Source organism: Paraburkholderia fungorum, assembly GCF_902833645.1.
Lineage (GTDB): Bacteria > Pseudomonadota > Gammaproteobacteria > Burkholderiales > Burkholderiaceae > Paraburkholderia > Paraburkholderia fungorum.
In genome coordinates this window covers 114,337-170,149 of record NZ_CADFGE010000003.1, presented here as the reverse complement: position 1 = coordinate 170,149, position 55,813 = coordinate 114,337, and the positions used below count along the sequence as shown (strand labels likewise).

General features: G+C 62.0%; 54 protein-coding genes and 1 pseudogene (2 of these 55 running past the window's edge). 29 read left to right on the top strand and 26 right to left on the bottom strand.

The annotated features are described in order from the left end of the window. Positions 1-487 carry the 3' portion of a LysR family transcriptional regulator gene (locus tag HWX91_RS11925; protein ID WP_028193953.1) on the top strand. Its footprint begins 428 nt before the window's first position, so 487 of the gene's 915 nt are visible here — the last part of the coding sequence; its start codon lies off the left edge, out of view; it ends in the stop codon at positions 485-487. Positions 488-571: 84 nt separating this feature from the next. Here HWX91_RS11925 and HWX91_RS11920 read toward each other — a convergent pair whose 3' ends face one another. Then, entirely contained in the window at positions 572-1,417 is an 846-nt protein-coding gene (locus HWX91_RS11920; protein WP_370577252.1) for a helix-turn-helix transcriptional regulator, read from the bottom strand. 111 nt (positions 1,418-1,528) lie between these two features. On the opposite strand from HWX91_RS11920, the gene HWX91_RS11915 reads away from it, so the two are divergent. Further along, positions 1,529-2,428 carry an SDR family oxidoreductase gene (locus HWX91_RS11915; protein ID WP_028193951.1) on the top strand — a complete coding sequence of 300 codons (900 nt, stop codon included), beginning with the start codon at positions 1,529-1,531 and terminating at the stop codon, positions 2,426-2,428. A gap of 46 nt (positions 2,429-2,474) precedes the next feature. On the opposite strand, the gene HWX91_RS11910 is transcribed toward HWX91_RS11915, so the two are convergent. The 3 genes from HWX91_RS11910 to HWX91_RS11900 form a co-directional block, all read right to left on the bottom strand. Beyond that, entirely contained in the window at positions 2,475-2,984 is a 510-nt protein-coding gene (locus HWX91_RS11910; protein ID WP_028193950.1) for a DUF1269 domain-containing protein, read from the bottom strand. A 259-nt stretch (positions 2,985-3,243) separates the two neighbouring features. Next, on the bottom strand, positions 3,244-3,453 hold the full coding sequence (locus tag HWX91_RS11905) for a hypothetical protein (RefSeq protein WP_028193949.1): 210 nt from the start codon (positions 3,451-3,453) through the stop codon (positions 3,244-3,246). A 412-nt stretch (positions 3,454-3,865) separates the two neighbouring features. Next, positions 3,866-4,759 (bottom strand): AraC family transcriptional regulator, encoded by an 894-nt coding sequence (locus HWX91_RS11900; protein WP_028193948.1) that lies wholly within the window; start codon positions 4,757-4,759, stop codon positions 3,866-3,868. A gap of 175 nt (positions 4,760-4,934) precedes the next feature. Between HWX91_RS11900 and HWX91_RS11895 the strand changes: the two genes are divergently transcribed. Further along, positions 4,935-5,714, top strand: coding sequence for an SDR family NAD(P)-dependent oxidoreductase (locus HWX91_RS11895; protein WP_028193947.1), 780 nt, complete (start codon positions 4,935-4,937; stop codon positions 5,712-5,714). A 218-nt stretch (positions 5,715-5,932) separates the two neighbouring features. On the opposite strand, the gene HWX91_RS11890 is transcribed toward HWX91_RS11895, so the two are convergent. Then, the gene (locus tag HWX91_RS11890) at positions 5,933-6,793 is read right to left on the bottom strand and encodes a class I SAM-dependent methyltransferase (protein WP_028193946.1); all 861 of its coding nucleotides are present in this window, start codon (positions 6,791-6,793) and stop codon (positions 5,933-5,935) included. Positions 6,794-7,041: 248 nt separating this feature from the next. Between HWX91_RS11890 and HWX91_RS11885 the strand changes: the two genes are divergently transcribed. From HWX91_RS11885 to HWX91_RS11845, 9 genes are all read left to right on the top strand, one after another. Next, positions 7,042-7,551 (top strand): DUF1993 domain-containing protein, encoded by a 510-nt coding sequence (locus HWX91_RS11885; RefSeq protein ID WP_028193945.1) that lies wholly within the window; start codon positions 7,042-7,044, stop codon positions 7,549-7,551. Positions 7,552-7,752: 201 nt separating this feature from the next. Continuing rightward, on the top strand, positions 7,753-8,922 hold the full coding sequence (ampC, locus tag HWX91_RS11880) for a class C beta-lactamase (protein ID WP_028193944.1): 1,170 nt from the start codon (positions 7,753-7,755) through the stop codon (positions 8,920-8,922). A 159-nt stretch (positions 8,923-9,081) separates the two neighbouring features. Continuing rightward, on the top strand, positions 9,082-9,339 hold the full coding sequence (locus HWX91_RS40655) for a cupin domain-containing protein (RefSeq protein ID WP_244144051.1): 258 nt from the start codon (positions 9,082-9,084) through the stop codon (positions 9,337-9,339). A 129-nt stretch (positions 9,340-9,468) separates the two neighbouring features. Beyond that, positions 9,469-9,951, top strand: a complete 483-nt coding sequence (locus tag HWX91_RS11870) for a cupin domain-containing protein (RefSeq protein WP_028193942.1) — start codon at positions 9,469-9,471, stop codon at positions 9,949-9,951. Between the two features lie 140 nt (positions 9,952-10,091). After that, complete coding sequence (locus HWX91_RS11865; protein ID WP_028193941.1) at positions 10,092-10,733, top strand: DsbA family oxidoreductase; 642 nt, start codon at positions 10,092-10,094, stop codon at positions 10,731-10,733. 320 nt (positions 10,734-11,053) lie between these two features. Further along, a complete protein-coding gene (locus tag HWX91_RS11860) occupies positions 11,054-12,565 on the top strand; it encodes a sugar ABC transporter ATP-binding protein (protein WP_028193940.1) in 1,512 nt (503 codons plus the stop codon). Positions 12,566-12,584: 19 nt separating this feature from the next. Beyond that, entirely contained in the window at positions 12,585-13,610 is a 1,026-nt protein-coding gene (locus HWX91_RS11855) for an ABC transporter permease (protein WP_028193939.1), read from the top strand. 124 nt (positions 13,611-13,734) lie between these two features. Next, positions 13,735-14,676: an ABC transporter substrate-binding protein gene (locus HWX91_RS11850; RefSeq protein ID WP_028193938.1), complete on the top strand. Its 942-nt coding sequence runs from the start codon at positions 13,735-13,737 to the stop codon at positions 14,674-14,676. 164 nt (positions 14,677-14,840) lie between these two features. Continuing rightward, positions 14,841-16,139, top strand: a complete 1,299-nt coding sequence (locus tag HWX91_RS11845; RefSeq protein WP_028193937.1) for an L-fuconate dehydratase — start codon at positions 14,841-14,843, stop codon at positions 16,137-16,139. A 346-nt stretch (positions 16,140-16,485) separates the two neighbouring features. Here HWX91_RS11845 and HWX91_RS11840 read toward each other — a convergent pair whose 3' ends face one another. The 5 genes from HWX91_RS11840 to pdxR form a co-directional block, all read right to left on the bottom strand. Next, positions 16,486-17,088 carry a helix-turn-helix transcriptional regulator gene (locus tag HWX91_RS11840; RefSeq protein ID WP_028193936.1) on the bottom strand — a complete coding sequence of 201 codons (603 nt, stop codon included), beginning with the start codon at positions 17,086-17,088 and terminating at the stop codon, positions 16,486-16,488. Between the two features lie 398 nt (positions 17,089-17,486). Further along, the gene (locus tag HWX91_RS11835; RefSeq protein WP_028193935.1) at positions 17,487-17,933 is read right to left on the bottom strand and encodes an SRPBCC family protein; all 447 of its coding nucleotides are present in this window, start codon (positions 17,931-17,933) and stop codon (positions 17,487-17,489) included. Positions 17,934-18,117: 184 nt separating this feature from the next. Continuing rightward, positions 18,118-19,317, bottom strand: a complete 1,200-nt coding sequence (zigA, locus tag HWX91_RS11830; protein ID WP_028193934.1) for a zinc metallochaperone GTPase ZigA — start codon at positions 19,315-19,317, stop codon at positions 18,118-18,120. A gap of 204 nt (positions 19,318-19,521) precedes the next feature. Further along, entirely contained in the window at positions 19,522-22,278 is a 2,757-nt protein-coding gene (locus HWX91_RS11825) for a UPF0182 family membrane protein (RefSeq protein ID WP_028193933.1), read from the bottom strand. Positions 22,279-22,487: 209 nt separating this feature from the next. Next, positions 22,488-24,026, bottom strand: coding sequence for a MocR-like pyridoxine biosynthesis transcription factor PdxR (gene pdxR, locus HWX91_RS11820; RefSeq protein ID WP_028193932.1), 1,539 nt, complete (start codon positions 24,024-24,026; stop codon positions 22,488-22,490). A gap of 93 nt (positions 24,027-24,119) precedes the next feature. Between pdxR and HWX91_RS11815 the strand changes: the two genes are divergently transcribed. Continuing rightward, a complete protein-coding gene (locus HWX91_RS11815) occupies positions 24,120-24,758 on the top strand; it encodes an FMN-binding negative transcriptional regulator (RefSeq protein WP_028193931.1) in 639 nt (212 codons plus the stop codon). 93 nt (positions 24,759-24,851) lie between these two features. Here the strand turns inward: HWX91_RS11815 and HWX91_RS11810 are convergent, their stop codons facing one another. The 3 genes from HWX91_RS11810 to HWX91_RS11800 form a co-directional block, all read right to left on the bottom strand. After that, positions 24,852-25,181: a hypothetical protein gene (locus HWX91_RS11810; protein WP_028193930.1), complete on the bottom strand. Its 330-nt coding sequence runs from the start codon at positions 25,179-25,181 to the stop codon at positions 24,852-24,854. 66 nt (positions 25,182-25,247) lie between these two features. Further along, positions 25,248-25,700: a MarR family winged helix-turn-helix transcriptional regulator gene (locus HWX91_RS11805; protein ID WP_028193929.1), complete on the bottom strand. Its 453-nt coding sequence runs from the start codon at positions 25,698-25,700 to the stop codon at positions 25,248-25,250. Positions 25,701-25,840: 140 nt separating this feature from the next. Next, positions 25,841-26,416, bottom strand: a complete 576-nt coding sequence (locus tag HWX91_RS11800) for a TetR/AcrR family transcriptional regulator (protein WP_028193928.1) — start codon at positions 26,414-26,416, stop codon at positions 25,841-25,843. Between the two features lie 147 nt (positions 26,417-26,563). On the opposite strand from HWX91_RS11800, the gene HWX91_RS11795 reads away from it, so the two are divergent. Both HWX91_RS11795 and HWX91_RS11790 read left to right on the top strand, forming a co-directional pair. Continuing rightward, a complete protein-coding gene (locus HWX91_RS11795; protein WP_174459528.1) occupies positions 26,564-27,265 on the top strand; it encodes a glutathione S-transferase in 702 nt (233 codons plus the stop codon). Positions 27,266-27,492: 227 nt separating this feature from the next. Then, positions 27,493-27,954: a CHRD domain-containing protein gene (locus HWX91_RS11790; RefSeq protein WP_028193926.1), complete on the top strand. Its 462-nt coding sequence runs from the start codon at positions 27,493-27,495 to the stop codon at positions 27,952-27,954. Between the two features lie 93 nt (positions 27,955-28,047). Here the strand turns inward: HWX91_RS11790 and HWX91_RS11785 are convergent, their stop codons facing one another. Beyond that, positions 28,048-28,740 (bottom strand): cytochrome b/b6 domain-containing protein, encoded by a 693-nt coding sequence (locus tag HWX91_RS11785; RefSeq protein ID WP_028193925.1) that lies wholly within the window; start codon positions 28,738-28,740, stop codon positions 28,048-28,050. Between the two features lie 278 nt (positions 28,741-29,018). Between HWX91_RS11785 and HWX91_RS11780 the strand changes: the two genes are divergently transcribed. Further along, positions 29,019-29,870: an urea carboxylase-associated family protein gene (locus tag HWX91_RS11780; RefSeq protein ID WP_028193924.1), complete on the top strand. Its 852-nt coding sequence runs from the start codon at positions 29,019-29,021 to the stop codon at positions 29,868-29,870. A 21-nt stretch (positions 29,871-29,891) separates the two neighbouring features. Here HWX91_RS11780 and HWX91_RS11775 read toward each other — a convergent pair whose 3' ends face one another. Both HWX91_RS11775 and HWX91_RS11770 read right to left on the bottom strand, forming a co-directional pair. Continuing rightward, on the bottom strand, positions 29,892-30,701 hold the full coding sequence (locus HWX91_RS11775; RefSeq protein ID WP_102857521.1) for a class I SAM-dependent methyltransferase: 810 nt from the start codon (positions 30,699-30,701) through the stop codon (positions 29,892-29,894). A gap of 265 nt (positions 30,702-30,966) precedes the next feature. Beyond that, the gene (locus HWX91_RS11770) at positions 30,967-32,178 is read right to left on the bottom strand and encodes an ROK family transcriptional regulator (RefSeq protein ID WP_042273574.1); all 1,212 of its coding nucleotides are present in this window, start codon (positions 32,176-32,178) and stop codon (positions 30,967-30,969) included. Between the two features lie 193 nt (positions 32,179-32,371). On the opposite strand from HWX91_RS11770, the gene HWX91_RS11765 reads away from it, so the two are divergent. Both HWX91_RS11765 and HWX91_RS11760 read left to right on the top strand, forming a co-directional pair. After that, a complete protein-coding gene (locus HWX91_RS11765; protein WP_081832887.1) occupies positions 32,372-33,844 on the top strand; it encodes an APC family permease in 1,473 nt (490 codons plus the stop codon). After that, the gene (locus HWX91_RS11760) at positions 33,834-34,853 is read left to right on the top strand and encodes an ROK family protein (RefSeq protein WP_052660596.1); all 1,020 of its coding nucleotides are present in this window, start codon (positions 33,834-33,836) and stop codon (positions 34,851-34,853) included. The genes HWX91_RS11765 and HWX91_RS11760 overlap by 11 nt, the downstream gene beginning before the upstream one ends. Here the strand turns inward: HWX91_RS11760 and HWX91_RS11755 are convergent. The 6 genes and pseudogenes from HWX91_RS11755 to HWX91_RS41195 all read right to left on the bottom strand — a co-directional run bounded on the left by HWX91_RS11755 (position 34,842) and on the right by HWX91_RS41195 (position 41,868). Beyond that, positions 34,842-35,816 carry an SGNH/GDSL hydrolase family protein gene (locus tag HWX91_RS11755; RefSeq protein WP_244144050.1) on the bottom strand — a complete coding sequence of 325 codons (975 nt, stop codon included), beginning with the start codon at positions 35,814-35,816 and terminating at the stop codon, positions 34,842-34,844. The two genes, HWX91_RS11760 and HWX91_RS11755, sit on opposite strands and share 12 nt — an antisense overlap. 347 nt (positions 35,817-36,163) lie before the next feature. Then, positions 36,164-37,756: a TolC family protein gene (locus tag HWX91_RS11750; RefSeq protein WP_028193921.1), complete on the bottom strand. Its 1,593-nt coding sequence runs from the start codon at positions 37,754-37,756 to the stop codon at positions 36,164-36,166. Beyond that, positions 37,743-39,811 (bottom strand): annotated as a pseudogene (locus HWX91_RS11745) (FUSC family protein). Before HWX91_RS11745 ends, HWX91_RS11750 begins: the two are co-directional and overlap by 14 nt. After that, positions 39,792-40,841 (bottom strand): multidrug transporter subunit MdtN, encoded by a 1,050-nt coding sequence (gene mdtN / locus HWX91_RS11740; RefSeq protein WP_028193920.1) that lies wholly within the window; start codon positions 40,839-40,841, stop codon positions 39,792-39,794. Before mdtN ends, HWX91_RS11745 begins: the two are co-directional and overlap by 20 nt. Beyond that, positions 40,838-41,167, bottom strand: coding sequence for a hypothetical protein (locus HWX91_RS11735; RefSeq protein WP_081832886.1), 330 nt, complete (start codon positions 41,165-41,167; stop codon positions 40,838-40,840). Before HWX91_RS11735 ends, mdtN begins: the two co-directional genes overlap by 4 nt. Positions 41,168-41,673: 506 nt before the next feature. Further along, entirely contained in the window at positions 41,674-41,868 is a 195-nt protein-coding gene (locus HWX91_RS41195; RefSeq protein WP_311734517.1) for a hypothetical protein, read from the bottom strand. Here HWX91_RS41195 and HWX91_RS11730 point away from each other — a divergent pair. Both HWX91_RS11730 and HWX91_RS11725 read left to right on the top strand, forming a co-directional pair. Beyond that, positions 41,867-42,469 (top strand): hypothetical protein, encoded by a 603-nt coding sequence (locus HWX91_RS11730; protein WP_311734518.1) that lies wholly within the window; start codon positions 41,867-41,869, stop codon positions 42,467-42,469. The genes HWX91_RS41195 and HWX91_RS11730 overlap by 2 nt on opposite strands. 364 nt (positions 42,470-42,833) lie before the next feature. Further along, on the top strand, positions 42,834-43,625 hold the full coding sequence (locus tag HWX91_RS11725) for an MHYT domain-containing protein (protein WP_028193917.1): 792 nt from the start codon (positions 42,834-42,836) through the stop codon (positions 43,623-43,625). 15 nt (positions 43,626-43,640) lie between these two features. On the opposite strand, the gene HWX91_RS11720 is transcribed toward HWX91_RS11725, so the two are convergent. Beyond that, a complete protein-coding gene (locus HWX91_RS11720) occupies positions 43,641-43,832 on the bottom strand; it encodes a hypothetical protein (RefSeq protein ID WP_028193916.1) in 192 nt (63 codons plus the stop codon). 133 nt (positions 43,833-43,965) lie between these two features. Between HWX91_RS11720 and HWX91_RS11715 the strand changes: the two genes are divergently transcribed. Beyond that, the gene (locus HWX91_RS11715) at positions 43,966-45,771 is read left to right on the top strand and encodes an ABC transporter transmembrane domain-containing protein (RefSeq protein ID WP_042273572.1); all 1,806 of its coding nucleotides are present in this window, start codon (positions 43,966-43,968) and stop codon (positions 45,769-45,771) included. Between the two features lie 169 nt (positions 45,772-45,940). Here HWX91_RS11715 and HWX91_RS11710 read toward each other — a convergent pair whose 3' ends face one another. The 3 genes from HWX91_RS11710 to HWX91_RS11700 all read right to left on the bottom strand — a co-directional run bounded on the left by HWX91_RS11710 (position 45,941) and on the right by HWX91_RS11700 (position 47,787). Next, a complete protein-coding gene (locus HWX91_RS11710) occupies positions 45,941-46,960 on the bottom strand; it encodes a MerR family transcriptional regulator (protein WP_028193914.1) in 1,020 nt (339 codons plus the stop codon). Between the two features lie 118 nt (positions 46,961-47,078). Beyond that, on the bottom strand, positions 47,079-47,477 hold the full coding sequence (gene copM, locus HWX91_RS11705; RefSeq protein ID WP_028193913.1) for a CopM family metallochaperone: 399 nt from the start codon (positions 47,475-47,477) through the stop codon (positions 47,079-47,081). Between the two features lie 112 nt (positions 47,478-47,589). After that, positions 47,590-47,787, bottom strand: coding sequence for a heavy-metal-associated domain-containing protein (locus HWX91_RS11700; protein WP_028193912.1), 198 nt, complete (start codon positions 47,785-47,787; stop codon positions 47,590-47,592). 181 nt (positions 47,788-47,968) lie between these two features. On the opposite strand from HWX91_RS11700, the gene HWX91_RS11695 reads away from it, so the two are divergent. The 8 genes from HWX91_RS11695 to kdpB all read left to right on the top strand — a co-directional run. Continuing rightward, on the top strand, positions 47,969-48,394 hold the full coding sequence (locus HWX91_RS11695) for a hypothetical protein (RefSeq protein WP_028193911.1): 426 nt from the start codon (positions 47,969-47,971) through the stop codon (positions 48,392-48,394). Positions 48,395-48,487: 93 nt separating this feature from the next. Next, positions 48,488-48,823, top strand: a complete 336-nt coding sequence (locus HWX91_RS11690; RefSeq protein WP_028193910.1) for a hypothetical protein — start codon at positions 48,488-48,490, stop codon at positions 48,821-48,823. Next, positions 48,820-50,253, top strand: a complete 1,434-nt coding sequence (locus HWX91_RS11685; protein WP_028193909.1) for a TolC family protein — start codon at positions 48,820-48,822, stop codon at positions 50,251-50,253. Before HWX91_RS11690 ends, HWX91_RS11685 begins: the two co-directional genes overlap by 4 nt. 1 nt (position 50,254) lies before the next feature. Next, positions 50,255-51,547, top strand: a complete 1,293-nt coding sequence (locus tag HWX91_RS11680) for a copper oxidase (protein ID WP_028193908.1) — start codon at positions 50,255-50,257, stop codon at positions 51,545-51,547. Positions 51,548-51,728: 181 nt separating this feature from the next. Next, on the top strand, positions 51,729-52,697 hold the full coding sequence (locus HWX91_RS11675) for an O-fucosyltransferase family protein (RefSeq protein ID WP_028193907.1): 969 nt from the start codon (positions 51,729-51,731) through the stop codon (positions 52,695-52,697). Between the two features lie 246 nt (positions 52,698-52,943). Then, entirely contained in the window at positions 52,944-53,039 is a 96-nt protein-coding gene (gene kdpF, locus HWX91_RS11670; RefSeq protein ID WP_028193906.1) for a K(+)-transporting ATPase subunit F, read from the top strand. Then, complete coding sequence (gene kdpA, locus HWX91_RS11665; RefSeq protein WP_028193905.1) at positions 53,036-54,844, top strand: potassium-transporting ATPase subunit KdpA; 1,809 nt, start codon at positions 53,036-53,038, stop codon at positions 54,842-54,844. The genes kdpF and kdpA overlap by 4 nt, the downstream gene beginning before the upstream one ends. A 13-nt stretch (positions 54,845-54,857) precedes the next feature. Next, on the top strand, positions 54,858-55,813 hold the 5' end (the start) of the coding sequence (kdpB, locus tag HWX91_RS11660; protein WP_028193904.1) for a potassium-transporting ATPase subunit KdpB. The gene runs 1,180 nt beyond the window's last position; the window shows 956 of its 2,136 coding nt (coding positions 1-956); the start codon lies at positions 54,858-54,860; the stop codon falls past the right edge of the window.

The following is a 55,813-nucleotide window of genomic DNA, read 5'->3' as shown; positions in this document are numbered from 1 at the left end:
CCTGCTCGTCACGCCGGACCCGCTTTACAAGCCGGGCTTGCGCTTCGAGCCGGTGTTCGATTATGAGCAGGTGCTGGTGGTGAATCGTGAGCATCCGCTGGCGGGCGTGGAGTACGTGAAACCCGAGCAATTGACCCGGGAGGTGCTGGTCACTTATCCGGTCGAGACCGACAGGCTGGATATCTACAATCAGTTTCTGATGCCCGCGGGCGTAACGCCACGGCGTCACAAGGCGATCGAAACCACCGACATCATGTTGCAGATGGTGGCCAGCGGCAGAGGCGTCGCGGCACTGCCGCGCTGGCTGGTGGAAGAGTATGCCGACAAGATGAACCTGGTCCCGGTGCGGCTGGGGCGAAAGGGCATCGCCAAGCAGATTTTCCTGGGCGCCCGCGAAACCGATACGGAAATTGACTACCTCAAGGCCTTCATCGAACTGGCTCGCATGCCGGCGGCGGCCTCGATTGAAACCGGGCAAACACCGTAATCAGAGCGGTTCGCTGCGCGCCTGCCGCATGCCTGCCGCATTCCTGCTGTGTGGCCGTGTCCGAGCAATAAAGAATGCCCGGGCTCACTTATCGGCAATGACCGGCGTTCTCTCGATCAGTGAGCAGATCAATTCCTGATCGACCGGGGTTGCCGGGTTGTAGACCACCATCCGAAGATCCGGCCGTCCGTCGACCGCGAACGACGAGTATTCCAGCGAGATCGGCCCCAGCACGGGGTGGCGCAAACGCTTGATGCCGTCGCCGTGACTCTGCACTTCATTGTCCTGCCACATGGCGGCGAACTCAGGGCTTGCCCGGCACAGTTCGTCGACGAGCGGCGCCACTTCGGCATCGGCGCCCGCGCGCGCGGCATCGACCCGGAAGGCGCCCACCACCATGCGGGCCACGCTTGTCCAATCGAACTGCGCGGCGCGCACGCGAGGGTCGCAGAAGATCATGCGCAAAATGTTGCGCCGTTCAGGGGGCAGGGTGGCGTAGTCGGTGAGCACGGCCGCGGCCGCGCGATTCCATGCAACCACATCCCACGTCGCAGTCCTTAGAATTGCCGGGCTGTAGGGCAGCGCTTCGAGCAGGCGTTGCAGCCGGGGCGTGATCGCGTCGCTGCTGCGATAGCGGACTTCGGGCGGATGGCCGAGGCCGAGCAGGAATACATGCTCGCGCTCGACCTCGGTCAGCATCAGCGCCTTCGCGATGCGGTCCAGCACCTCCGCCGACGGGTTGCCGCCGCGCCCCTGCTCCAGCCACGTGTACCAGGCCGCGCTGATATTGGCGCGTTGCGCCACCTCTTCGCGGCGCAGCCCAGCCGTGCGCCGCCGGCCACCGGAAATACCGAAGGAGGCGGGATCGAGCCTGGTGCGGCGGTTCTTCAGATAGCTGCCGAGGCGGTTGCCGCTTTCGTCGTCGTTCACTTGCGCCATGCTTAGCCTGTTAAGACGTATACCCGGATAATCTCACCGCTTTAACAGGATGATTTTGCCTCGTAGATTGCTCCCAATCAACCTGATTCGGGAGTACTTCAGATGCGAGTCTTTGTTACGGGAGCGACCGGTTTCGTCGGCTCCGCTATTGTTCGCGAGTTGCTCGCGAACGGCCATCAGGTGCTCGGGCTGACTCGCTCGGCAGAGGGCGCGGCGGCGCTCGCCGCAGCCGGCGCCGAGGCGCACCATGGGTCGCTGACCGACCTCGACAGCTTGCGCCGGGGCGCGGCGGCGGCTGATGGAGTCATCCACACTGCGTTCAATCACGATTTCTCCCGCTTTGCGCAGAGTGCGGAGGAAGACCGGCAGGCGATCGAAGTACTAGGCGGCGTGCTCGAAGGCAGCGAGCGTCCGTTGCTCGTCACGTCCGGCACGGCGTCGCTGAGGCATGACGGCAACGCGGCGACCGAGACGGATCGTCCTCCTGTACCGTCCGACAGTTTTCCTCGCGCGTCGGAGGCGGCGGCAGAGGCGCTTGCCATGCGCGGCGTGCGGGCGAGCACGGTGCGGCTGGCGCCGTCCGTTCACGGTGAAGGCGATCATGGGTTTGTCCCGCGGCTGATCAGCATCGCGCGGGAGAAGGGCGTGTCGGCGTACGTGGGCGACGGACTTAACCGCTGGTCCGCCGTGTATCGTCTGGATGCCGCCCGCGTTTTCCGGCTCGCGCTCGAGCGCGGCGCGATCGGCGGTCCCTATCATGCAATCGCTGAAGAGGGCGTGCCGTTCAAGGCGATTGCCGAATTGATCGGCCAGCGGCTCGGGGTACCGGTTGTCACCATGTCAAAGGACGAGGCGCTGGCTCATTTCGGATGGTTCGGTATGTTCGTCGGGATGGATTTGCCGACCTCGAGCGCACGGACCCGCGAGGTGTTGGACTGGACGCCGACCGGTCCGGACCTTCTCACCGATATCGGCCAGGCGGGCTACTTCGCGCATCCCTGATTGTCGGCGCCGAGTGGTTGGCGCGGCGCTGCTTGACCGCGACGGCTCAGGGAAACGCCGGAATAGTCGGATCCGTTCCCTCTATGTCCGCTTCCGGATGATGGCTCTTAACCAGTTCTTCGATTTCGTCGACACGATCCTTGCCGACGTCGACCATCATCAGTAACTCGCCCTTTTCGATCGCGCTTTCAAAGCGCTTCAAGCGGGTGCTTGGGATGCCGATCCCGATCATGGTCGCGGTCCATGCGCCGAACCCCGCGCTCGCCAGCGTCATCAGAACCACGACGCCGCCCGCGATCGTCAGCCCCGCGGGTGGAAAAGCCATCGCGACGAGTCCCGCGAGCATGCCCGTCACGCCACCCGCGGCAGTGCCGCGCGCCAGCGCGGGAAGCAGATCGCTGCGCTGTGTCAGCGTCGCCTCCGGCAACTGCTCCAGATGCACGTCCGGACGCGCGAGCACGTGGATATGGCGCCATTCGACCCGCTTCAGCAACAACTCGTCGATGATCGACTTCCCGCTTTGCACATCGGGCAATAGGAAATAAATGCGCCGCATGTCGGGCCTCCTGTCGGTAATAATCGGCGCTCGATGCGAGGCGACGAGCCAAACCTTGCCGCCTCGATCACGACCGATTCCTACGTTATTTAGCTCAGACATCCAGACGCAGATAAAACTCCCGCGCACGCGCATGGCGTTCATGGTGCGCCGCGGCAGTTTTCGCTGCCGACTCAAGGCCTTCTGTCCGACCTCGTCTGTCCACGTGCCAAAACAAGGCGAGCCTGTAAGGCAGCTATCAGGGTTGCCCGGCGCTTCGCTAACGGTCCGCCGCTAGCCCCTTCAGGTACGCTTCGCCCGCGTCCTGTGCGGCGGCGCGCATCGCGAACCTGTCGTCCGAAACCAGCGAACGTTTGACTTTTTTTGCCCCGAAGTCGACCAGCGTGATGACCCAGACATATTCGCCGGCCTGTTCTGACGTTTGCACGAAGGCGCGTATATCTTCACTGTTGTTTGCGTTTGCGTTCATTGCGATCTCCTGAGTAAGCGTCGCGGAAAGAAAACGGCTCGTGTTCCGCATGACGGCCTGTTTTATGGGAGCTTGCCGATAATCGCGCTGGCTTCGCCCTTGGCGAACGCTCGGAGCGTTTGCGTGCGGACAATGCCGGCAGGCCCCGCGCGCAGCCCCAGATCGCGGAGCTGTGTTCATTCGGTGTTCGACGCGCGTGATCTGAGTGTAGGCAATGCAGGCGCGGGTGGCGCCACAAAAGGTGTTTTCGTGTCCCGCGTCGCTTGCTATTAGAACAGCACCAGGCGGCGCCATAGCGTGTCCGGTTTTTCGGAATCGAGCGTGCAGGCGGGGCCGCAGATTTATGCGCTTTTCTTCCGTTCAGCAAACCGGGCAGCGGCTGGTTTCGAAAAGCCGCCGCTGCATAAAAACGCTAGGCCGTTGCCGTTTTCAATGTCTCTATATCGCGCCGGGGCGGCGCGCCAAACATGCGCGAATATTCGCGGCTAAACTGCGACGCGCTTTCATAGCCCACCTGATAGGCCGCTGTCTCGGCGTTGGCCGTTCCCGCAGCCATCAGGTGGCGCGCTTCGAGCAGGCGGAGCTGCTTCTGGTATTGCAACGGTGTCATTGAGGTCAGCGCCTTGAACTGCCGGTGAAATGCCGACGGGCTCATTTGTGCAATCGCTGCCAGATCGTCGATGCGTAGGGTCTCGGTGAACTGGTCCCTGAGTGCATGGATCGCGGTAACGACTTTCTGCACATGACTGTTCGCCAGCACCACCGTGGCGACCTCGTTGCCGTGAGGCCCCGTCAGCATCCAGTAACAGATTTCCCGCATGATCATCGGCGCGAGAATGGGAATAGCGTCAGGCGTATCGAGCAGCCGCACCATGCGAAGCACGCAGTCGGAGAGCGGGCCGTCAAAGTCGGTGACAAAAACGCCATGCCCGAGATGGTCTGCCGGCGTGGGCGGCGTATCGAGACATGCCATGACCTCGCGCATGATGGCCAGGTTGAATTCAATCACAACAGCGAGGTACGGCTCGGCCGGGCTGGCTTGCACGACCTTGCTGAATGCCGGCATCTCGACGCTTACGACCAAAGCTTGTCCTGCCCGGTAGTCGTAGCGCCTGTCACCGAATAGCGTCCACTTGGCGCCTTGAATGACGACGCAAAGAGCCGGCTTCATGATCAGATGAGCGGGGTGCTTTTCGTGATCGGAGCGGAGCACGAGGAGTCCCTCGATAGCGGTCGCGAACGGGCTCTCCTTTCCGGCCTGCTTGTCGGTATAGCGTTTGACACTTTCGATTAGAGCATTCGACATAAGAACTTCCTTTGCGCCCGCATTGGTTCATTCGCGTTGGTTCATGTTACTGCCTCTCGTTTCATTCGGCGCAACCCTGAGCAGGATCAGGCAAGAAGTAGGGGAGTTAGGGCATTAAACCTCGCTGTCGGCGGGAATAAGCTTGCGTCCACTTACACCTGAAGCGGAGTGCAACATGACAGCAGGAGAATCAGCAGACGCCGTTTCGAAGATCGCAATCGTGACCGGCGGCAGTCGCGGCTTGGGGCGCAATACCGTGCTCCATCTCGCGAAGCGCGGTGTCGATTCCCTATTCACTTATCGCGCCAATCGGGCGGAAGCCGAAAAGCTGGTCGGTCTGGTCGCGGAGGAAGGTCAAAGAGCGATTGCGTTGCCGCTCGATACCGGCAAAGTGACGACGTTCGATTCGTTCGTGGAGCAGGTTCGGGCGTCGCTCGCCCAGCGGGGCGCCGAGCGTTTCGATTATCTCGTCAACAACGCCGGCATTTCGCACCACGCGCCGTTCGACAAGACAACCGAGGAAGAACTGGACGCGCTCTACAACGTCCATTTCAAGGGCGTGTTTTTTCTGACGCAGAAACTCCTGCCCCTTATCAATGACGGCGGCCGCATCGTGAATATCTCCTCGGGCCTGACCCGTATCGCTTTTCCGGGCAGTGCGCCGTATGCGTCCATGAAAGGCGCGGTCGAGGTTCTGACGCGTTATCTGGCGAAGGAACTCGGTCCGCGTCGAATTGCTGTCAATACCGTCGCGCCAGGCGCAATCGCTACGGATTTCAGCGGCGGCATGGTTCGCGACAATCCTGAGATCAACAAGCTCGTGGCGGATGCGACGGCGCTCGGCCGTGCGGGTCTGCCCGACGATATCGGACCGATGATTGCGGCGCTGCTGTCCGAAGATAACCGCTGGGTGAATGCCCAACGTATTGAAGTATCGGGTGGCATGTCTATATAGGCGTGCAGCAGGAGTCGACGAGCTGCTGCCAGACGAGCAGTTTGCCGGACCACGGGGACTTCTGCATCCCAACCGCCAGCATAAGCAGCCAGAACGCGATCCAGAGCCATAGCAGGCGTCGCACGCGGGGTGCGGGTCTGGATTCGCCGACGAGGTAGCTAGTGTTCACCTGACTGGCTCATTCGCATGATCGTGCGGGTCGGAAAGGGTGCGGGCGGCTAGGTATGCGCGATCAGCAGTTCCTCGGCATTGTTCGGCGGGCGCAGGCCATCCGTCCTGCCCTGGAAGTAGCGCTGCGTCAGATCTGCCGCCGAGACGTGCCGGGCTTCTTTAAAGCCTGCTTCGCGGGCCAGCGCCTGAATATCCGGCGGAGTGAAGAAGCTGAGGAACGGCGTGCCACTTGCCCGCGCGCCTTTCTCCGCCATCTCGAGCCCGGGGCGTACTTCGGGATCGGCCAGTTCGAGCGGCAGCAGGAACGTCATGGCGAGTGTCGAGCCTGGGGCGAGGGCGGCGACTTCGCGCAGCGTGGCCGCGTTCGCTTCCTTCGTGAGATACATGCTGACGCCCGTGGAGACCACGATCGCCGGCTTGCTCTCATCGAAGCCGGCGCTTACCAGTTCGTCCCGCCAGGAACCGCCCGCCTCGAAATCGACCGGTACGAAGCGTAGCCAGTCCGGCACGCCGAAGCCGAGTTCGATCAGGCGCTGACGCTTCCATGCCTGCGGGCCGGGTGGGTCGACCTCGAACACCTTGAGGCGGGACGCGAGCTCCGGTCTGCGTTGGGCGAAGGTGTCGAGGCCCGCGCCGAGGATCACATACTGGCTGACTCCGCGAGCCGCCTGCTCCACGACCAGATCCTCGATGAAACGCGCACGGGCCACGATGGACGCGCGAAACGGCCGCGTGAACTGCGGGTCCATGTCTCCGCGGCTGCGCCAGCCCTCGTCAGGGGCCAGCAGCTTAAGGCCGATGGTGTCGTCCAGCACGTGCGGAAGGGAATCAGCCTCGACATGCAGCGCTCGCCACAAGGCGACGCGTGCTGCGGTGCTGTCTGGCGCTGCATCTTGCTTGTCGTTCATGAGTATCGATCCTGTTTGCTGGTTTGTTCTGGCGTGAAGCCGACCTGAAGGTACTGTCGCCGCTTGCCGCTTGCCGCTTGCCGCTTGCCGCCTGAAGCAGAGGTGCCGCGCTCCCGCATGAGTATTCCCGCGAGGACAATGGTAATCTTGCGCCGCTCCAGTCAACAAGTCTAACGACCGGCCAGAGATTCAACCGACCGGCGCGGCATCTTCCGCGCCGGCATCCCACATCGATCGAAAGAGTGACCATGACAAGTTCCATCTACAGCGCATCCGTTCCGGTTTTCAAGCAAATGCTGACGGCATTGTCCGACGTGCTGAAGAAAGCCGAAGCCCACGTCACCGAAAAGAACATCGAGCCGAACGCGCTGCTGCAGGCGCGCCTGTTCCCGGATATGTTCCCCCTCGTGCGCCAGGTGCAGATCGCTGCCGATTTCGCCAAAGGCGTGAGCTCGCGACTGGCCGGCGTCGAAGTGCCGTCGTGGCCCGACACCGAAGTCACGTTTGCCGACCTGCAAGCGCTCATCGCCAAGGCGTTGACCTACATCGGCTCGCTCGATGCCGCGCAATTCGACGGTAGCGAGAACAGGGAAATCGTTTTGCGTCCGGGTACGCCGAAAGAGAAGAAGCTGGTCGGCAGCGCCTATCTGCAAAACTACGGTTTGCCGCAGTTCTTCTTCCACGTGACGACGGCCTACGCGATTCTGCGCCATAACGGTGTCGAAATCGGCAAGCGCGATTATATGGGCGCTTACTGATCGTAGGCGCAGGGGGCGAGAGGGAGAAAGCCGGGTGGCCGCTATGCGGTGGAGGAGGGGTATCGCATGTCATGCGATAGATTTTCTTCCCCTTGGGACAAGATATCGTCGTTAGTCGGCGGCTCGGCGAGCACGCATACTTCTTTCCCGGTGAGTCCGCCCGGACCTCACGCCCCCACGCAAAATCGACATATTAGGGACATGAACCTCAGAGCCATCAGCGTTATCGCAACCGCCCTCTTTACCTGTGCAATCGCAACCGTTAGCCGCGCGGCCGACGATCAGCAAAGCAGAATCAGTCAGACGGTGAGCCGGGCCATACAACCGGTCATGGCGAAGGACAACATCGCCGGCATGGCAGTCGGGATCGTCGACGGTGACAGACACTACGTATTCAACTATGGCCTCGCGTCGACGGAAACGAAGCAACCGGTCACGCGTGACACCTTGTTCGAACTCGGCTCTGTCAGCAAGACCTTGACGGCGACACTGGCGTCATACGCCCAGGTGCGCGGCGATCTGTCTTTGTCGGATCAGTCGGACAAGTATCTGCCGTCTCTGCGCAATAGCCCGTTCGGCAAGGTCAGTCTGCTCAGTCTGGGCACGCACACGCCTGGCGGGCTCCCGTTGCAGGTGCCGGACACGATCCACAACAACGATCAGTTGATGCAGTATTTCCAGCAATGGCAGCCCACCTATGCACCTGGAACCTATCGGACGTATGCCAACCCCGGTATCGGCGCGCTCGGTCTGATAACCGCGAAGAGCATGGGTCAGGATTTCAGCCGGTTGATGGAGAATCAGCTGTTTCCCGCACTCGATATGAAGCGCAGCTACATCAAGGTTCCCGCCAGTGCCTTGAACGACTACGCTCAGGGCTACACGAAACAGGGCGCGCCGATCAGAATGGCACCCGGCGTGTTGTCCGAGGAGGCCTACGGTGTGAGGACCACGGCGGCCGACATGATTCGCTTCGTGCAAGCCAATATGAATCTGATTCCGTTGGACCCGAAGCTCCAGCGTGCGGTGACGGAGACCCATACCGGATACTTCAAAGCCGGGCCGATGACCCAGGATCTGATATGGGAACAATATCCGTATCCCGTCAAACTGCAGACGTTGCTGGACGGCAATTCACCCGCAATGATCTTCAACGCAACGCCGGTCACGGCAATATCGCCGCCGCAGGCGCCTCGCGAAGACGTCTGGATCAACAAAACCGGCTCGACCAACGGCTTCGGCGCGTACATCGCATTTATTCCGCAGAAGCGGCTGGGGATCGTCATCCTCGCCAACAAGAACTTCCCCATTGAAGAACGGGTGAGCGCTGCATACCGGATTCTCACGTCGCTGGCCAACGGCCAACAATGACCAGGAAGATCTTCGATGAAAAGCGCTCGCTGTCTTCTTCTTCTCCTTCCTTCGCTCATGTGCGTTCAAACGGTCAAAGCTGCGGACAGCGCGCCGGCGGCGAAAGACACGGTCGTTTTGCAACGGGTTCCCGTTCCTGGAACCGATCGCGAAATGGGCATGGGGATTGCTGAATTTCCGCCGAACGCGTCGAAGCCGTGGCATAAGGCGACCGGTCCGGAAGTCGCGTACGTACTCGAGGGGGAGGTGACGGTGCAGGCCGACGGTCAGCCCACTCAGGTCGTTCGTGCGGGCGAGAGCTACCGGATGCGTGCCGGTGTCGTGCATGTCACCACGGCCGGACCGAAAGGCGCGAAGGTCATTGCGACCTGGGCCTGGGTGCCGGGGAAACCGTTCAATATCCGCGTGTCTAAATGACTTCGAAGCGACCTCGAAGTGACCTCGAAGCGACCTCGACGCGACGCGAGTGTTGATTGCGAAACCGAAGACGTATCGTGCTTTGTGCGAGCCGTTGTTATCGACCGTAGTCCTTAAGGAGAGCAAGCGATGAGCCGTCCGGATTTCATCAAACACTGGACTGAACTGGAAGAACCGGATGCGCATTCCTATCGCGGAGATACCGAGAAAATGGCGCTGGACGCACCGCTTTCCGCCGCGCTTGGCATTACGCGTATCGGCATTCATCACGTAAGGCTTTTGCCTGGCCGGCGGACCTCCTATCCGCACGCCGAGAGCACCGAGCAGGAGTTTGTGTACGTGCTCGAAGGCAAGCCCGATGTCTGGATCGACGGTGTGCTTCATGCACTTGCGGAAGGCGATTCCGTCGCGTTTCCGGCAGGCACCGGCATCTGCCACACCTTCATCAACAATACGCAGGACGAAGTCAGGCTGATGGTGATCGGCGAACGTCCGCGTGACGACAACCGCATTCGTTACCCGCTCAACGAAGCCTACGAACGGTCTCGCGCGGATCGCTGGGTGGACTGGCCCGTGAGGCCAATCGGAGAGCATGACGGGATGCCGGACTGAAGCCTGCGCGCGGATGTGCTTCGGCTGAGGGCCGCGGCGCGGTCCTGCAAATATTGGCGATTCAGGCTAGGCTACCCTGTGGGCCGTTTTCGGGTGGTACCGAGGCGGCCGTGTCACAGCTTATTCCCGTCAGGAAAGTCATGAAACAACCGCTAACTATCGATTTTGTCTCCGATATCGCCTGCCCGTGGTGCGCGATCGGCCTCTCGTCGCTCCAGCTTGCGCTGTCGCGTTTAGGCGATACGGTCGACGCCCAGGTCACCGTGCATCCCTTCGAACTGAATCCGGAGATGGGGCCGGACGGCGAGAGCATCGTTAATTATCTCGGCAAAAAGTACGGACGCACGCCGGAGCAGATCGCCGAAACGCAAGCAGCAATCCGCGAGCGTGGCGCAAGTGTCGGGTTTGATTTCGGCGCGCGCACGCATGTCTATAACACCTTCGATGCCCATCGCCTGCTGCATTGGGCCGGCCTCAAAGGCAAACAGTTGCCGCTCAAACTGGCGCTGCTGCGGGCCTATCACTCCGACGGCAAGGATCCGGGCAATCACGAGGTGCTGGCCGAAGCGGCTCGATCCGTCGGGCTCGATGCCGGCGAAGCCGGTGAGGTGCTGCGAAGCGGCGCGTATGCCGACGAGGTTCGTGCGGAAGAACAGGAATACCAGGCGAAGGGTATTCAGTCCGTGCCGGCGATCATCTTTAACGGCCGGTATCTGGTGAGTGGCGGCCAGCCGGTGGAAACCTTCGAGCAGGTCATTCAGCAGGTTCTGGCCGAAAAGTAACAGACAGGCACGCTGGCGCGCCTTTCTCGGTGCGCTGGGCAGTCTCACGCCGGACCTCAAATAGTGGGACTCCGGCGTGCAATGCGTTCGCACCCGATATTAGGGAATGCCTAATTGAGCCACCGCCGTCCAGCGGCGTAGAATCGTCGCACATCGGTTTGAGGGCACCAGGCAATGCGTCTGGCTTCTCGTTGCGATTTCCGCCGTTATTTCAGCTGCGATACCCGGCGACGCCCGGCGCAGCGGCGTGCATGTCGTTTTCAATCCGCTGCTCGCAATGGGGCCGGCGGCGCTGGCGCCATTGTCGTTCCTTGCGCGCCATGACCCCGCTCATTTCCGTCAAGCGGCTCAGCAAGCACTTTCCCGGTGTGCGGGCGCTTCACGAAGTCCAGTTCGAACTCATGGCGGGTGAAGTCCACGCGCTGATGGGTGAGAACGGCGCCGGCAAGTCGACGCTGATGAAAATCCTCGCCGGCGTCTACACCCGCGATGCCGGTGAGATCCTCCGTGACGGCCAGCCTGTCGAATTTTCGAGCCCGCGCGAGGCGCAGGCCATGGGCATCGGCATCATTCATCAAGAGCTTCAGTTGATGAATCACCTGAGCGTCGCCCAGAACATGTTCATCGGCCGGGAGCCGCGCGGCCGTCTCGGCCTGTTCCTCGACGAAGACAAGCTCAACGCGCAGGCGCGCGACATTCTTGCCCGCATGCATGTGAATCTCGACCCGCGCGCGGTGGTCAGCACCCTGACGGTAGCCAGACAGCAGATGGTGGAGATTGCCAAGGCCTTGTCCTTCGATTCGCGCGTGCTGATCATGGACGAGCCGACCTCGGCGCTCAACGAAGCCGAGATCGCCGAGCTGTTCCGTATCATCCGCGAGTTGAAGAGCCGGGGCGTGGGCATCGTCTATATCTCGCACAAGATGGATGAGCTCAAGCAGATTGCCGATCGCGTTACCGTGCTGCGTGACGGCGAATATGTGGCGACCGTCTCCGCGAAAGACACTAGCGTCGAAGCGATCATCGGCATGATGGTCGGGCGAACCTTGACCGACGTGGCGCCTTCTCACGGTACGGCGGATAAAGGCGAGGTCGCGCTCGAAGTCAGGAATCTGAACGCCGGCCCGCTCGTCAGGGACGTCAGTTTCACGCTTCACAAAGGCGAGATATTGGGCTTTGCGGGCTTGATGGGCGCCGGTCGCACCGAGGTCGCGCGGGCAGTGTTCGGCGCCGATCCGAGCGAATCGGGCGAGATTGTCGTGAACGGCGTGAAAGTAACGATCAGGAATCCGAGCGATGCGGTCGCGCGCGGGATCGGCTATCTCTCGGAAGACAGGAAGCGCTTTGGTCTTGCGACCGGCATGAACGTCGAGGCGAACATCGTGATGTCCAGCTTGCGCAAATTCCTGTCGCTCAACTTTTTTCTGCGCCGTGCCGAGATACGCCGGACAGCCGCGCATTTCATCAATCTGCTCGCCATTCGCACGCCGTCCGCGACGCAGGAGGTGCGGCTTCTCTCGGGTGGCAATCAGCAGAAAATTGTCGTGGCGAAATGGCTCGAGCGCGACTGCGACGTGCTCTTCTTCGACGAACCGACGCGCGGTATCGACGTCGGCGCCAAAAGCGAAATCTACAAGCTCCTGCGCTCGCTTGCCGGGCAAGGCAAGGCGATCGTGATGATCTCGTCGGAGTTGCCGGAAATCCTGCGCATGAGCGACCGTATCGTCGTGATGTGCGAGGGCCGCGTTACCGGCGAACTGCTGGCCCGGGAGGCGACCCAGGAGCGCATCATGCAACTGGCGACGCAGCGTGAAACCCTGAAAGCGGCGTGAGCCTCGAGAGGTCTATGACATGACACTGCCATCGGATACGTCGGCGCTGGGTAGCAAGGAGAGAGCCTCGGGCCTGAGAGCCCGCGTCTTCGCGCCGACCGCCGTGCAAAAACTGCTGGCCTTCGGGAGCCTGATTCTCCTGCTGGTCTTTTTCAGTTTTGCGTCGCCCGCGTTCATGCAGATGGACAACATGCTGGGAATTTTGCAGGCGACGGCGGTCAACGGCGTGCTGGCGATCGCCTGCACCTTCGTGATCATCACCGGCGGCATCGATCTGTCCGTCGGTACGCTGATGACGTTCACGGCGGTGATTTGCGGCGTGTTTCTGACCTACTGGCATTTGCCGATGTGGACCGGCGTGCTGGCCGCGATTGGCACGGGGGCGATCTGCGGGACCATTTCTGGCACCCTCACGGCGAAAATGAAAATACCGCCGTTCATTGCGACCCTGGGCATGATGCTGCTGCTCAAGGGCCTTTCGCTCGTCGTTTCGGCGGATAAGCCGATCTATTTCAGCGACACCGAAAACTTCTACCGGATCTCGCAGGATTCGCTGATCGGCTATGTGCTGCCGAACCTGCCTGTGCCGAATGCGGTGCTGATCCTGTTTTTCCTTGCGATCGTGAGTTCGATCACGCTTAACCGCACGGCGCTCGGCCGCTACACCTTTGCGCTCGGCAGCAACGAAGAAGCCGTGCGGCTTTCCGGCGTGAATGTCGATCGGTGGAAGATTGCGATTTATGGTCTGGCCGGCGCCATTTGCGGCGTTGCCGGACTGTTGATCGCCTCGCGCCTGAATTCGGCCCAGCCGGCGCTAGGTCAAGGTTACGAACTCGAAGCGATCGCGGCCGTGGTGATCGGCGGGACCTCGCTGAGCGGCGGCGCGGGCACGATTCTGGGCACGATTATCGGCGCGTTCATCATGAGCGTGCTGACCAACGGTCTGCGCATCATGTCCGTCGCGCAGGAATGGCAGATCGTGGTGACCGGCCTCATCATCATTCTCGCGGTCTACGCCGATATTTTGCGGCGCAAGAAGAGCTGACGAAGGCAAACGCCACACGGCACAAAGTCAAAGATCAAAGATCAAAGATCAAAGATCAAGAAAAGGGAGCGCCAGAGGCTCCCCCAGGCTGGAGGTTGATGGCCCACTTAGGAGGAGAAACCCCATGTTGAAAAGAAGACTAATCGGTGTCGTGGTCGGCGTCGGCGCGCTCGTTGGCGGGGCGAATGCTGCGTATGCGCAGGACACCTACATCCCGCTGATTTCGAAAGGCTTCCAGCATCAGTTCTGGCAGGCCGTCAAAGCCGGCGCGGAGCAGTCGGCCAAGGAGCATAACGTCAGGATCACCTTCGAGGGGCCGGAAACCGAGGCGATGGTCGACAAGCAGATCGACATGCTCTCGGCCGCGCTTGCGAAGAAGCCTCAGGCGCTCGGCATTGCGGCGCTCGATAGCAAGGCGGCCATTCCGCTGCTGAAGCGGGCGCAGGCCGCGAAAATACCGGTTATCGCCTTCGACTCCGGCGTCGACAGCGACATTCCGCTCACCACCTGCGCGACCGACAACATTGCGGCGGCCGCGCTCGCCGCCGACAAGATGGCCGCGGCGATCGGCGATGCGGGCGAGGTGGGGCTGATCGTCCACGACCAGACGAGCCGTACCGGCGTCGATCGCCGCGACGGCTTCCTGAACGAGATGAAAGCAAAGCACCCGAACATCAAGATCGTCTCGGTGCAGTACGGCGGCGGCGACCATCTGAAGTCGGCGGAAATCGCCAAGACGATGATTCAGGCCAACCCCAATCTCAAGGGCATTTTCGGCTCGAATGAAGGCTCGGCGGAGGGCGCCGCGATCGGTGTCAAGGAATCGGGCAAGAAGCTTGTCCTGATTGGCTACGATTCCGGCAAGGAACAGAAGGAAGACATCACGTCCGGCTTGATGTACGGCGCGATCACGCAGAACCCGATCGGCATCGGCAAGTGTGTGGTCGACTCCGCGGTCAAGGCGCTCAAGGGCGAGAAGCTGCCGAAGAAAGTCGACACGGGCTTCTACTGGTACGACAAGAGCAATATCAGCGATCCCAAGATCGCCGCCGTGCTCTACGACTGAGCGTCGTCGCAAGGCGCGAAGACAGAGGAGGGCGCAACGCGTCCTCTGCGTCTTCCGTCCTGCATGGCAGGGCGAGAGGGTGGCCGCAAAGAGACCGGGTGAGCGCACCCGGTCTCTTTGCTCATAGGCTGAAGTCGATCGCTGTCCAACAGGAGGGTGTTCAGATGCCCACGATCACCAGGCTGTCCGTGCGGGACATCCGCTTCCCGACTTCGCGTTCGCTCGACGGCTCCGACGCGATGAACGCCGCGCCGGATTACTCCGCCACCTACGTGATGCTCGAAACCGATTCGCCGAAAGGCTTTACCGGCCACGGCCTCACGTTCACCATCGGCCGTGGCAACGAGATTTGCGTGACGGCGGTGCAGGCGCTGGCTCCGCTGATCGTCGGCAAAACGCTCGAGGATATCGCCGCGAACATGGGCGCTTTCTGGCGCACGCTGACCTCGGATAGCCAACTGCGCTGGATCGGCCCGGACAAGGGCGCGATTCACCTTGCGACGGCGGCTGTCGTGAACGCGGCCTGGGACCTGTGGGCCAAAGCCGAAGGCAAGCCGGTGTGGAAGCTGCTCGTCGACATGAGCCCCGAAGAACTCGTGGCTTGTCTCGACTTCCGCTATGTGACCGATGCGATCACGCCGCAGGAAGCCATCGCCATGCTGCACCGTCATGCGAGAACCCGGGGCGAACGCGAGAAGGAGATGCTGGCGCACGGCTATCCGGCTTACACGACGTCGGCCGGCTGGCTCGGTTACGACGACGCCAAGATTCGCCGGCTCGCGCGGGAAGGCGTCGCGCAGGGCTGGACGCACTTCAAGCAGAAGGTGGGCGGCAATCTCGAGGAGGATATGCGCCGGGCTCGCATCCTGCGCGAGGAGATCGGCGAAAACCTGAAGCTGATGATGGATGCGAACCAGGTATGGGATGTCGACGAAGCGGTCGCGAACATGCGGCAACTGGCGCAATTCGATCCGTGGTGGATCGAGGAACCGACGAGCCCCGACGACATACTCGGCCACGCGGCGATCCGGCAGCGGATTCGGCCGGTCGGCGTCGCGACGGGCGAGCACTGCCATAACCGGGTGATGTTCAAGCAGTTGCTGCAGGCGCAGGCCATCGACTTCTGTCAGGTCGATAGTTGCCGGCTCGGCGGTCTGAACGAGGTGATCGTCGTGCTGCTGATGGCGGCGAAGTTCGGCGTGCCCGTGTGTCCGCATGCGGGCGGCGTCGGTTTGTGCGAGTACGTGCAGCATATTTCGCTGTTCGACTATATCTGCGTGTCGGCGTCGCTGGAAAACCGCGTGCTCGAATACGTGGACCATCTGCATGAGCATTTTGTCGACCCGGTCGTGATTCGAAACGGCCGGTATATGCCGCCGCAACGCGCGGGCTACAGCATTGAAATGCATGCGGCGTCGCTCGATCAATATGACTTTCCCGAGGGGCCGGCCTGGCGGGTATGAAAGCGAGCACGCGGGCCGGCGCGGCCCGCGCCGGGATCTGGATCGGGCACACCCCTCTGATTAGCAGGCTTCGTTGGGCAAGTTCTTTCAGGTAGCATCGATTCCAATATATGGGTTTTCGGTGTCGTCGGCGGTATTAGCGACGCCATCGTTAAGCCAAAAAATTCGAAGCCAGAAACCTGAGAGAGACCAGCAAGAGCCCGGACAATACGTACAAGACCGGCGGGCTCCGCATGGAAAAGTCATTTGGAAGAGCCCGCCCGCTTGATTAGCGGGCGGCTCTTTTGCGAGCGCTCATGCCGCGCGGGAACAACCCGGGCATTCGGGCCGCCGGGAAGCCCAGCGCTTACCTGTCGCCAGACTGGGCGGTGCCGCCGGAGAGATGTTTGAGCCACAGGCTCATCAGACCCGCCCGGCCTCGCACGCCGTATTTGCGGAAGATCCCGGTGATATAGGAATGGGTGGTCGAGGCGGCGAGGCCAAGCCGCTCGGCGATCTGTTTTTCAGTCGCCTCCGTCAGCAGCAGTTCAACCACTTTGCGTTCGTGCGGCGCGAGGACGGACAACAGTGCCGATGGCGCGGCCGCACGGCGACGGAGTTCGGTCACGTCGCGGGCGACACCGACACGCAAACGCTCATGCTCCAGCCAGTGCGCGGACCATGTGACGTAGACGTCGCTGCCATTCTTATGACGATAGCGGTTTTCAAACCCTACCCGTTTGCGGCCGGCCAATACCTCTTTGGCTTCCCGGCGCGTGGCGTCCTGATCGGCGGGAACCACGAAATCAATGATGAACTGGTCGGCGAAATCGCCCGGCGCGTAGCCGAATATATCCTCGCACGCGCGACTGGCATGGCGGATACGGCCCGTCTCGCTGACGAGGAAGATTGCGTCGGGCGAAAACTCCGCCGCCGTGGTGACAAGGTCTTCGATGACTTCACTTTTCATGGCTGTGTACTGACTCCTACGCCTGCGGATCGCGCTTGTGAGATCACCGTTTCGCGTGATGTTCGGGAGATAGAAAGCAGCAGAAAGCAGATCAGGTTGCGCGGACAGCGTAGCGCGATAAAACTATACGGTCAATTTTGCCTGATGAGTGCGCAGATTCGTCCGGATGCTGAAAAAATTTCCAGTTGCCGGACTATTTACCTGCGAACTGTGACGGTTTGATTACGGCGGATCGTGGGCAAGCTGCATGGCAGCGGTCGAGCATGAGCCGTTCTGCAGTGCACAGGTCGATGATGGAGGAATTCTGTTCTGCCGCCGGCCATTACGCGAAATGGCCGGTTTACTGCGCGAATCGATGAGCTGCGCGCCGGTGGCGGCGCGCAGCTATGCCGGCTCCGTCAACCAGGAATCACGGGCTCGACCAGCTTGGCCAACTGCACGAGCGACTCCTGCCAGCCGAGGTAGCACATCTCCAGAGGAATGACCTCGGGCACGCCTTCCTGCACGACGGAGAGTTCTGTTCCGCAGGACACCTGCCGCAATGAAACGGTGACATGCATCTCGCCGGGCAGGTTCGAGTCGTCGAATCGGTCCGTGTAGCGGATCGTTTCGAACGGCACCAGTTCGATGTATTCGCCGCCGAACGAGTGGCTATTGCCGGTGCCGAAGTTGCGGAAGGACATCTTGTGGGTGCCGCCCACGCGGGCATCCATGTGGTGGACCTGGCAGGTGAACCCATAGGGCGGGAGCCACCTGACTATTGCATCGGGTTCGAGGAAGGCCCGATAGATGCGTTCAGGAGGCGCGCGCAAGACGCGTTGGAGGCGGACTGTTCCAGTAGCCATGGTGTGTTTGCCTTTCAGTTGAGGGGTTGAACATACCTCAACGACGGTTCGGCGACGCCGGTATCGACATAGGCCGGGATCGGGAAAAACCCGTAGACGCCAATGCGAGAGCTTTCCTGAGCGACGCCGCCTGGACTTCCGCCGGCGCCTGCCTAACGCCGCCGGCGAGCCCGTCTGTGCCGTGTCATCCGCGAGGCGGTGTCCAGTCTGGAAACGGGTCGGGAAAGTCACGCCACGCGGTTTCCGAACGGGCAAGTTCTTCATCGCTTAACAGGCAGACATCGAACGACGCGCGCAACGACGCCTCGTCCATGCCCGTGCCAATCAGGACCAACTCCTGTTGGCGATCGCCAAAGCGCCCGTCCCACCGGCTGCGAATCATCGCCTGCGCCTCGGGGTCCTGTGGCCACGACTGTTTCGGCACGGCCGCCCACCACGTCCCCGCGCGCCCATGCCGTGAGATCGCGCCGGCCTGCGACCATTCGCCGACAGCGTGATTGCGCGAGGCGAGCCAGAAGTATCCTTTCGAGCGCACTACGCCGGGCCATTCGCATTGAATCCAGTCGAAGAAGCGCTTCGGGTGGAACGGGCGGCGAGCGCGATAGACGAAGCTGGTAATGCCGTACTGCTCGCTTTCGGGAATATGCTCGCCGCGCATTTCCTTCAGCCACCCGGGCGCCTGCGACGCGGCCTCGAAGTCGAATAGCCCCGTATCGAGAATCCGGTCGATCGGAACCTGCCCGAAATGGCTTTGCACAATCGACGCCCGCGAGTTGAGCACGCGCAGCACGCCCTTGAGTTGATCGATCTGATCCGCTGTTACGAGATCGGTTTTGTTCAGCACGATCACGTCACAGAACTCGATCTGCTCGGTCAGCAGATCGACGACCGTTCGCCGGTCTTCTTCGCCCATGGTTTCGCCCCGATCGGCCAGAAAATCGTGCGAGCCGTAATCGCGCACGAAATTGTAGGCGTCGACGACGGTGACCATGGTGTCGAGGCGCGCGACATCGGAAAGACTGTGGCCTGCTTCGTCGCGGAAAGTAAAGGTTTCGGCAACCGGTAAAGGCTCGGAGATACCCGTCGATTCGATCAGCAAGTAGTCGAAGCGCCGTTCCCGCGCGAGACGCTGGATTTCGATCAGCAAATCCTCCCGCAGGGTGCAGCAAATGCAGCCATTGCTCATTTCGACAAGCTTTTCGTCGATATGTGAAAGCTGGCTGCCGCCGTCGCGGATCAACTGGGCGTCGATGTTGACTTCTGACATGTCGTTCACGATCACGGCCACCCGCTTGCCTTCACGGTTATTCAGGACATGGTTCAGAAGCGTGGTTTTGCCTGCGCCGAGAAAACCGGACAGCACGGTGACAGGAAGCTTGTGCATGGGGAGAGGCCTTGAAATGATGAAAGGCAAGGCGCGTATGTCAACGCGACAACGCGACCCGGTTAATCCGACATGTTATAACATAACATTTACGACAGGCTCAACCGGGTTCTCCAAGCTTGACGTGCGAATCCCTCGGCTCGGACGTTGCTTCAGGCTGTCGTGCAGGGGCACGGATACCAGGCGGCGCGACGCCGCGGCAAATCATTGTTGCCCGTCCGCACGGCCGCCTCCCAGCGCCTCGAGCAGGGGCCGCAACGCATCCAGTTCCGCGCCGAAACCGCTCCAGTCACCCGCCTTCAATCGTGCGATGGCGCGGTCATAGTGTGCAAGCGCTTCGCGGGCACGCGCGTCCGCCGTGCCCTGAGGCGGCGATGCAAGCGGGGCGCTTTCTTCGAAGAGCGCCGCCAGCGCTTCACCCAAGGTCTCTTTCATCACCACCCGGTCCCCATACGCGGCGATCACGCGCTTCAACTCGGGTAACTGACCCGACTCCGCGCGCAGATAGAGCGGCGAGACGTAGAGGAGTGAGTTCTCAATCGGCACGACGAGCAGATGGCCGCGAATGACGCGCGAACCCATCTGGTTCCACAGCGATATCTGCTGGGAAATCTCGGTGTTTTGCTGAATGCGCGCCTCGATCTGGAATGGCCCGTAGACGAGCTTGTCCTTCGGAAACGAGTAGACGACGAGCTTGCCGTAGTTGGGCGGATCGCAACGCGCGGCGAGCCATGCGATCATGTTGTCGCGCTGGCTGGGCACCATCGGCAGCATCAGGACGAACTCCTCGCGCGATTCGTGAGGCAAGCGCATGATCATGTAGTAGGGCGTCATCGGTGTGCCGGGACTATTTCCCCCGTCAATGCCGACCAGTTCCCGGGGGAACTGCCAGAGGTCCTCGCGGTTGTAGAAAACCTCCGGCGCATCCATGTGGTAAGCCCGATATAGCTGCGCCTGAACCTGGAACAGATCTTCGGGGTAGCGGATATGTTGCTGCAGGTCTTGCGGCATCGCCGCGAGAGGCTTGAACAGACCCGGGAAGATGCGCTGATAAGTCCGCAGGATCGAATCGGCCGGATCGCTGACATAGAAATCGACCGTGCCGTTGTACGCGTCGATTACCACCTTGACCGCGTTACGGATGGTATTGGCGCCGTTGTCGAAATCCGCCTGAGCGTAGGGGAACCAGTTGCTCGTCGTATAGGCGTCCTGCATCCAGAAGAGACGCCCGTTGCTTGTGACGAGATAGGGATCGTGGTCGAGGCGCAGGAACGGAGCAATCGTACCCACCCGCTCCTGAATGTTACGGTGCAGCAGGATGCGGCTGGCATGCGTGATGTAGCCGGTCAGCAGAATGTTCAGATCTCCGAAGTGCCACGCGAACAGACTGCGGCGCGCGATGCGGCCGATCGCAATCCCATCGCGCCCACTGTACGTGGTGTAGACATTATCTTTGCCCTTCGGGTAGTCGAATTCGGGAACACTGCCTTTCACGATGACATAGCCTTCACCCCCTTCGCCAAAATACAGCCGCGGCTCGCGAATCACCGGTCCGCCGTGAGCGACCGGCGGAATATCCTGCAGATAGAAAGAGGGCAGACCTTCCGGCGATTTTTCGGTGACTGGCGACATCACGACACCGGTGCCGTGAGTGAACAGGAGGTGCAGGTTCACCCACGTCTGGGCATTGGCAGAAAGCATCGACGGCGCCAGTTCGCGGGCCGACAGCATCACCTGCCGGTAGCCGGAGTCGAGCCGGTAGCGGTCGATATCGACGGAGAGGAATTTGTAGTAAGTCCGGATCTCCTGCAATTGCGCGTAGGTATCCATCAGCGGCTGCACATCCCATAGGCGGATGTTGTCGATGGTCGCGCGGTTGGCTTCGAGCGAGGTGAGATTCAGTTCCTGCCCGGCCGGAAATGGCTTTACTTCGATCTGCGAGAGGCCGTAAGCCATTCGCGTTAGCGCGATATTGTGCTTGATGTAGGGCATTTCCAGCTGCAGCTCGCTCGGCTTGACATAGAAGCGCTCGAACAGCGCCGGGTAGACCACGGCGAACACGAACGAGGTGCCGAATACCAGTACTACCGAGGCGGCGGGAATGCGATAGTCCCGCCGGCGCATGTTGACCCACGAAGCGACGGCGGCAACGAGGGCGAAGCCGGTGAGTACCCACAAGACCGGAAGCACGACGTGGACGTCGGTATAGCTTGCACCGACCACGACGCCGTTATCGCCGTACAGCAGCAAGAAACGCTCGAGTGTGCAGGACCACGCTTTCACGACGAAGAACGCGCCGAGCAGCGCTGAAGCATGAATGGTGGCCGGGGCAGAGAGTCCGCGCGGCGGCCGCTCGAACGTGATGTCGCCGCGCAGCCCATAGACCAGGCCCGCAACGATCGCACTCAGGAAGACCAGTTGCAGCAACCAGTTCTTGAGTACCAGATAGGCGGGCAGTGAGAACAGATAGAAGCCGATGTCCCGTCCAAAGACAGGATCGCGCTCGCCATAGGGCACCTGATGCAGGAAGCGCAGCACCAGATCCCAGTTGGAGATGTTGCTGGCCGCGACGATCATCCCCAGGACAATCGCGCTACCGGCAATGCTGGCGCGCCAGCGAATCCGCGGTGCGAGCTGGTCCGCGAGTTCGCTGATGAACTCCGGCGGACCTGACAGACGGGCCGCTTCCACTTGCCAACTGCCTGGGCGTCGCGCGTAACGATGCGCGACGAAGCCCGACGCGGCTATGATGCCGGCCGACGCTGCGAACACCGCGCCAAACAGAAGTAGCTTGGCGGAGAAAACCGTCCAGAAAACGTCGGCATAGCCGATTGAAGCAAACCACAACCAGTCGACTACGACACGGGTGATGCGACCGGCAACGATCAATCCGGCCACGAAGACCGTCAGCGTGATGGCGGCGCGTCTGACGACCACGCGGGAGCGGGGTTGCGAATCCATTGCCCCTCCTTTGTCAGGGCACCACTCGTGGCCGGCGGCGATCAGGTCTGTTTGAATTGCCGATCCGTCGTGAATCCGGCTGACCGCTTTGTCGATGCATTGGCCGACGCTGCCGCGCGCGGTCAATGCATGATGGAGGCCATATAAACAATTGTAGTCCGGTGGGATAGCGTGCGCGGGCGCCACGGGACATCTTGCGGACCGGGTTGCTAGTGAGAACGATCTTGCGTCGCTTTTTTCTTCGGCCGTTTCGCTGCATTGCGCGTGACGCCTGTCGCCGCCGCGTCAACACACCTGGCGAGATGTCGAGCGGCTATTTCAATCTCGCTGTCGGTGAACGCGCCGAGGCCCAGTATCAAACCCGGCCGGGCGTTGCCAGCCGAATACATGGGAGACACTGCCCGTACGGCAACGCCGCTTTGCGCCGCTAACGACGCCACAGCGGTGTCGTCGACGCCCTCGCGCAGCCAGAGCACCATGTGCATGCCTTGATCGCTGGGCTGCAACCAGGCGAGTTCCTTCGGCAGCAGCCGCTCGACGGTCTCGATGATTTGCACGCGGCGCTCGGCATACACACTGCGAATTCGTCGGATATGACGGTCCAGATGGCCTTCCGCAATGAAGGCCGCCAGTACGTGCTGATCGGCGTTCGGCGGATTGCGGTCCATCAGCACGCGCGCGCCGCAGAAGGCATCGACAAGGTAGTCGGGAACCACGGCATAACCCAGACGCAACGATGGAAACAGAATCTTGCTGAAGGTGCCGAGATAGATCACGCGGCTCGGATCGAGTCCCTGCAGCGACGGAAACGGATGGCCGGCATAACGCAGTTCGCTGTCGTAGTCGTCCTCGACGATCCAGGCATTGTGTGTGCGAGCCCATGTCAGTAGCGCGTTGCGTCTTGCCATGCTCATCGGCATGCCTAACGGGTATTGATGCGACGACGTGACGAATGCAGCGCGGGCGGGCGCACCGAGTTCAATGCCGGCGTCGACGTCGAGCCCTTCCGCGTCGACGGGTACCCGGATCATGCGCCCGGGACGGCCGGTGCTTTCGAGGATGGCCGTGATGCCCCGGTACGCCGGGTCTTCCACCCACGCTGAGTCGTCGGCGTCGAGCAGCACCTGGCAGGACAGATAAAGACCTTGCTGCGTACCGCTCGTGATGATGACCTGGCCGGCTTCGCAGCGGACCGAGCGGGACCGTCTGACGTAGTCGGCGATGGCTTCACGCAGCGCGCGTGCGCCCTGCGGATCGCCATAACCCGCGGGTGCGCCGGGACCCCGGGCGCGCACACGGTTGCCGAGCCGCCGCCAGATATCGTCCGGCAGGGCACGGCCAACCGGCACCGACACGGCGAAGGGGGCAGCCGGTACGGCTGAAAATTGACGCGCAACCTGCGCGAGCAGGTGGGCACGTTCCGGAAGCGAAGCGGGCTCGACCGGGGACGGGCGCGCCTGGACGTCGGCAGGCGGCGTCAACGAGTGCGCCACGCTTGTGCCTGCTCTCGGGCTTGCCGTCAGGAAACCTTCCGCGATCAACTGATCGAATGCTTCGATAACGGTGCCGCGTGCGACCTGCAAGGACGCGGCGAGTATGCGCGTGGACGGCAGCATTTCGCCTGCTTGCAGATCGCCGCGACGTATCGCGTCGCGCAGCAGTTGGGCGAGTTGACGCCCTAGCTGGCCGGCCGTTCGATCCAGCGTGCCGATCGACGGAAGTTCGACCGTTCTGGGTTGCCTGGTCATTGCATTCTGGTTCAGTGATATTTGCCGAAACTGGCTCTACGAAACGAACCAGTTTAGCGCGAAAATTTTGTCATGGCCTTTAACGGATCTGACATGTACATACCCGCCCATTTCGACGAACCTCGCACTGAAGTCCTGCATACCCTGATCAAGGAGAATCCTTTTGGCATTCTGTTCACGCATGGCAGGAGCGGAATGGACGCCAATCACATTCCCTTTGAACTGAAAGCCGCAGAGGGCACGTGCGGCGTTCTGCATGCCCATGTCGCCCGTGCCAATCCTGTCTGGCAGGACGTGGCCGATGGCGACGAAGTGCTGGTTGTGTTTCGCGCCGGGGACGCCTATATCTCGCCGTCGTGGTATCCGAGCAAGCACGAGTTTCACAAGCAGGTGCCTACATGGAATTACCGCGTGGTACATGCCTACGGCCGCATTAGCATCCACGACGACGAGCGATACGTTCGTGGGGTGGTCGGCCGGCTGACACGCACTCATGAGGCGTCTCAGCCCAAGCCATGGAAGATGACGGGTAGCCCCGCCGACTACATCGACGCGATGCTGAAGGCGATCGTCGGCGTGGAGATCGAGATCACGCGCCTCGTCGGGAAGATAAAGCTGGGTCAGAACAAGGACGTGCGGGATATCCGGGGAGCCGGTGCGGCACTCAACGAGCAGGGAGAAAACGTGGTGGGTGATGCCATGCTGGCTTACGCGGAGATCAAGGCCCGGTAGCAGTGTTGGTCCTTCCCGATGGAATCATCGGGAAGGAGGAGTAACTCAAGGCGGACGCCGGCTCGCTAAAGAAGTTACCGGTTGCCGAGGCGCTCATGTACGTTCGGGATTATTGCCGCCGTGCAGTTTGCCGAACAGCCGGGCACCGAGCAGCCCCATCGCCAGGATGCCCATGCCGAACGGCAGCGCGTCGCTCGTCACCTTGAGCTCAAAATCGCCCACGCGGCAAACGAGAAGATAGCCGACGACGATATTGAAGAAACCCCATAGCACATTGACCGTCGATGACGACAGTCCTTTTCCCGGTGGTTTCGCGAACGGACTCTGGAAGGGTTCACCCATCACACCACTGACGAAATGTGGCACCGCATTCGACAGAAAGGCACCGCCAAAAAAATAACAGACCACATGCAGCCAATCCATTTCAGATGCTCCTGATGCTGTGTAGATCGATGTGTGGGATGGTTTTCATGAAGTACCCGAGCGGGTTCAGAAGTCGGCCAACCGTTGCAGCAGCCCCACCGCGGCGGCGAGCGTTGCCTGTTCCTGCGCGGACAGTTGCGCCTGGAGCGCGCGGAGCAGCCAATCCTCTTTCGCTGCCCGATTCGCCTGGAGCGCTCGCCTGAACCTGGGGGTCAGGTCGATAAGTGTTTGGCGTCCGTCGGCTGGGTCGGCTTTGCCTTTGATAACGCCCAACGTCTCGAGGCCGGCAACCGTGATCCGCATGGACTGTGGTTTCACGCCCTCCGCCCGCGCCAAAGCGGAAACGGTAGCGGGGCCATCACGATCCAGATGGAAGAGTACCGACGTCTGGGCCGACGTAAAGTCGCCGGTCTGCGAATGCTCTCGCGCGCGGCGCACCAATCTGCTCACGGAAATGCGTAGTTCGCCAGCAAGAGCGGCCAGGTCGATAGATTGGGGCGGCGATGATGGCTTGTTCATGCCGCAACCATAGCAGGTATACAGTTAATCTGTACAGGTTAACTGTATATTTTTCGTTCACGCGAAAAGGCACCGCTCCTGAAGTAAGAATTGACGCGACGCGCTCCTGTCCAGCGAGAGGCGGCCGAAGATTGGACCAGCTATGCCGGCAGGAGTCCCGCCACGCGATAGCTGTCAATTAATGCGTCATAGAGCGAGATATCCGAGCGGCTTCTCGCAATGAGCTGAGCGCCGGCGATGGCGGCGAAGATGGCGCGAGCCCGCCGTTCGCACTCCCTGGAATTGACCACGGCTGCTGCGGACAGCACCTTGCTCAGCCACGCAACATTCACATCGGTGAAAGTCTGCACCTCTTTTTGCACCGCTTCAGGCAGATCGTCATATTCGGCGGCCATGAAGCTGCACAGGCACATGCGGTTGTCGTTCGCGAGCGCCGTGCGAAACGTGTCGGGGTACTGACGCAGACAGCGAAGCGGGTCCGAAGATTGGGCCAATAGTGCATCCAGAGCAGCCGCTGAGTCTTCCCAATAACGTCTCGCTACCGCGGCGCCGAGCTCGGCCTTGCTGGGGAAATGATGGTAGATGCTCGCGGCCCGGATGCCGACCTCTTCCGCGAGATCGCGAAAATTCAAACCGCCGTAACCATGCGCCTGCGCGACCTTTTTGGCGGCCGCCAGGATGTTTTCCCTGGAGTTTGAGCTTGCGTCGTTCCTCACTGCTGCCGCCCTCGTAATTGAAAAAATGACTGTTGACGGGGAGCATTATAGCTTCTAAAGCTAACCTACCAAGTGGCAGGTAGACTCTAACAGCACACGTTCCGACGTCATCTGTTCCTATGAAGGCAAACTGTAAAGAGGCAAGCAATGAGTTTTGATATCGTGAATTTCGACCTGAACAAACCGGCTGCGATGAAGATTTACGACTGGCCCACCGGCCCTTATCCGGCTCGCGTCCGCATCGCTTTGGCCGAGAAGAACCTGCAGTCGCGCGTTCAATTTGTGACGGTCAATCTTTGGAAGGGCGAGCACAAGAAGGCGGAGTTCCTCGCCAGGAATTACTCAGGTACGCTGCCGGTGCTCGAACTCGACGACGGGACCTTGATTGCCGAGTGCACGGCCATTACCGAATACCTTGACGCGCTTGATGGCGCACCCACGCTGACCGGTAGAACACCACGCGAGAAGGGCGTGATTCATATGATGAGCAAGCGCGCTGAACTGGAGTTGCTCGACGCCGTCAGTGTTTATTTCCACCACGCCACGCCGGGGCTTGGACCGGACGTCGAGATTTATCAGAACGCCGAGTGGGGGTTCCGTCAGCGCGACAAAGCCCTGAGGGGTATGCATTACTTCAATGCTGTTCTGGCGAGGCAGCCGTTCGTTGCCGGTGAGGCCTTCTCGATGGCCGACATTACGGTGATAGGTGGTTTGATTTTCGCGGGGCTTGTGAAGCTGGCGGTGCCGGCGGAGTGTGAGGCGCTTCAAGCCTGGTATGTCCGGATGCAGGAGCGTTCCAGCGTAAAGAACTATGTGACGATGTCGGAACCGACGGCGGCGTCCGTTTGAGCTTGCGGCCGTGGCGCGCGCGATTGGTTTGATCCGGCAATCAGGAGGAGGGGCGACCGCGCCTTTCCTGCGGCAAACCGGATATCGGGCTCCACCTGGAGTTACCGGCGGCTTGCGTCTATCCTTGTGTCACAGCTTTGGCTGGCGGCGGCGTCGTCGAGGTCGTCCGCATGCTTCGATAATGGCTGCCGCCCAGCGAGGGCAAACCCCAAAAAGGAGAAAACCAAATGTCACGATCCATCTCGCAGCGCGTTCTCATGGTGTTCGGTGGTCTGGCTCTGGCGGGCACGCTGAGCCTGGCCCAAGCGGCGCCGGTCTCATTCGACGTGCCGTTGACGGGCGCCCAGCAGGTTCCTCCCGTGCAGACGCCTGGCAGCGGTAAGGCGAACCTCACGTACGATCCCGGCACGCGGGTCGTGACCTGGAACGTCAGCTTTAGCGGATTGTCGAGTCAGGCCACCATGGCGCATTTTCATGGACCCGCCCCAGCCGGTAAGAACGCCGACGTGAAGGTCTGGATTTCCCAGAAAGGCACCATGGAGATGACGAGCCCGCTCAGCGGCCAGGCCACGCTGTCCCCCGATGAAGCCAAGATGTTCGAAGCCGGTGATATGTACATCAACGTTCACACCAAGAACCACCCGGGCGGTGAAATCCGTGGCCAGGTCGTGCCGCCGAAGAGCAACTGACGCGACCCACTAACGCCACCGCTAACGCCACCGCTGACGCCACCACCAACGCCACCGCTAACGCGGCACCCTGAGACCGGATTCGCAGCACGCTCAGAGATACGCCGCGAGCAGCATCACCACGGCAGCGGCTACGCCGAGCGGCAGCAGCGCCAGCAGAGCTGGCGTCTGCCGCGGCGCGTCGATCGAGGCGGGCAGGAGCTTGTAGCCGGTTAGCATCGGACGCAGCAGGTTGTGTCCTTTCGCTATCGCATAGAGAGCGATCACGACCATGTGCAGTGCGATCGCGGCGAGCAGCACGTCCCAAACAAGCCCGTGCAGTGTCGAAATAGCATTGGCGAGCCATACGGGCACCCGTTCGCTCAATGGCCCTTCGTCGGCGATGTCGTTGTTGACGTAAAGCCCGCTCAGCGTTTCGATGAGCAGCAGCGCGAGCAGCAGCAGGACCATCCAGCCGCCGGCTGCATTGTGACCCACCTGCACATCCGGCTCGCGGCGAAACAGGCGGCGCAAATGACGAAGTGCAGCCGTGGGCGACGCCAAGAAACTGCGAAAGCGCGCCGTCTCACTGGCAAAGCAGCCCCACAACAGCCGGGCAATGACGAGAGCAAGCAGCGTCTCGCCGACCCGGACGTGCCAGTCGATCCAGTTCAGCTTCAAGGTGACATAAGCCGCCGCGACCAGCACGACCGCCAGCCAGTGAAACAGCCGCACCGGTGCGTCCCAGACCAGCACCGGGCGGCAAACAGGTTGTGCCGGCCGCGTGACAGGCTCGTGAGCATCCATGTGTCGTGCCTCCGTGCGCATCATCTTACCGTCTCTAACCTGTGCTCGTCGGACTCAGGAAGACGCTGCCGGATACGCGTCGTCAACGTCCCCGAATCTGACGTGGGACCTGGCGCGCTCGAGCCGAGGCACAAGCACAGGGAGCAACTAAGGTGTAGTGTCTGAAACACGAGCAGGATGACAGATTCATTCACGATCATTCACGACACGCCCGGATGCCGCCCGCTACCGTGTGCCCGGGCGCGGCTGTTCGCCAGCCTTATGAAGGAGCATTCAGCATGCTGAACTACCCTGCTGCCTATCAATCCACCAAGGGTTCGGCGCTTGACGTCGATAAGTCGTTCTATCAACGCGTCGCCTCGCAGCACGGCACCCGCACGCTGATTGAATCGATCGTCGTGCCGATTCGTTCGGGCCGGGCGTGGACCGTGCAGGCGGGTCAAGTGTTTCGCATCGTGACGATCGAGGGTCCGCAGGTGGCCGATCTGAACATGTGGAACCTGCACAATCCGCGCGAGCGGATGTGGGCCTCGCGTACGCGCCAGTTACAGCAGGCGCACGTCAGCACGTTCGACCGTCTGTGGTCGACGCTGCCGTTCCTGCGTCCGATGGTGACGATTACCGATGACAGTCTGGCCGATTACGGCGTCGACGAGCACGGCGGGCGGGTTCACGATCTGCTTGGCACGCGATGCGATCCCTATGTGAACCGGATGCTGACCGGCGAGGATTTCCATTTTCACTGCCACTCCAACCTCACACGCGCGATCGCTCCATACGGATTGACCGAGTACGACGTGCACGACGTACTGAATGTTTTCCAGTGCACCGGCCTGAATCAGGAAGACAAATATTTCATGAAAGCATGCCCGGCAAAGAAGGGGGATTACCTCGAATTCTTCGCCGAGATCGACTTGCTGTGTGCGCTGTCGACCTGTCCGGGTGGCGATCTCTCGGTGCCGATGTGGGGACCGGACGCGCGCGATCCGCTGGAAGTGTGCCGGCCGCTCGGCATCGAGATTTACCAGCTTGCGCCACCGATGCTCGAAGGATGGGCGCCGCCATCCGTCGCTGCGTACAAGGGGCAACATGGGATGACGCTGCAGCAGCCGGAGTGGAAAAGCGGTTGATGGTGATCGGACCGCCATTTATCACGCGGTAAACTTGCGCGCGACAAAGTGGAACCATGACTCATCCCTCAGATCGTCACCTTCCCGTATGCGCCGTCCCGTCGAGTTTCCGAACACCGCCTCTGTGTGCAGACCCACTTCGGCAAGTTGGCGAAGCTGCGTGTTCATATCGGTGTACATGATGACAATGCCGAATTCGTGCGCGGCACAAACCCGGATTGCGTAGCCGTCGAACTCACGATTGAGAGGCGAATAGCGCAAGTAATTGAGGGTGCCGATTGCCAGCGAATAGGCGATCCTGGCGACATCGATACAGACTGAAACCGGATTGACCGACAGGTTTGGCAAGCGTAGAAGATGCAGCGGATTTTGACGGTAGCTCGGTCCGCGCAGGTTGTGGGCAGAAAAGAGTGCCAGGCCGCCTGGCTTCAGCACGCGGCTGAACTCCCGCAGAACGGCGCGGCGGCCCGGGTAGTCCACCGCATCGATGCCGTTGTAACTGAATACGACCAGTCCAAAGCTCTCGTCCGGAAAGGCCGACATGTCGCGGGCGTCCATCTGTTGCACGCGGATGCCCGGATGGTTGCGGCGGCAGATCGTGACCATTTCGGGCGTGTAGTCGACGGCGGTGTAGTCGTGGCTGATCGCCGTCAGCAAGGCTACGGTTCGGCCCCCGCCGACGCCTACATCGAGAACCGGCTGGTGTCGCGCATACTGCGCCACCCAGGCGAAAGCTGCCGCCTCACCCGGATCGGTCCATCCGCTGGCGACGGCGAACCCATTGCGCCCGCTGCGGCTGCTCCACACCGCCCGGTTGATCCGATCCTGCATGTCGGTGGAAGCCACGTTGTTTCTCGATTCAAATGTCTCCCCGCCAAACTACACCTCGCTGGGGTCCGCTTGTGTGCGGTAGCTCACCGTGCCGCTTTTTACCCGACGTTTTCTGTTTACCGATTATTGACGTGCTGAACGCCGGGTTGCGGATTCGCGTCGACCCGCACTGTTGCTGTCACATGATTGTCACTGCGTAGGAATCCTGCCATTTCATCAGATGCAAGACGCGTCGCTCGAACGCGCGAAGAAACTATTCAGTTCCTTACGAAGTCGCGTACCCCAGCCGCTCAAAAGCTTTGAGCCGTCCGCGCTCGACGCCTAACACAATCGCTCCCAGCAACACCGCATCGGTCGCGGTTGCGGACACCGCGAATTCAGGCACGGGAATCGGCAGCCAGTCGGCGAGATGAGCGCGGATTGTCGGTAGCAGGAGGGCGCCGCTTCGCCCGATCCCACCGCCGAGCACTACCAGCTTCGGATCGAGAATCGGAATAATCGACGCGAGTCCCCACGAAAGTTGCCGTGCTTCTTCCGCCACGCAGTCGAGTGCGCGCGGATCGCCGGCGTGGGCCGCCACGAATACGCCTTCCGCGTTGGCCACCTCGAGGCCGAGCCGCTGCGCATGCGCGACGATTCCCTTCGCCGCGGCGGACACCTCGAACATCGGACGATAGATTCCGTCGGACTTCGAGCCCACTACCGGAGCCGCGGGCAGCACGGCGATCTCGCCGGCAAAACCGTGGGCGCCGCGATGCAGCCTGCCATCGGCGATGATCCCCAGCCCGACGCCCGTGCCGACCCACATAAAAACGAAGTTGTCGACGCCGCGCCCCAAGCCGTGCTGCTGTTCGCCCAGTGTCGCCAGGTTGATGTCGTTCTCAACCAGCAGGTCGGCGCCGAACGCTTCCCGCAGCGATGGAATCAACCCCACGCGCTCCAGATCCGGCAGGTTCGGCGCGAGACGCAGCCGGTCGCTTTCCGCATCCAGCACGCCTGGCGAGCCGAGTATGGTCGCGAGAACCTCGCTCTTCGCAATGTGCTGTTCTTCAAGCATCGCGCCGACCAGTTCGACGATTCGGGCGACCAGCCGTTCCACGCGGGCAGGGGTGCGTTTGTCGAGCCTGGCCACCACCGTCCCGGTCAGATCGGCGAGCGCGCCTCGGATCCATTTGGCGCCGACGTCGATCGCGACCACGAAACCCGCTCGCGCACGCGGCGCGTAAAGCCGCGGCGAGCGTCCCGCGCTGCCGCCGCGCACACCCGTCTGCTCGACGAGCCCCAGCCGCTCGAGATTGCCGAGCGCGGCCGTGACCGTCACCTTGGACAGCCCGGTGCTCTCCGCCAATTGCGGACTGGAGGCGGGCGCCAGCGACAACAGATGCTGATAGATGGCCCATTCGTTGCCCTGGCGGACGAACGCGGGACCTCGCGTGACGGTGACTGTCGGCCGGCTGTTCTTTCGATGCGCGTGCATGGGGCGTCTGGTTTCGGGATGGCCGATCCTATCAACGACTGTCCGGCTGGGCAAGCCGCGCGCCGTCGATACAGTTGAAAACATTTTTGATGCGATTGCATTAGTAAAGAAAGTTTCCTATCATTCGCAAAAAAACGGATGGACCCCCGGAGCATCTGACTATCAACGCGGCGCACGCCGTAAGGAGACATACATGAGCGATTCTGCCTGGCAGGAGCCGTCCTCAACCGCGCTGGCTGGGGCGGCGGAGCGGCCGGCGGCCGATGCGCCGCATTTCCACCGTTCCGTCGGCCTGTTTTCGGCGACCGCGGTGAACATGATTCAGATCTGCGGCGTCGGCCCATTCCTGACCATCCCGGCGATCGTGGCCGTGATGAATGGGCCGCTTGCCGTCATCGGCTGGATTTTGGGCGCGGTGCTGGCCATGGCGGACGGTCTCGTCTGGGCGGAACTTGGCGCGGCGATGCCTGGCGCGGGCGGCACCTATCTGTACGTACGCGAAGCGTTCCAATACCGCACTGGCAAGCTGATGCCCTTTCTGTTCGTCTGGACCGCGATGCTGTCCATTCCGCTCATCATGAGCACGGGCATCATCGGCTTTGTTCAGTACCTGGGGTTCTTCCTGCCGAATCTTTCGGCGTGGCAGACGCACGCGATCGGCGTCGTGGCGACCGCGCTGGTGGTCCTCGCGCTGTATCGGCGGATCGAATCGATTCGCGCGTTGAGCACGGTGCTGTGGATCATCATGATGCTGGCGGTCGGGCTGACCATTGCCGCTGCGTACTCGAACTTCCATCTGAGCCTTGCAACGACGTTGCCGGCCGATGCGGGCGATCCCGGCAAGTTCTTCATGGGCCTCGGTGCGGGCCTGATCATCGCCATCTACGACTACGCCGGCTATAACACGACGGCGTACATGGGCGATGAACTGAAAAATCCCGGCCGCGTCATGCCGCGCTCGATCATCATTTCGATCATCGCCATGATGGTCCTTTACCTCGCCATGAATATCGGCGTGATCGGCACGGTGCCATGGCAGGAAGTGGCCAAGTCGACCTCGGTCGCGTCGCTCGTCGTGTCGCGCAACTGGGGGCATGCCGCAGCGGCGATTGTCACCGTTCTGATCCTGGTGGCGGCGCTTGCTTCAGTTTTTGCAGGGCTGCTCGGCGGCTCACGCGTGCCGTTCTATGCGGCTCGCGACGGAGTGTTTCTGGCCGCATTCGGCAAGCTGCATCCCAGGCACAACTTCCCGCACATTGCTTTGCTGGTGATGGGTGTGGTCACCGCGGCCGGAACGTTTTTCGATCTGACCGCCGTGATCAACATGCTGGTCGCCGTCGCGGTGCTACTGCAGTCGGTGGCGCAGATCGCGGCGTTGACCGTGCTGCGCCGCCGTCAGCCGAACCTGCATCGCCCGTATCGGCAGTGGCTCTATCCGGTGCCGAGCCTCGTTGCGCTGCTGGGTTGGCTCTATGTTTTCTATGCAACCGACCGTCAATCCCAGTTGATGTCGACCGGCTGGCTCGTCCTTGGGTTGATCGCGTTCCTGATCTGGGCGCGTGTCGCGCGGCAATGGCCGTTTGGTCCGAAGCTTATCCGTGAGGTGTATCTCGAACGCCAGGCGGACAACATTGCAACCGTGAATAGCGAAGCGCATGCACGTTAAAGACCTGACTGAAATCCAGCGCACCGGCGCTAATGTTGATGTTGATGTTGATCCAAACGGATTCCTGCTGGCCATCGATTTCGGTGGCACCAAGATTGCCATGGCGACCACCACGCCAGCAGGGCAGCGTCTTCATGAAACGGAAATTCCGACTCTGGCGGAGCAGGGCGCGGAGGCCGTCATGCGGCGCATGTTCGAAGCAGCGAGGGCGCTGATTGCGAAGACGCTTGCCGGCGTGGAGCGGCGGTTTCTGGCAGTGGCCGCGGTCACCCCCGGCATCATCGAACCCGACGGCATCCGGCTCGCGCCGAACAATCCCGGTTGGGACCAGCTTGCGCTCCACGATGTGCTGCGCGCAGGCTTCGGCGCCCAGTGCGTCACCGTCGAAACCGACGTCAAAGCCGCTGCACTGGCGGAGGCGCGCTGTGGTGCGCTGGTCGGCGTCGATTGCGGCCTGTATCTGAACCTGGGGACGGGATTGGCAGCGGCTGCGGTGATCGATGGAAAAGTGCTGCGTGGCGCGAATGGCGCGTCGGGCGAGATCGGCTACCAGTTGCGTGGCGTCGCGGACGAAGTGCTGTTCGCCGATGGCGGCGCGTCGCTAGAAGACTTCGTGTCCGGCCGTGCGATTGCTGATCGCGTGAGCGTTCTGCTAGGACGAAACGTCAGTACGCACGAGGCGTTCGCGTTGCAGGACTCGTTGCCTCACGTGGCGGCGCTGATCGAGGACGCATTCGCGTGCCTCGCGAGGCACGTCATCAATCTGACGCTGATGCTGGACCCGTCGCGGATCGTGATCGGTGGCGGAATGGCGCGTATCCCAGGGATTCCTGACGGTATGCGTTCGATGCTGGCGCGAGCCGTGCCTTATCCGCCAGAAGTGGCGATTGCCGCTTTCGGTCACGGTGCCGCCTTGCAGGGTGCGATTGTGGCCGCGAGCGATGCGTGGGCGTTGCGCCGCTCGCCTCCCGGTCGCTCGCCGTTGCGCGAAGTCGCGTCAGTGACCTAACCCGCTTTTGGCGATCTGCTGCTCTACGTATTGGGCGAACAGCGCATGCAGATGGGTAGTCGGATGAAGGTCGTCCGCGAACATATAGGTCTGGTCGGCATTGGCTGTCACGTAGGTCGCCGGTGAACACAGTAACGCCGTATCGTCCGGCGTTTTCTTGGGGTCGCAGGCCTGGGCGGTGTTGGTCACGGTGAAGCCGTTGGCCTGATAGTTCGCGATGATCTGGCCGACCCATGTATAAGCGTCGATCTGGATGACCTTGCCTTGCAGGTCGTTGGCCTGCAAGGCCGTGTTCAGGTCCGCGTTGAAAAGTTGCGATAACTGGGTCAGATTGGCTCCGCCGTCGGAGGAAGCGATGCCTTTAGGCGACAGGCCGATGTTGGGCACATTGACCACCACCACATGCGTGGCGCCGTTCTGAACGATCTGCCCAACCAGTTGCGCAAGCGTGGATGCCGCGGTCTGCACGGTCGGCGCCGCGGCCGGCAGCGAGCCGGCGCGAAGCACGTCGTTTGCGCCGGCCCAGACCAGCACCAACTGATTGGAATTGAAGCTTCCGTGCGCGTTCAGATAGCTCGAAACCTGCTGATTGACCGGCATTTCGACATTGCCGATCACGTCGGAAAGAAAATCGTACGTGTTCGCCGGCGTGGCCACCGTCGAGCCACCCTCTGCGTAGCCGAAACCGCTTTGCGCGCTCAACTGGTGGCCGACGTCGATCGTAAACGCTGCGCTTAGCGAACCGCCGTAATATTGCGCGACGTCCTGATCCCACACTTGCCCCGGATTGGTCGTGAAACGTCCGCCGCCGACCGCACTGGCAATCGGCGCATAAGTGCCGACGTCCGACAGGCTGTCGCCGAACGAGACGACTTGCAGATTGACGCCGCCCGGTGGCGTGGCCGCGCTGCCGCCGCTACTCGAACTGTTTCCACCGCCGCATGCGGCAAGCAGTGAAATCATTCCAGCAAGAATTGCAATACGTACGGTACGTACCGTACGTATCGTACGTGCCTCGTCGCAAACTGCTCGCATAGCGCCTCCGCTGCGGGTCGGCCGGGCAGGTGCCCGCCCCCCTGTCCGTGGCCTTGCGACAGGTATCTCCATGTAGCAAAAAGCGTGCGCCGTCGTTGACGGATTGTCGATGCTGCCGCGTGCCTGGAATGTCGGCCCGATGTAAGGTCAATCGCGTTTGCTACGTTGGCCGGAGCGGCGAACCCTGTCTCTTGTCGAATTCGAGGTACACCGGCTGGTCAAAACGTCCTCGCACACGGGCCGGTTACAAGATCTGTTTTGCCGTGGCTCGCGACTCACCAGTTGTCGCGCATCGGAATCGACTCGATCGACCCGGTCGCCAGCGCGAGCGCCGCTGCCGCCGCCAATGCACTGCTGTAACTATCCGCGTCCGCGTTTTTCGCTGCGAGTAATTGATTCTGTGCGAGCAGCGCGTCAGTGATCGAACCGACTCCTTGCCGATAAGCGTCGAACGCGGCGTTGTAAGTCGTTTGCGCCGCGGCGAGCAGTTCTTTTGCAGCGGCCTGCGCGGCAAGGCTCGTCTGCAGCGTATTCTGCGCGGCGACGATTTGCCGAACCGCTTCTTCACGGCTTCGAATCAGACGGGTCGACGCGCTGTCGGCGTCGTTGCGTGCCTGCGCGAGCACCGCCGATCGTAAGCCGCCGTCGTACAGCGGAATCGCCACACCGACGATCACGCTGCCGCCGTAGCGGCCGCCGCTCAGGTTCACCGTCGGCAATTGCTGGCCGATGGCGGGAACCGCTGAAATCGACGAACTGCCGGTGTTGTACGCGCCGTTCGCGGAGAGGAATACCTTCGGCATGAAGTCCGATTCGGCGGCTTTCACCTTCGCGAGATTGACCCGTTCGGCTGCGTACGCGCTCAACACGTCCGGGCGTCTCGCGATGGCGTTCGACACGATCTGGTCGATCGAATCGCTCGTCACGGCTGGAAGCGCATGCGCCGGCATCTCCGCGATTTTCGGCTTGGAGAGCGGGGAAATCCCCATCGCGCCAATCAGCGCGAGATAGCTGTTGCTTTCGGCGCCCTGGGCCTGGACGAGCGCGAGCCGGGCCTGTGCGCGATTCTGGCTGGCCTGCGCCACCTCGATGACCGTGCCGATGCCATGCCTGTAGCGCGACTGTGCTGCGGCCAGGATCGCTTCGGCATTGGCGAGGCCCTGCTGCGTGGTGGCGATGCGGGCGCGTGCGGCCTGGTACGTGTAGAACGCGACGCTGACGTCGAAAATGATCTGCTGATGAACCGCGGTGAAGGCGATGTTCGCCATCACCGATGCCTGCGAAGCGGCTTCGACGCGGGCGGCGCGGCCGCCGAAATCGAACAGCAGCCATTGCAGCGCGACCACTGAAGTCATGCCGTGCCCGGTCGCGCTTGACGACGATTCACCGAGTACGGAGGTGGTCGAATTATGGAGCCCGGCGTATTGGCCCATCGCCGCGAGAAAGAGTTGCGGAAGGTACGCGCTCTTCGCGATGCCGGCCGCGAGCGCGACATTGCGCGCGTCGTTCCACGCAATGCGGGTCAGCGGATTTGCCGATTCCGCGAGATCGATCAGTTCGGGTAGATCGTAAGCATGTGCCTGCTCCAGCGCCGGTGGTGGCGGTACGGCGGCGAGCGCGGGATTCGCCGGGAGTTCGTAGCCGCGAGGGGAGCTGGCCGATGCCGCAGCGGACGCAACGGGGCTAGCTGAAGCAACCGACCCGGCAGGCGCCTTTGGCCTAGGCACGATGGCGCCGGCCGCATCCGTCTGCGGTTGCCACGGGCGGTCGGGGCTATCAGGCGCCATGTCCAGCGACGACGTGGCGCATCCGGTCAAACCCGCAGCGGCCAGGATCGCCAGTGCGAATGAAGGGTTAAGCCGGCGCATGAGTGGCGAGTCCCTTCGCTGCGTCGTTCGACGCAGCGTGTTCGAGTTGAGTGAGGCGTGCATCGCCGAGACGATGCAAAGCGATACGTGTGTCGTCATTGGCTGTTGTTTCGGGCAAGGCCGCACTGGAGGCGATGGGCAACGCCGGGTCGCGTTCCGGCTCATCCACGACCTGCGCGAGCCAGCGCTCCACTACGGCATCGCCCCGGCGACGCTCGGCGAGCAGGAACATCGGCCCTTCCAGTGCATCGAGCCTGGCCAGTGCGGCGCGGCGTTCAGCGATCCACTGCGCGTCGGGGCGGACCCACGACGGCTCGTAATGCATCAGCGCGAGGTCCTGCTCAAGCGCGCCGCACTGAGCCATGGCGCTTGCGGCCTGGGCCCGGCGCGTGACGGCATCGGGCAGTGCGGCGAGCCGTGCCCACTGCTGGCGCAGCGTGGCGAGCCCGGAGTCGATACGCGCGGCCACGGTGACCGGCCACACGCGCGCGTGAAAACCAGATAGACGACCACATTGCCGATCAGGATTCCGATCGTGCGATCTCGCGCAAGCGTCAGATCGTAGCCCGGTGCCGCGCCCTGCAACACGCACATGAAGAACACCAGGGCGATCTGGAAACCGGCATACGCAATCCGCGGCGAACCGAAAGCGATCCACGCCGACAGCCATGCGCCGATCAGCACGAGCGTCATCAGGCCGGCGACGGACGTCAGCACCGGTGTCACGAGTACGATGGCCGCGATACCGAGCACCGCGCCCACGAGGCAACCGGCAATCCGCAGCGTCATCTTCTCGACGGTCTCGGCGGTGGTGCCGAGCGACACCATGTAGACCGTGATGAAGCAGGTATGGATGCCGGGCCAGTTGATCTGTGAATAAAGCAAATAGCAGAACATGGCCGCTACGGTAGTTTTCAGCGCATAGCGGACGTGATCGGGATTGCTGAATGCATCCGGCAGGAAGAACCCGCCGCGCTTGCCAGCGGGAGGTGGCGTGGCGCCGGCTTCGCGTTGACTTTGGGGTTGTGCTTCAGTTACGACTGCGGTTTTGGCTTTGCTTTCACTTGCGGCATCGGCGCGTGCTTCGACCACCGCGAAGCGGGCGATCGCAGCCTGCAGATCTTCGACGACGATCCTCGCAAGCGGCGTCAGGTCGGCCCTGCCAGGCAGGCTGAGTTCAATGTCGACCGGATAGCCGCCCGCCTCGAGCATGCGGGCCATGTCTTCCAGCGTTGCGGCGATCGGCGTGACGAACGATGCCGGCAGCCGCGCCGACGGTTCGCGCGCCGCGAGATCCGCTGCGACGAGGATCGCTAGCGTCGACGACACGGCTTGCCGCAGCGGCGCGACATCGGTGCGTACCGATGAACCGTCGACGACCGAAAGTTTGAGCCACGTGCCGATCTCCGCATCGCCTTCGCGCAGGCATGCGCCGAGCGCATGAGCCGTCGCCTCGGGTTCGGCGAGGCTCTGCGCCGCGAGTCGCAGACGCTCCGCCAGCGCGCGGCCGGCGAGCTTGCGCGGCGACGGCGACATTACCAGGTTGACGCCGATCGATACGCCGATCGGAATCGCCACCATCAACCATGTGTAGAGCAGGGCGCGCGTCGCCACTTCGCCGAACGGAACGCTGCCGAGTTCGTCCAGTGCAAAGCCGACGATCATCGCGATGATCGCGCCCACCGGCCGCAGCTTGCTTGCCGAGGTGACGAACAGGAGACCGAACGAGAGTGCCGCGATGCATGCGACCCGCCACATGGGATCGTCGAGCACAAACATGGCCACTACCGTGACGACCGCGATGATCAGCGTGACCAGCACAAGCAGGGCCGAGCCCAACACCACGCTCAAGACCCGGTCGGGGCGGTTCAGAAAGAACACGACGTAGGCGGAGATCGCGGCTTCCGGCGTGCCGTATGCGCTCGTCACAAACGCCGTCAACGCGCAAATCAGCGCGATGCGGGTTGCCATTGCCGCGCGACCGGGATAGGGCGCGAGCAGCTTCAGGATATCGGCGAGGCCCGGTCGGGCGATGTCACCGGCAGGCGGCGCCATGCCGGACCTCGACTATCGCACTCGCACCGATCCGCACCAGCCGGGCGGCCGGTTCATCGAGCCGCACCCGCACGGGAAAGCGCTGGGCGACCCGCACCCAGTTCACCGATTGCTGGACGATCGGCAAGGTGCGCGGCAGATTGATCCGGTCCGAATCGGCCACGCCCGCGCTGATCCCGACCACTTCGCCGCGAATCGCCTGGCTGCGGTCGATCATGGAGTACACGGTCGCGCAATCGCCCGGCTGGATGCGCGCGAGCGCGCCTTCGCGGAAGTTGGCGACAGCGAACCATTCGTCCGCGTGGACCAGCGTGAAGATCGCTTGATGCGGTGCGACGGTCTCGCCCGCCAGCACCGATAGCCCCGTGACGAAGCCATTCTGCGGCGCACGCACGACGGTGTCTTCGAGGCCGCGTTGCGCGAGTGCGAGCGCGGCTTCGCGCGCATGCACGGTGGCGACGGCGCCGGCCTCGTCGCCGATCGTCTGCGCGGTGGCCTGCTTCTGCTCCTGCGCCTGTTTGAGCGACAGCGCCGCATCGTGTTGCGCGACCTGAGCCTGATCCAGTTGCTGGACCGGCACGTAGCCATTCGCCACCAGCGGCGTGAGCCGCTGCACGGTGCGCGAGGCGAGTTCGTAGTTGTGTGCCGCTTTGCCTGTCTGGTCGCCGGCGATGGCCGCATTGGCGCGCTCGCCGACCAGCGACCTGCGCCGCGTATCGAGCGCCGCGCGAGCCACTTCGAGATCGGCCTGGGCTTGCGCGACCGCCAGCCGGTAAGGCACGGGATCGAGTTCGAAGAGCACGTCGCCCTTGGCGACCCGCTGGTTCTCCTGCACCGGCAGCCGGATGATCCTGCCGCCGACGGGCGAGGCGACGTGGACGACGTCGGCGTCGATCGTGGCGTCGTCGGTGGAGGGGAAGCGGGTGGTCCGGTCATAGCCGTACCAGGCCGCCGCGATGCCGAGCACGACAATCACGCCCGCGATCACGCGGCCTTTGACGGAAGCTTTGCGCAAGCCGGCGATTTTCATAAGAGCTGTCCTGTTCCCGAAAGCCAGAAGAGCACGGCGACCGTCAGTCCGATTGCCAGGCACACCGAGAGCTGATACGGGACGATCTGCGCCCACCCCGTGGAGACGAAGATCCGATGGGCGATCACCGCGCCGACGAATCCGGCTACGGCGCTCATTAGCCAGAGCGGGAAATAGGCGCCGAAGATTTCATACGACGGCGCGCCACGCAGCGTGCATCCCTGCAAGCACAAGCTTAGGGTAAGGACGCCCGCGAGGGCTGGCAGAGCCGGCGCGCGGTGCGCGAGCGAGGCGCGGACGCCTCGATGTTTTGGCTTGAACGGCATTGCGGCGTCGCGAGGTGTGAATGGGTTAGCGGAACAACGGGATGACGGCACTTTACCAGCGCACCCGTTTCGTTTCGACTCTTTCGCATGTGCTGGTTTGGTGCACCCGCTATCGCCAGTCATTAACCGGTTCCATGTCATGGATATTCATGCACATATTCGTATTTGAAGCGAGCACGTTCTATGCATTGCGAATAATAAGCATCGTAGCAATGGCGGCGTTAATCGCAAAAAATGCTTTCCGTCAAGTCTGTGTTATCGAAAGGCAGTTCTTCAATAATCGTTAAAGACTTTTCTTTTACTGCCGTATACAGGTTTGCGCGATTTTGCGCAGGGTAAATCGAGATCTAACCGATCATTTTGCGGGATTGAGAATCCGCACTCTGAACTAATAAAATGAAAATGAAATCAACATCAAAATCACTTCTACTCGTTTCAATGCTGGGGTCATTGATGCTTGCCGCGTGCGGCGGCGGAGGCGGCGGCGATAGCGGTACGCCGAGCGCTCAATCGGCCAGCACGCCAGCTGCCGCTCCGGCGTCGACGTCGGCCGCCACGCCCGCCTCGGCACCGGCGCCGGCATCGGCGCCGGCCTTGACCGGTGAGGCACTGCCGAGCCTGAGCGCGCCGCAGGCCGGTTCGACGGCCGCTACCGGCAACGGTTCCGAAGGCATCTGGACACAATCGGGCGCGTCCAACATGACGGCTTTCCTGGACCCGGCCGGCAATCTTTCCTATATCAACGGCCTGTTCTCTTTTGTGACGGGGACCTTCTTCGGCACGATCTCCACGACGGCGTCGAGCTGGTCGTTGCTCAACGGCTTCGAGACGTTCAGCAGCCTCAGCTACACGGCTAGCCTCGGAAGCGGCACATTCGCCGCGAACCGGACCTTCACGGGCAGCTATACGGCCAATAGCCAGGTCGTGAATCTCGCGTTGAACTACGACCCGGCGAATGCGCTCGCGGTCACCCAGTCGAGCGTCGCGGGCACGTGGGCACAAGGTCAGACGACGATCACGGTCGACAATGCCGGCGGCTTCACCGGCACGCTCCAAGGCTGCGGTGTCACCGGCACGCTGACGCTGACCACGCCGGGTTCCAGCAAGAACCTGTACACGGTGAGCCTGACGGGCACGACGGCCGGCTGCTCGTTGCGCCCGGGCACGACCTACACCGGCAGTTCGGCGATCACGTTCCTGCCCGTTTCCGGCAGCACGACGTTGTACAAACGGAGCATCGTCTATCTGTTCAAGGCGGCTGACAACTCGCTGGTCGGCTACGGTCAACTGACGAAGCAATAAGGCGGTTTGGGGCCACGGTGCGCGTTGGCATGCCGTGGCTCATGAAGATCCGTGCGTACCGCACCGCGACGGATCGGGAAAGAGAGGAAGCCGCAGCAGCGCGAAAAGAGGGCGCTGGCGCCGCTCAACGAATATTGGCGTGAGAAATAGAAATGCATCTCGCGCGATTGTGCTCACGTGAGCGTACGAGGCGCGTTTAGAATACGCGAACTGCCGGGATCACCCGGTGGCGCAAAGAGATTCAGAATAAATTCATATCGCATAGGCCAGTGCGATTCATAGAGAGCAGTTATTCGTCGGCGGGCAAGCCGCGCGAGGCTGTTGATAACCGGTAATCGAGCTTTCATCAAGGAGCCGCCGACCCATGCAAAGTCACTACAATCTGGGGTTAGTCGTCGTTTCGCTGATCGTCGCGACGCTAGCTTCGTTCACCGCCATTGATCTTGCCGATCGGCTTTCCCTGCTGACTTACGCTCGCGCCCGCCGCATATGGCTGGCGGCCGGCGCGTTGGTGATGGGCATCGGCATCTGGTCGATGCACTTCATCGGGATGCTGTCGTTTTCTCTAAGCATTCCGATCGGCTACGACTTCGCTATTACCTGTTATTCGCTCGTTATCGCCGTACTCATCTCCGGTTTTGCGTTGCATGTCGTTACGCAGGAACGTCTGAAGCTGTCCCATCTGCTCGTAGGCGGGGTCTTGATGGGCTTTGGAATCGCCGGCATGCATTACATGGGCATGGCCGCGATGCTGATGAACCCCGCGATCAGTTACGAGCCGACTATTTTCATTGCGTCGATTGTCATTGCAATCGCAGCTTCCACCGCGGCGCTGTGGGTCGCACACACGCTGCGCCACGGCGACCAGCACCATGTGATGCGCAAGCGCGTTGCGGCGGCCTGTGTCATGGGCGCGGCGATCGCCGGTATGCATTACACCGGGATGGCCGCGGCGAATTTCCCGGTCGGATCGGTTTGTAGTGCGGCGAATGGCGTCAAGCCTGAATGGCTCGCGGCGGCCGTCATTCCGTTTACGTTCGCGATTCTGCTTGTGACGTTGCTGCTTTCCCGTCTCGATGCCCGAGCCGAGTTTCTCGCCAAATCGGTTGCCCGGCTCAATGAGCAGATCGATCGCTTGCGGGGTCCGATACCTTGAGCGGGCTGCCGTGCTCTAGCGGCGCCCGCTGCGGCCCCACACGTAGCGCACCCAACGTTGCCACCGGCTGCGCTGCGGCGCGCTAGCGTGGTGCGAGGCCTGCTCTTCGCGGTCCCGTTCAACGCTTTTCTGCACCTGCTGGTGAATCTGGCGCAGCGTCATACCTCCGGGGCCCTTCAGTTTGTCGGGATCGGTGTCGTCTGTCATGACCATGGCCTCGTGCGGATGAGTCGACTCGATCTTGATACAGATGGATAGTCGCGGCAAGCAGGTTAGAGCCGCCTTCAAACCCGCGGGACTGGCACAATCTGGGTGACCTCCGATTCGCCTGGGAATCTTCATGCCAGATGCTGTGCCGTCTTCACCGCCTTCGCCAGCCTCGCGGCGTATCGGCCCTTTGTTCGCGTTGTTTCCCTTCCTGCGGCCCTATGCCGGCCGCTGGGCGCTCGCGTTTCTTGCGCTGGTGACCTCGGCGGGCGCCACGCTGGTGTTGCCGGTAGCTTTCAAATACCTGATCGATCGCGGTTTCGCGAGCGGCGAGCGGGCGCACATCGATCGCTATTTCTTCGCGCTCTTCGTCGTTTCGCTGGTACTTGCCGGCGCCACCGCGGCACGTTTTTATCTCGTGTCGTGGTTGGGCGAGCGGGTTACGGCGGACTTGCGGCGTGCAGTCTATAACCACGTGCTGGGGATGAGTCCGCAGTTCTTCGAGACCACGCAGACCGGCGAGGTGCTGTCACGACTCACCGCGGACACCACCTTGATCCAGACGGTGGTGGGCACCAGCCTGTCGATGGGGCTGCGCAACTTCTTTCTGCTGACCGGCGGCCTGACGATGCTGGCGGTGACGAGCCCGGTGCTGTCCGGTTACATCATCGCGACGCTGATCGTGGTGGTCGCGCCCATCGTGATCTTCGGCCGGCGCGTGCGGCGGCTTTCGCGCGCGAGCCAGGACAAGATCGCGAACACGAGCGCGCTGGCGGGCGAGGTGCTCAATGCGATGCCGACCGTGCAGTCCTATACGCAGGAGCCCTTCGAGACACGGCGTTTTGCCGGCGCGGTGGAGGCAGCCTTTGAGACCGCGCTCACGCGCATTCGCGCACGCGCGTGGCTGACCGCCGTGGTGATCGTGCTGGTGTTCACCGCCATCGTGTTCGTGCTGTGGCTCGGGGCGCAGGCCGTGCTGGCCGGGCGCATGACGGCGGGCCAGTTGTCCCAGTTCATTCTCTACGCGGTGTTCACGGCCGGCGCCGTGGGAGCGGTCGCCGAGGTATGGGGCGATCTGCAGCGCGCCGCCGGCGCCACCGAGCGTCTGCTGCAACTGCTGGCGGCGCGCTCGCCGGTGCAGGAGGCCGGGACCACGGTTGCACTGCCGGCGCGCGGCGAGGGCATCCGCTTCGACAACGTCAGTTTCTCGTACCCGTCGCGTCCTGGCATTGCCGCGCTTTCCGCACTGTCTCTCGATGTTCGTCCGGGTGAGCACGTCGCGCTGGTCGGGCCGTCCGGGGCCGGCAAGACGACGTTGTTTCAACTGCTGTTGCGCTTTTACGATCCGCAGTCCGGCAGCATTCTGATCAACGGCGTCGCGACGCGTGACGTGCCGCTCGTCGAATTGCGCAAAGAAATCGGCGTGGTGTTGCAGGAATCGGTGATCTTTTCGGGGAGCGTGCTCGACAACATCCGTTACGGCGCGCCGGATGCCACCCTGGCGCAAGTGCAGCGGGCTGCCGATATGGCCGCCGCGGCCGGTTTCATCGAAGAATTGCCGCAAGGCTACGATACTTTTCTCGGCGAGCGTGGCGTGCGACTGTCGGGTGGACAGCGCCAACGCATTGCGATCGCACGCGCGATCCTGAAGAATCCGCCCATCCTGCTGCTCGACGAAGCAACCAGCGCGCTCGATGCCGCCAGCGAGCGGCTGGTCCAGAAGGCTCTCGACAATGCCGCGCAGAACCGCACCACGCTGGTCATCGCGCACCGTCTCGCGACCGTGCAGCAGGCTGACCGCATTGTCGTGCTGGAACAAAGCCGCATCGTCGCGCAGGGGCGGCACGCCGAGCTTCTGCTGAGCTCGCCGCTTTATGCCCAGCTTGCGGCCCTGCAGTTCGGCGAGCCGGCGGGGCTGGCCGCGCAGGGGGCGCTCTGAGCGACCCGGTTGGCTCGGTGCGAACGGTGTGTCTGCTACCAAGGGAATGGATCGTCCCAGCGACAGGCACCCCGTGCTTAACTACCTCACACCGAATGGGAAAACCGAACCAATCACGCGCCCTACGTTGCAGGCCATCCCACAACCGGTGGCGCTACACCACACCACCTCAATGCGGCTGCGCGATCTCCAGCGCATCGCGAAGATAGGCGAGCATGGCCTGATCGATTCCCGTGCCCGACAGGATCGCGGGTTCGTTCTCGTAGGCAGCGTGCAGTTTCCGGTGAGTTTCCGGGTCCGGGCCGACATAATCGTTAAGCAGGTCCATCCAGCGCAGCGCTAGCTTTTGAACCGATGGCTCGTGAGCGGTTTTGCCGCTTTCCATGGCGCGCCGGATTTCCGCGACGAGACCCGGCCATTCGGAGACGTAACGCTCGTCTCTGTTACGCATGCGTTGCAGTTCCTGCGGTGACAGGTATTTTGCATATAGCGCGAACTTCGAGTGCCTGATAGCGCGCGTCATATACGCCATCAGCTCAGTCGTAATACCGCTTTTCACCTGCAGCGACGGTTCATTGCGATGCATGGTGTCGAGCTTCGACAGCAGACCCGGGTCGCCGCCGGTGTAATCGGCCACCAGCGAGGTCCAGCGCTGCGCCAACGCCTGGGCCTCGTTGCTTTCGACAGGCGCGTTGCGATCCATCAGCGCGTGCACCGCCTGAATCAATGCCGGCCAGTCGGCCGCCCCGGCGCTCTTGTTCGAACGAAGCTGGTTCTGCTCTTCCTGCGTAAGATATTTATCTTGCATGGTCATCAACTCCAACGTGGTTAGCCAGTCGGCAAGATCGGGTTCTTCTCCCGTCATCAACTGCCCGCGCAAACGATGAAGCCTGTCGCGCAGGTCGGTTGCCCGATCGATCTGTCGAGTCAGCGCTGCGATCTGCTGCTCGACAATCGAAGCGAGGGAGGAGTCCGGTCTGGCCAGCAAGGCTCCGATGTCGGCCAGCGACAGGCCCAGCCGCCGCATCGCCTGAATCTGGTGCAGCCTGGCGATGTCGTCGCGGTTGTAGAGCCGGTAGCCCGAATCGGAGCGGGCAGAAGGCGTGAGCAAGCCGATTGCGTCGTAGTGATGAAGCGTGCGTACCGTAATGCCGGATCGCCTGGCTAGTTCACCTACTTTCAGCAGCATCGAAATTGCTCCTTTCTTCATGCCTGCATGGAGACTAAAACCTGACGTTGCGTGAGGGTCAAGCAGGGCATTGAAACTTCAAAACGTCAAAGTGTTGAGGCGGCAATCGTGCCCGTTGTCACTTGTCGCCGTGCTTCGCCTGCCAGCGCTGCATAAACGCGATCTCCTCGTGTTGCGCCTTGATGATGTTGTGGGCGAGGCGTTTCAGCTCGGGATCCTTGCCGTATTTCAACTCTACCTGGGCCATTTCGACCGCGCCCTGATGGTGCGGAATCATATGCGCGACGAAGTCCTTGTCGGCGTTGCCCGTGTAGGTCGGGGCATCCATGGCCTGCATCATTTTCTCGTCGGCGTCCTTGAAAGCATGGGTCGACGCACTCGACCCGGTGTCCGCCGGGTGGGACATGTCCATGCCCGGCATCGACGCCGCCTGTTGTGCGTGGACGGGTGTTGCCGCGACGGCGAACGCCATGCCGCTCACGACGCAAAGGGCACGGAATGCGCGAAGATTTTTCATGTTTTTCATATTGGGTGTTCCGTTTGGGACAAGGAGATATCAGACGGCCATGAATGATGCTGCGAACAGCGGGGCACGCGCAACGCGAAAGACATGGTCCGATGCGCTTTGTTCAGGTTCTGAGCGAAGCATGAAAGCCCGCCGCCTCGATTGCCTCGATGACGCATTGCGGCGGCAGGCTCGACGCGACCTTCACGATTTTAACGGCGACATCGACGTCGAGCTTCGCCGCGGGGTCGAGGCCAGTCACTGCACGGGCAATCGCATTGGCGCAGCCGCCGCACGTCATATCCGGGATTGCGAATTCCATTTCCCACCTCCAGTGTGAAGTCAGAACCTGAGCTTGGACCTTCCCACCGCGGGAAGGTCAAGCGTATTTATCCTTGTTCATGTTGTCAGTGACCGTGAGCCCTCGGGGTAAAAAAAATGGCACTGGCCGACGCGCTTCCTGCCTTACAGTCTTCTTAATCAGCGTGCTAGACTCCGTACCCATGTCTTACTGGCGCAAACTTTTCCTCGTCGTGCTGCTCGCGCTGAGCCTTCCGGTTCAGTCGTTCGCGGTCGTCTCCATGAAATGCGAGGCCTCGCAGATCGGTGGGGAAGGTGGGGCCATGCGTTATCAGAATGCCAGTGAGATGATCCATCAGCATGGCGGAGCCGAAATGATGACGGCCGCTGGCGGCCATGATGACGCTAGCGTGCAGGCCCAGAACCACAGTCATCAGGGCGATGCGCATCATGCTCACACCTGCGCGGCTTGCGCGTCCTGCTGTTTCGGCGGTGGTTTGCCGGCTGATCCGCAAGCGGCGATATCCGCCGCCGTTATTCCTTTCGCCGTACCTCTTCCTCCTGCAGCCCGCGTCGCGTCGTTTCTGACCGACGGCATCGAGCGACCTCCCCGAATCTCTGTCGTCTAGTTCTTTCGCAGCGTGAAGCTGCGATGTTCAATTTCGCCTTGATGGCCGCACGTTGCACGTCGGCCGTCCGGGTGGCATACGACGAGAAAACCAATGCGAACGTTTATTGCGGCGGTGCTCGGCGCGACGGCAGTATTGCCGGCGCTCGTGCACGCCATGCCCACACGTCCCGATCCGGCGGATCCCGCGGCGTCGGTTCCTGCTGTGAATGTACCGTCAGTCTTCGCGGACTATCGACCTTATCGGGAGCAGAAAACACCCGGCTGGCAATTGCTCAATCGCGCGGTGGCGAGTCCATCCGGCGGGGCCGGAATGAACCACGGTCAAATGCATTCGGATAATGACGCTGATGATGATGCCAACGATGGCAACAACGATGGCGACAACGATGACCAGCACGGCGCCCATCACGAGGAGCCGGCGAAATGAAGCGCACTCCGTTTCCAGACAGCCGCGTCATCGCCGCCGTCACCGTGCTGGTGGTTCTCACCGGCTGCACGACGTTTTCGAAGGACGGCGGCTTCGACACTGTTTCCAACACGGCATCGCAGCGGCTTGGAAAAGACGCCGTGCTGGTGAGAACGGACGAAAACCGCAGCGCTGTAGCCCGGCGCACGCAAGAACTGTTGTCCAGGCCACTCAGCATGGACGACGCCGTCCAGATCGCACTGCTGAACAACCGTGGATTGCAAGCCGCGTACAGCGACCTCGGCATTGCCGAGGCGGACCTGGTGCAGGCGGGACGATTGCCGAATCCCGGCTTCACCTTCAGCCGTACACACGGGGGCAGCGATCTGAGCATCAGCCGCACATTCACGCTCGGCCTGTTGAGCGTGCTGACGCTGCCATTGGCGACACGCATCGAAAGCGGCCGTTTCGAGCAGACCCGGCTGCTCGCGGCGGATGCCATGCTCAAGGTCGCCGCCGACGCACGCCGCGCCTATATCGGTGCGGTCGCGACGAAGCAATCGGCTGGCTACGCGGAGCAGGTGAAGGACTCGGCGCAAGCCGGTGCCGAGCTGGCGCTGCGCATGCAGCAGGCCGGCAATTTCAGCAAGCTCGACTACGCGCGTGAGCAGGCCTTCTACGCGCAAGCCGTTGCGCAACTGGCGAAGGCGCGGCAACAGTCCGTATCCGCGCGGGAAAAACTCACTCGTACGATGGGCCTATGGGGTTCGCAGGCCGAGTATGACCTCCCCGAGCGTCTGCCCGACCTGCCCGCAACCCGGCCCGAGTTGCCGGATCTCGAGCGCTTCGCGATGGAGAACCGCCTGGATATTCAGGCCGCGAAGCTGCAGACGCAAAGCGTGGGACGTTCTCTAGGCCTGAGCCGGGCAACGCGATTCATCAATGCGCTCGATGTCGGGTATCAGAACAACTTCACGAGCTCCGATGGCCGCGAGCAGGGCTACGAGATCGGCGTCGAGATTCCGCTCTTCGACTGGGGCGCCTCGAAAGTGGCGCGCGCCGAAGCGATCTATCTACGGTCCGCGAACCGCGTCGCCGAGACCGCGATCAACGCGCGCTCCGAGGTGCGGGAATCGTATTCGGCCTATGTGACGAACTACGACGTAGCGAAGCACTATCGCGACGAAGTGGTGCCGATCCGCAAAACCATGTCGGACGAACTGCTGCTTCGCTATAACGGCATGCTCGCGAGCGTATTCGAACTGCTCGCCGATTCGCGCGACCAGATCGGCGCCGTGAACAGCGCGATCGACGCGCTCAGGGACTACTGGCTCGCGCAGACCGATCTGCAACAGGCGCTCGGCGGCCGTCTGCCGCCTCTCGCAATGGCCTCGGCGCCATTCGTATCCACGGCGCCGCAAGCGTCATCCACCGATTCTGAAGGGCAATGACATGGTGTCTCGTCGAAATTTTCTCAGCGGCTCCGGCGCCGCGTTGTTGGGGGCGGCACTGGTCAGCAAGGCCGGCGCCGCATCATTGCCCGAGGCGCCCACGATGACCACGGCCGCGATGCAGCCACCGCTCGTGCCCCCGGCCGGGCGGCCATACACGCCCGTTGCCACGTTGAACGGCTGGTCGCTGCCGTGGCGCATGAAGAACGGCTGGAAGGAGTTTCATCTGATTGCCGAGCCGGTGGTGCGCGAACTCGCGCCGGGCATGAGTGCTCATCTGTGGGGCTATAACGGTCAGGCGCCGGGGCCGACCATCGAGGCCGTTGAAGGCGACAAGGTTCGCATCTTCGTGACCAACAGGCTGCCGGAGCACACCACGGTTCACTGGCACGGCATGCTCCTGCCGTGCGGCATGGACGGCGTCGGCGGTCTCACGCAGCCGCATATTCCGCCGGGCAAGACCTTTGTTTACGAGTTTCAGCTCGAGAAGCACGGCACGTTCATGTATCACCCGCACGCCGACGAGATGGTGCAGATGGCGATGGGCATGATGGGCAGCTTCATCGTTCATCCGACGGACCCGAGCGTCATGCGGGTGGATCGCGACTTCGTGTTCATCATGTCCGCCTACGACATCGACCCAGGCAGCTTCACGCCGCGCGTGAACGAGATGACCGACTTCAACATGTGGACGTGGAATGCCCGCGTGTTTCCGGGTATCGATGCGTTACCGGTGCGCGCGGGCGATCGCGTGCGCATTCGCGTCGGCAATCTGACGATGACCAATCACCCGATCCACCTGCACGGCTACCAGTTCGAAGTGGTGGGAACGGACGGCGGATGGATTCAACCCTCGGCGCGCTGGCCGGAGGTGACCGCGGATGTCGCGGTCGGCCAGATGCGCGCGATCGAGTTCGCCGCGAACCGGCCCGGCGACTGGGCGTTTCATTGCCACAAGTCCCATCACACGATGAATGCGATGGGGCACCAGGTGCCGAACCTGATCGGCGTGCCGCAGCAGGACCTCGCGAAACGTATCAACAGGCTGGTGCCCGATTACATGGCGATGGGCAGCACGGGCGGTTCGATGGGCGGCATGGAAATGCCGCTACCCGACAACACCCTGCCGATGATGACCGGCACAGGACCGTTCGGCGCGCTGGAAATGGGCGGCATGTTCAGCGTCGTGAAAGTGCGGGAGGGGTTGGGGCGCAATGACTATCGCGACCCGGGGTGGTTCAGGCATCCGCAAGGAACCGTGGCGTACGAATACACCGGCGAACTGCCTGGTTGAGTTGGCGGCGCGGCACGCCGATCCAGGGAAAACCTTACCGATTCTTTGTGCGCTAGCTCACCAAGACGGGGCGAACCTTACGTGAGCTGACTTCCTGAAATGCTATGCTGGGTCGTCCGTTCCTTCGCAGTCAAACAGGTCCGTGCCATTTCAAAGAATACCTAATTAATTAGGAGTCGGCATGTTGAGAAAGGTGGTCGATCGGGCGAAACAGATCCGACGCAGCGAGGGGTTCAAGCATTCCGTGGCCATGCCGCGCCGGCTCTCACTTCACGCCAGGCAACGCTTGAACAGGGGCGTTTTTTCCATCGAGATTCAGGAGAACTCCGGGTTTTTCTCCGTGATGCAGATGGTCCTGTTTATTCTGATGTATTGCGACGAGAAATGCCTCACCCCGTGCATTAGCGCGCGCGGTGGGCTGTATGGCGACGCCGAGGGGAAACTGGACTGGTTCACGGTTTTCTTCGAACCCGTGCGTCCCGCCTCGGGTGTCGCGGTCGCCCATAAAGTGAGGACGTCGACGGTTCGCGACCTGGTCCATCTGGGCTTTCGTCAGCGTTACGAATGCCTGCTTCAACTCAGGAGCGCAAGCGAACTGTTCTTCGCCCACTATCGGCCGGCCGCGCATATCCTCGAAGAAGTCGACGCGATCTGCCGCAAGCTCGGGATCGGCGCGTCGACCCTTGGCGCGCATTTCAGAGGCACCGACAAGACCCTGGAGGCCGTGCCGGTTTCCTGGGGAAGCTTCTGCCGGCAGGTGGAATCGGCGCTCGCGGAAAATCCGCACCTCGACCATATTTTCATATCGAGCGACGAACAGGCGTTTATCGATTTCTTTATCGCGTGGCCGTTCGGCAAGCCAGTCACGGTCGCACCGGCAAAACACCTGGCATGCGGCAGCACACCCGTTCACTTCAGCGGCTATCCCGGACTCGAGATCGGCCGCGAGGCGCTGCTTTCCAGCCTGCTTCTCGCCAATTGCGGGTTTCTCGTGAAGACGCCGTCTTACCTGTCAGCCTGGTCGAAGATCTTCAATCCCGCCCTTCCGGTGAAACTCGTTTCGCCACCGCGCCCGGACGCATTCTGGTTTCCCGATAGCCGGCTCTGGCTCGAACAGGCCGCGCACGATAAGGCGGCTCAGGCGGCATAGGGTGCGTGGTCTGCCGCTACACCGGCGCGGCGCTCTCTGCCTTCCGCTCCCGTCATATTTACGAAACGCGGCCAAGTCTTAACGCTGTGTTTACGCGGATTTTCCTAGATTTCACGGTACAGGAGTCCCTTGTGGAGACTGGGCCATGGATCTGCTTTACCTCATCGCAATCGTTGCGTTCGGCGGTCTCGTTGCGGCCTTCGTAATAGGCTGCGACAAGCTGCACCGCGCACCTGGTGGCCGTCCATGACTACCTGGATGACCTGGCTCGCCGCGGCCTCGACGCTGATTCTGTTCGCTTACCTCGTGTATGCACTGCTGCGCGCGGAGGCTCTCGAATGAACCTCAACAACCTGGTTCAGCCCGGCGTTTTCATCGTCGTGCTGATTGCGCTCGCCATACCGCTCGGCCGTTACATGACCGGCGTGGTGGACGGTTCCTCGGTGGTCGTGCGCCAGTTCGGGCGGCCGATCGAAACCGCGTTCTACAAGCTCGCCGGAGTCGATCCCAGCGCCGAAATGTCGTGGAAGCGCTATGCGCTGGCCGTGCTGGCGTTCAATACCCTCGGGGTGGGCGCGGTGTACGGATTTCTGCGTCTGCAGCAATGGCTGCCTGCGAACCCGCAAGGCTTCGGACCGATGACACCCGACGCCGCCTTCAACACCGCAGTCAGCTTCGTGACCAACACGAACTGGCAGGACTACACGCCGGAATCGACCGTCAGCTATCTGACGCAAATGGCCGCGCTGACGGTGCAAAACTTCCTTTCGGCCGCCACCGGCATTGCTGTCGTGGTCGCGTTGATTCGCGGTTTCGCGCGCCATACGACGGCGACGATCGGCAATTTCTGGGTCGATCTGACGCGTATCACGTTGTATATCCTCGCGCCGCTCGCTACGGCGATTGCGCTTGTCCTGATCAGCCAGGGCGTGATTCAGAACTTCAAGTCGTACGAAGACGTGCCGACGCTGCAGGTGACGACGTATCAAGCACCGAAGACCGACGCCCAGGGCAATCCCGTCAAGGACGCGAAGGGCAACCCGGTGATGGTGGACAACAAGGCCGACAAGCAGACCCTCGCGATGGGGCCGGTCGCGTCGCAGGAAGCGATCAAGATGCTCGGGACCAACGGCGGCGGTTTTTTCAACGCCAATTCCGCGCATCCGTACGAGAACCCGACGCCGTTTTCCAACTTCGTGCAGATGATCGCGATGCTGGTTATTCCGGCTGCGCTGTGCGTGGTGTTCGGCCGGATGGTGGGCGACCCGCGTCAGGGCTATGCCGTGCTGGCGGCAATGACGATCGCTTTCGCGCTCGCCTGCTGGGGTGAGATTTCGTCGGAGCAGAACGGCAATCCGCTGTATGCGTCGCTGCATGTCGATCAAACCGCGTCGGCCACGCAGCCCGGCGGCAACATGGAAGGCAAGGAAACCCGCTTCGGCATCGCTCAGTCCGGCATCTTTACCGTGGCGACCACCGCCGCGTCGTGCGGCGCCGTGAATAACATGCACGATTCGCTGACGCCGATGGGCGGCTTCGTTCCGCTCCTGTTGATCGAGCTCGGCGAGGTGATCTTCGGGGGCGTCGGCTCGGGTCTCTACGGCATGCTCGTGTTCGCGTTGCTTGCGGTGTTCGTGGCCGGTCTGATGATCGGACGAACGCCGGAATACATCGGCAAGAAGATCGAGTCGTACGAGATGAAGATGGTGTCGATTGCCGTGCTGCTCACGCCGCTGCTCGTGCTGGTCGGTGCATCGATCGCCGTGCTGACGGCAGCCGGCGTGGCGGGCATCGCCAATCCCGGGCCCCATGGCTTCTCCGAGATTCTCTACGCCTACAGTTCGGCCGCCAATAACAACGGCAGCGCGTTCGCCGGCCTCTCGGTCAATACGCCGTTCTACAACAGCACGCTGGCCTTCGTCATGTGGTTCGGCCGCTTCGGCTCGATTGTGCCGGTGCTGGCGATCGCCGGGTCGCTGGCTGCCAAGAAACGCATCTCCGCCACCGCCGGCACGCTGCCGACGCACGGCCCGCTGTTCGTGGTGCTGCTGCTCGGCACGGTGGTGCTGGTCGGCGCACTCACGTACGTGCCGGCGCTGGCGCTCGGCCCTGTGGTTGAACATCTGATCATGGTCGCGGGACATTGACTGAGAGGACAGCATGACTAACGGACTCCAACCGCCGGTTCATCAGCCGGGCAACATCGGCCAGGCGCGCAACGCCGCGCGCTCGATGTTCGACCCGGCGATTGCCCGGCCGGCGCTCGTCGATTCGTTCAGGAAACTCGCGCCACGTCATCAATTGCGTAATCCGGTGATGTTCTGCGTGTACGTCGGCAGCATTCTGACCACCATTCTGTGGATCGCGGCGCTCGGGGGGCAGGCCGAGGCGCCCGCCGGTTTCATTCTCGCGATCGCGCTCTGGCTGTGGTTTACCGTGCTGTTCGCCAACTTCGCCGAGGCGCTCGCCGAGGGCCGCTCCAAAGCGCAAGCGGCTTCGCTGCGCGGCGCGAAGCACAACGTGATGGCGAAGAAGCTGCAGGAGGCGCATCCCAAGTCGCCGATCCGCATCACGACCGCGACCGAACTGCGTAAAGGCGATGTCGTGCTGGTCGAAACCGGCGATGTGATTCCGGCTGACGGCGAGGTCCTCGAAGGTGTCGCCTCGGTCGACGAATCGGCGATCACGGGCGAATCCGCACCGGTGATCCGCGAGTCGGGCGGCGATTTCTCGTCGGTAACGGGCGGCACGCGCGTGCTGTCGGACTGGATTGTCATGCGGGTCACCGTGAATCCGGGCGAGGCCTTCCTCGACCGCATGATCGCGATGGTGGAAGGTGCGAAGCGTCAAAAAACGCCCAACGAAATCGCGCTGACGATTCTGCTGGTCGCGCTGACGCTCGTGCTGCTGTTCGCCACCGCCACGCTGTTGCCGTTCTCGATGTTCTCGGTCGAGGCCGCGAAAGCAGGGCACGTGGTCACGATCACGGCGCTGGTCGCGCTGCTGGTGTGCCTGATTCCGACCACCATCGGCGGGCTGTTGTCCGCGATCGGCGTGGCCGGCATGAGCCGCATGATGCAGGCGAACGTGATCGCCACCTCGGGCCGTGCCGTGGA

Excerpts from the sequence above, each read along its gene's own strand:
- HWX91_RS11915 (WP_028193951.1), top strand. The coding sequence starts at position 1,529 with ATGCGAGTCTTTGTTACGGGAGCGACCGGTTTCGTCGGCTCCGCTATT.
- HWX91_RS11910 (WP_028193950.1), bottom strand. The coding sequence starts at position 2,984 with ATGCGGCGCATTTATTTCCTATTGCCCGATGTGCAAAGCGGGAAGTCG.
- HWX91_RS11905 (WP_028193949.1), bottom strand. The coding sequence starts at position 3,453 with ATGAACGCAAACGCAAACAACAGTGAAGATATACGCGCCTTCGTGCAA.
- HWX91_RS11900 (WP_028193948.1), bottom strand. The coding sequence starts at position 4,759 with ATGTCGAATGCTCTAATCGAAAGTGTCAAACGCTATACCGACAAGCAG.
- HWX91_RS11895 (WP_028193947.1), top strand. The coding sequence starts at position 4,935 with ATGACAGCAGGAGAATCAGCAGACGCCGTTTCGAAGATCGCAATCGTG.
- HWX91_RS11890 (WP_028193946.1), bottom strand. The coding sequence starts at position 6,793 with ATGAACGACAAGCAAGATGCAGCGCCAGACAGCACCGCAGCACGCGTC.
- HWX91_RS11885 (WP_028193945.1), top strand. The coding sequence starts at position 7,042 with ATGACAAGTTCCATCTACAGCGCATCCGTTCCGGTTTTCAAGCAAATG.
- ampC (WP_028193944.1), top strand. The coding sequence starts at position 7,753 with ATGAACCTCAGAGCCATCAGCGTTATCGCAACCGCCCTCTTTACCTGT.
- HWX91_RS40655 (WP_244144051.1), top strand. The coding sequence starts at position 9,082 with ATGGGGATTGCTGAATTTCCGCCGAACGCGTCGAAGCCGTGGCATAAG.
- HWX91_RS11870 (WP_028193942.1), top strand. The coding sequence starts at position 9,469 with ATGAGCCGTCCGGATTTCATCAAACACTGGACTGAACTGGAAGAACCG.
- HWX91_RS11865 (WP_028193941.1), top strand. The coding sequence starts at position 10,092 with ATGAAACAACCGCTAACTATCGATTTTGTCTCCGATATCGCCTGCCCG.
- HWX91_RS11860 (WP_028193940.1), top strand. The coding sequence starts at position 11,054 with ATGACCCCGCTCATTTCCGTCAAGCGGCTCAGCAAGCACTTTCCCGGT.
- HWX91_RS11855 (WP_028193939.1), top strand. The coding sequence starts at position 12,585 with ATGACACTGCCATCGGATACGTCGGCGCTGGGTAGCAAGGAGAGAGCC.
- HWX91_RS11850 (WP_028193938.1), top strand. The coding sequence starts at position 13,735 with ATGTTGAAAAGAAGACTAATCGGTGTCGTGGTCGGCGTCGGCGCGCTC.
- HWX91_RS11845 (WP_028193937.1), top strand. The coding sequence starts at position 14,841 with ATGCCCACGATCACCAGGCTGTCCGTGCGGGACATCCGCTTCCCGACT.
- HWX91_RS11840 (WP_028193936.1), bottom strand. The coding sequence starts at position 17,088 with ATGAAAAGTGAAGTCATCGAAGACCTTGTCACCACGGCGGCGGAGTTT.
- HWX91_RS11835 (WP_028193935.1), bottom strand. The coding sequence starts at position 17,933 with ATGGCTACTGGAACAGTCCGCCTCCAACGCGTCTTGCGCGCGCCTCCT.
- zigA (WP_028193934.1), bottom strand. The coding sequence starts at position 19,317 with ATGCACAAGCTTCCTGTCACCGTGCTGTCCGGTTTTCTCGGCGCAGGC.
- HWX91_RS11825 (WP_028193933.1), bottom strand. The coding sequence starts at position 22,278 with ATGGATTCGCAACCCCGCTCCCGCGTGGTCGTCAGACGCGCCGCCATC.
- pdxR (WP_028193932.1), bottom strand. The coding sequence starts at position 24,026 with ATGACCAGGCAACCCAGAACGGTCGAACTTCCGTCGATCGGCACGCTG.
- HWX91_RS11815 (WP_028193931.1), top strand. The coding sequence starts at position 24,120 with ATGTACATACCCGCCCATTTCGACGAACCTCGCACTGAAGTCCTGCAT.
- HWX91_RS11810 (WP_028193930.1), bottom strand. The coding sequence starts at position 25,181 with ATGGATTGGCTGCATGTGGTCTGTTATTTTTTTGGCGGTGCCTTTCTG.
- HWX91_RS11805 (WP_028193929.1), bottom strand. The coding sequence starts at position 25,700 with ATGAACAAGCCATCATCGCCGCCCCAATCTATCGACCTGGCCGCTCTT.
- HWX91_RS11795 (WP_174459528.1), top strand. The coding sequence starts at position 26,564 with ATGAGTTTTGATATCGTGAATTTCGACCTGAACAAACCGGCTGCGATG.
- HWX91_RS11790 (WP_028193926.1), top strand. The coding sequence starts at position 27,493 with ATGTCACGATCCATCTCGCAGCGCGTTCTCATGGTGTTCGGTGGTCTG.
- HWX91_RS11785 (WP_028193925.1), bottom strand. The coding sequence starts at position 28,740 with ATGGATGCTCACGAGCCTGTCACGCGGCCGGCACAACCTGTTTGCCGC.
- HWX91_RS11780 (WP_028193924.1), top strand. The coding sequence starts at position 29,019 with ATGCTGAACTACCCTGCTGCCTATCAATCCACCAAGGGTTCGGCGCTT.
- HWX91_RS11775 (WP_102857521.1), bottom strand. The coding sequence starts at position 30,701 with ATGCAGGATCGGATCAACCGGGCGGTGTGGAGCAGCCGCAGCGGGCGC.
- HWX91_RS11770 (WP_042273574.1), bottom strand. The coding sequence starts at position 32,178 with ATGCACGCGCATCGAAAGAACAGCCGGCCGACAGTCACCGTCACGCGA.
- HWX91_RS11765 (WP_081832887.1), top strand. The coding sequence starts at position 32,372 with ATGAGCGATTCTGCCTGGCAGGAGCCGTCCTCAACCGCGCTGGCTGGG.
- HWX91_RS11760 (WP_052660596.1), top strand. The coding sequence starts at position 33,834 with ATGCACGTTAAAGACCTGACTGAAATCCAGCGCACCGGCGCTAATGTT.
- HWX91_RS11755 (WP_244144050.1), bottom strand. The coding sequence starts at position 35,816 with ATGATTTCACTGCTTGCCGCATGCGGCGGTGGAAACAGTTCGAGTAGC.
- HWX91_RS11750 (WP_028193921.1), bottom strand. The coding sequence starts at position 37,756 with ATGCGCCGGCTTAACCCTTCATTCGCACTGGCGATCCTGGCCGCTGCG.
- mdtN (WP_028193920.1), bottom strand. The coding sequence starts at position 40,841 with ATGAAAATCGCCGGCTTGCGCAAAGCTTCCGTCAAAGGCCGCGTGATC.
- HWX91_RS11735 (WP_081832886.1), bottom strand. The coding sequence starts at position 41,167 with ATGCCGTTCAAGCCAAAACATCGAGGCGTCCGCGCCTCGCTCGCGCAC.
- HWX91_RS11730 (WP_311734518.1), top strand. The coding sequence starts at position 41,867 with ATGACGGCTTTCCTGGACCCGGCCGGCAATCTTTCCTATATCAACGGC.
- HWX91_RS41195 (WP_311734517.1), bottom strand. The coding sequence starts at position 41,868 with ATGTTGGACGCGCCCGATTGTGTCCAGATGCCTTCGGAACCGTTGCCG.
- HWX91_RS11725 (WP_028193917.1), top strand. The coding sequence starts at position 42,834 with ATGCAAAGTCACTACAATCTGGGGTTAGTCGTCGTTTCGCTGATCGTC.
- HWX91_RS11720 (WP_028193916.1), bottom strand. The coding sequence starts at position 43,832 with ATGACAGACGACACCGATCCCGACAAACTGAAGGGCCCCGGAGGTATG.
- HWX91_RS11715 (WP_042273572.1), top strand. The coding sequence starts at position 43,966 with ATGCCAGATGCTGTGCCGTCTTCACCGCCTTCGCCAGCCTCGCGGCGT.
- HWX91_RS11710 (WP_028193914.1), bottom strand. The coding sequence starts at position 46,960 with ATGCTGCTGAAAGTAGGTGAACTAGCCAGGCGATCCGGCATTACGGTA.
- copM (WP_028193913.1), bottom strand. The coding sequence starts at position 47,477 with ATGAAAAATCTTCGCGCATTCCGTGCCCTTTGCGTCGTGAGCGGCATG.
- HWX91_RS11700 (WP_028193912.1), bottom strand. The coding sequence starts at position 47,787 with ATGGAATTCGCAATCCCGGATATGACGTGCGGCGGCTGCGCCAATGCG.
- HWX91_RS11695 (WP_028193911.1), top strand. The coding sequence starts at position 47,969 with ATGTCTTACTGGCGCAAACTTTTCCTCGTCGTGCTGCTCGCGCTGAGC.
- HWX91_RS11690 (WP_028193910.1), top strand. The coding sequence starts at position 48,488 with ATGCGAACGTTTATTGCGGCGGTGCTCGGCGCGACGGCAGTATTGCCG.
- HWX91_RS11685 (WP_028193909.1), top strand. The coding sequence starts at position 48,820 with ATGAAGCGCACTCCGTTTCCAGACAGCCGCGTCATCGCCGCCGTCACC.
- HWX91_RS11680 (WP_028193908.1), top strand. The coding sequence starts at position 50,255 with ATGGTGTCTCGTCGAAATTTTCTCAGCGGCTCCGGCGCCGCGTTGTTG.
- HWX91_RS11675 (WP_028193907.1), top strand. The coding sequence starts at position 51,729 with ATGTTGAGAAAGGTGGTCGATCGGGCGAAACAGATCCGACGCAGCGAG.
- kdpF (WP_028193906.1), top strand. The coding sequence starts at position 52,944 with ATGACTACCTGGATGACCTGGCTCGCCGCGGCCTCGACGCTGATTCTG.
- kdpA (WP_028193905.1), top strand. The coding sequence starts at position 53,036 with ATGAACCTCAACAACCTGGTTCAGCCCGGCGTTTTCATCGTCGTGCTG.